Origin of the sequence: Sphingobium sp. EP60837 (genome assembly GCF_001658005.1) — a bacterium.
Lineage (GTDB): Bacteria > Pseudomonadota > Alphaproteobacteria > Sphingomonadales > Sphingomonadaceae > Sphingobium > Sphingobium tyrosinilyticum.
This window is the reverse complement of the sequence record NZ_CP015987.1, coordinates 1008869-1066539: the sequence shown is the minus strand read 5'-3', so window position 1 is coordinate 1066539 and position 57671 is coordinate 1008869. Positions and strand designations below refer to the sequence as shown.

The 57671-nt window shown below is 61.8% G+C and carries 50 protein-coding genes and 1 riboswitch (2 of these 51 running past the window's edge); of the genes, 29 read left to right on the top strand and 21 right to left on the bottom strand.

Translation table 11 applies throughout. The features are described from left to right. On the top strand, positions 1-248 hold the final stretch of the coding sequence (locus EP837_RS17840; protein ID WP_066531428.1) for a right-handed parallel beta-helix repeat-containing protein. It extends 1294 nt beyond the left edge of the window; the window shows 248 of its 1542 coding nt (coding positions 1295-1542); the start codon falls outside the window, past its left edge; it ends in the stop codon at positions 246-248. A 13-nt stretch (positions 249-261) separates the two neighbouring features. Here the strand turns inward: EP837_RS17840 and EP837_RS17835 are convergent, their stop codons facing one another. From EP837_RS17835 to EP837_RS17825, 3 genes are all read right to left on the bottom strand, one after another. After that, positions 262-2220 (bottom strand): cellulase family glycosylhydrolase, encoded by a 1959-nt coding sequence (locus EP837_RS17835; protein ID WP_156518697.1) that lies wholly within the window; start codon positions 2218-2220, stop codon positions 262-264. A gap of 95 nt (positions 2221-2315) precedes the next feature. Then, positions 2316-3152 (bottom strand): S-formylglutathione hydrolase, encoded by an 837-nt coding sequence (gene fghA, locus EP837_RS17830; protein ID WP_066531421.1) that lies wholly within the window; start codon positions 3150-3152, stop codon positions 2316-2318. An 8-nt stretch (positions 3153-3160) separates the two neighbouring features. Further along, positions 3161-4273 carry an S-(hydroxymethyl)glutathione dehydrogenase/class III alcohol dehydrogenase gene (locus EP837_RS17825; RefSeq protein ID WP_066531828.1) on the bottom strand — a complete coding sequence of 371 codons (1113 nt, stop codon included), beginning with the start codon at positions 4271-4273 and terminating at the stop codon, positions 3161-3163. A gap of 107 nt (positions 4274-4380) precedes the next feature. On the opposite strand from EP837_RS17825, the gene EP837_RS17820 reads away from it, so the two are divergent. Next, entirely contained in the window at positions 4381-5289 is a 909-nt protein-coding gene (locus tag EP837_RS17820; RefSeq protein ID WP_066531419.1) for a LysR family transcriptional regulator, read from the top strand. 433 nt (positions 5290-5722) lie between these two features. Continuing rightward, positions 5723-5800, bottom strand: a riboswitch (cyclic di-GMP riboswitch). A 127-nt stretch (positions 5801-5927) separates the two neighbouring features. Here the strand turns inward: EP837_RS17820 and EP837_RS17815 are convergent. The 6 genes from EP837_RS17815 to glf form a co-directional block, all read right to left on the bottom strand. After that, positions 5928-7988, bottom strand: coding sequence for an NAD(+) synthase (locus tag EP837_RS17815; protein ID WP_066531417.1), 2061 nt, complete (start codon positions 7986-7988; stop codon positions 5928-5930). Next, positions 7978-8520 carry a CinA family protein gene (locus tag EP837_RS17810; RefSeq protein ID WP_066531825.1) on the bottom strand — a complete coding sequence of 181 codons (543 nt, stop codon included), beginning with the start codon at positions 8518-8520 and terminating at the stop codon, positions 7978-7980. The genes EP837_RS17815 and EP837_RS17810 overlap by 11 nt, the downstream gene beginning before the upstream one ends. A gap of 276 nt (positions 8521-8796) precedes the next feature. Then, entirely contained in the window at positions 8797-9699 is a 903-nt protein-coding gene (locus EP837_RS17805; protein WP_082919782.1) for a hypothetical protein, read from the bottom strand. Continuing rightward, entirely contained in the window at positions 9696-10820 is a 1125-nt protein-coding gene (locus tag EP837_RS17800) for a Gfo/Idh/MocA family protein (protein WP_066531415.1), read from the bottom strand. Before EP837_RS17800 ends, EP837_RS17805 begins: the two co-directional genes overlap by 4 nt. 209 nt (positions 10821-11029) lie before the next feature. Beyond that, positions 11030-11590: a CC0125/CC1285 family lipoprotein gene (locus tag EP837_RS17795; RefSeq protein ID WP_156518695.1), complete on the bottom strand. Its 561-nt coding sequence runs from the start codon at positions 11588-11590 to the stop codon at positions 11030-11032. Between the two features lie 296 nt (positions 11591-11886). Continuing rightward, positions 11887-14133: a UDP-galactopyranose mutase gene (gene glf, locus EP837_RS17790; protein WP_066531412.1), complete on the bottom strand. Its 2247-nt coding sequence runs from the start codon at positions 14131-14133 to the stop codon at positions 11887-11889. A 317-nt stretch (positions 14134-14450) separates the two neighbouring features. Here glf and EP837_RS17785 point away from each other — a divergent pair, with 317 nt between their 5' ends. From EP837_RS17785 to EP837_RS17775, 3 genes are all read left to right on the top strand, one after another. Beyond that, complete coding sequence (locus EP837_RS17785; RefSeq protein ID WP_066531411.1) at positions 14451-16640, top strand: sugar nucleotide-binding protein; 2190 nt, start codon at positions 14451-14453, stop codon at positions 16638-16640. Between the two features lie 131 nt (positions 16641-16771). Further along, the gene (locus EP837_RS17780; protein ID WP_066531821.1) at positions 16772-17839 is read left to right on the top strand and encodes a cellulase family glycosylhydrolase; all 1068 of its coding nucleotides are present in this window, start codon (positions 16772-16774) and stop codon (positions 17837-17839) included. 103 nt (positions 17840-17942) lie between these two features. Beyond that, positions 17943-18596: a glutathione S-transferase family protein gene (locus tag EP837_RS17775; protein ID WP_066531408.1), complete on the top strand. Its 654-nt coding sequence runs from the start codon at positions 17943-17945 to the stop codon at positions 18594-18596. On the opposite strand, the gene maiA is transcribed toward EP837_RS17775, so the two are convergent. From maiA to phhA, 5 genes are all read right to left on the bottom strand, one after another. Then, a complete protein-coding gene (maiA, locus tag EP837_RS17770) occupies positions 18597-19241 on the bottom strand; it encodes a maleylacetoacetate isomerase (RefSeq protein WP_066531405.1) in 645 nt (214 codons plus the stop codon). Continuing rightward, positions 19238-20536 (bottom strand): fumarylacetoacetase, encoded by a 1299-nt coding sequence (gene fahA, locus EP837_RS17765; RefSeq protein WP_066531403.1) that lies wholly within the window; start codon positions 20534-20536, stop codon positions 19238-19240. The genes maiA and fahA overlap by 4 nt, the downstream gene beginning before the upstream one ends. Continuing rightward, the gene (gene hmgA / locus EP837_RS17760) at positions 20533-21816 is read right to left on the bottom strand and encodes a homogentisate 1,2-dioxygenase (protein WP_066531819.1); all 1284 of its coding nucleotides are present in this window, start codon (positions 21814-21816) and stop codon (positions 20533-20535) included. Before hmgA ends, fahA begins: the two co-directional genes overlap by 4 nt. A 76-nt stretch (positions 21817-21892) precedes the next feature. Then, the gene (gene hppD / locus EP837_RS17755; protein WP_066531401.1) at positions 21893-22933 is read right to left on the bottom strand and encodes a 4-hydroxyphenylpyruvate dioxygenase; all 1041 of its coding nucleotides are present in this window, start codon (positions 22931-22933) and stop codon (positions 21893-21895) included. Next, positions 22930-23793 (bottom strand): phenylalanine 4-monooxygenase, encoded by an 864-nt coding sequence (gene phhA, locus EP837_RS17750; RefSeq protein WP_066531396.1) that lies wholly within the window; start codon positions 23791-23793, stop codon positions 22930-22932. The genes hppD and phhA overlap by 4 nt, the downstream gene beginning before the upstream one ends. A gap of 94 nt (positions 23794-23887) precedes the next feature. Between phhA and EP837_RS17745 the strand changes: the two genes are divergently transcribed. After that, positions 23888-24358, top strand: a complete 471-nt coding sequence (locus EP837_RS17745; protein ID WP_066531817.1) for an Lrp/AsnC family transcriptional regulator — start codon at positions 23888-23890, stop codon at positions 24356-24358. A 253-nt stretch (positions 24359-24611) separates the two neighbouring features. Beyond that, a complete protein-coding gene (locus EP837_RS17740; protein WP_066531394.1) occupies positions 24612-25259 on the top strand; it encodes a TetR/AcrR family transcriptional regulator in 648 nt (215 codons plus the stop codon). Positions 25260-25303: 44 nt separating this feature from the next. Here the strand turns inward: EP837_RS17740 and EP837_RS17735 are convergent, their stop codons facing one another. Continuing rightward, a complete protein-coding gene (locus EP837_RS17735; RefSeq protein ID WP_066531392.1) occupies positions 25304-26119 on the bottom strand; it encodes an SDR family NAD(P)-dependent oxidoreductase in 816 nt (271 codons plus the stop codon). A 191-nt stretch (positions 26120-26310) separates the two neighbouring features. Further along, positions 26311-28347 carry a TonB-dependent siderophore receptor gene (locus EP837_RS17730; RefSeq protein WP_066531815.1) on the bottom strand — a complete coding sequence of 679 codons (2037 nt, stop codon included), beginning with the start codon at positions 28345-28347 and terminating at the stop codon, positions 26311-26313. Positions 28348-28500: 153 nt separating this feature from the next. On the opposite strand from EP837_RS17730, the gene EP837_RS17725 reads away from it, so the two are divergent. Both EP837_RS17725 and EP837_RS17720 read left to right on the top strand, forming a co-directional pair. Beyond that, positions 28501-29649, top strand: coding sequence for a cupin domain-containing protein (locus tag EP837_RS17725; RefSeq protein WP_066531813.1), 1149 nt, complete (start codon positions 28501-28503; stop codon positions 29647-29649). A 4-nt stretch (positions 29650-29653) separates the two neighbouring features. Further along, positions 29654-30199 (top strand): rRNA large subunit pseudouridine synthase E, encoded by a 546-nt coding sequence (locus EP837_RS17720; protein ID WP_066531391.1) that lies wholly within the window; start codon positions 29654-29656, stop codon positions 30197-30199. 14 nt (positions 30200-30213) lie between these two features. On the opposite strand, the gene EP837_RS17715 is transcribed toward EP837_RS17720, so the two are convergent. Beyond that, on the bottom strand, positions 30214-30609 hold the full coding sequence (locus EP837_RS17715; RefSeq protein ID WP_066531390.1) for a polyketide cyclase: 396 nt from the start codon (positions 30607-30609) through the stop codon (positions 30214-30216). Between the two features lie 102 nt (positions 30610-30711). Here EP837_RS17715 and EP837_RS17710 point away from each other — a divergent pair, with 102 nt between their 5' ends. The 12 genes from EP837_RS17710 (at position 30712) to EP837_RS17655 (ending at position 44070) form a co-directional block, all read left to right on the top strand. After that, a complete protein-coding gene (locus tag EP837_RS17710) occupies positions 30712-32667 on the top strand; it encodes a methyl-accepting chemotaxis protein (RefSeq protein WP_066531812.1) in 1956 nt (651 codons plus the stop codon). Then, positions 32664-34085, top strand: a complete 1422-nt coding sequence (locus EP837_RS17705) for a chemotaxis protein CheW (RefSeq protein WP_066531389.1) — start codon at positions 32664-32666, stop codon at positions 34083-34085. The genes EP837_RS17710 and EP837_RS17705 overlap by 4 nt, the downstream gene beginning before the upstream one ends. Next, positions 34082-35215, top strand: a complete 1134-nt coding sequence (gene cheB / locus EP837_RS17700) for a chemotaxis-specific protein-glutamate methyltransferase CheB (RefSeq protein WP_066531384.1) — start codon at positions 34082-34084, stop codon at positions 35213-35215. Before EP837_RS17705 ends, cheB begins: the two co-directional genes overlap by 4 nt. Then, positions 35215-36051, top strand: coding sequence for a CheR family methyltransferase (locus tag EP837_RS17695; protein ID WP_197486375.1), 837 nt, complete (start codon positions 35215-35217; stop codon positions 36049-36051). Before cheB ends, EP837_RS17695 begins: the two co-directional genes overlap by 1 nt. Continuing rightward, positions 36051-38018 (top strand): chemotaxis protein CheA, encoded by a 1968-nt coding sequence (locus EP837_RS17690; protein ID WP_066531381.1) that lies wholly within the window; start codon positions 36051-36053, stop codon positions 38016-38018. Before EP837_RS17695 ends, EP837_RS17690 begins: the two co-directional genes overlap by 1 nt. Further along, positions 38015-38254 (top strand): hypothetical protein, encoded by a 240-nt coding sequence (locus EP837_RS17685; RefSeq protein WP_066531380.1) that lies wholly within the window; start codon positions 38015-38017, stop codon positions 38252-38254. The genes EP837_RS17690 and EP837_RS17685 overlap by 4 nt, the downstream gene beginning before the upstream one ends. Positions 38255-38323: 69 nt before the next feature. Then, the gene (locus tag EP837_RS17680; protein ID WP_066531378.1) at positions 38324-38707 is read left to right on the top strand and encodes a response regulator; all 384 of its coding nucleotides are present in this window, start codon (positions 38324-38326) and stop codon (positions 38705-38707) included. Continuing rightward, positions 38704-39342 (top strand): chemotaxis protein CheX, encoded by a 639-nt coding sequence (locus tag EP837_RS17675; protein WP_066531376.1) that lies wholly within the window; start codon positions 38704-38706, stop codon positions 39340-39342. The genes EP837_RS17680 and EP837_RS17675 overlap by 4 nt, the downstream gene beginning before the upstream one ends. After that, positions 39335-41314: a hybrid sensor histidine kinase/response regulator gene (locus tag EP837_RS17670; RefSeq protein ID WP_066531374.1), complete on the top strand. Its 1980-nt coding sequence runs from the start codon at positions 39335-39337 to the stop codon at positions 41312-41314. Before EP837_RS17675 ends, EP837_RS17670 begins: the two co-directional genes overlap by 8 nt. A gap of 386 nt (positions 41315-41700) precedes the next feature. Further along, positions 41701-43278 carry a hypothetical protein gene (locus EP837_RS17665; protein ID WP_066531372.1) on the top strand — a complete coding sequence of 526 codons (1578 nt, stop codon included), beginning with the start codon at positions 41701-41703 and terminating at the stop codon, positions 43276-43278. Positions 43279-43370: 92 nt separating this feature from the next. Continuing rightward, entirely contained in the window at positions 43371-43778 is a 408-nt protein-coding gene (locus EP837_RS17660) for a GlcG/HbpS family heme-binding protein (protein WP_066531371.1), read from the top strand. Between the two features lie 40 nt (positions 43779-43818). Next, the gene (locus EP837_RS17655) at positions 43819-44070 is read left to right on the top strand and encodes a hypothetical protein (RefSeq protein ID WP_066531370.1); all 252 of its coding nucleotides are present in this window, start codon (positions 43819-43821) and stop codon (positions 44068-44070) included. A gap of 9 nt (positions 44071-44079) precedes the next feature. Here the strand turns inward: EP837_RS17655 and EP837_RS17650 are convergent, their stop codons facing one another. Further along, entirely contained in the window at positions 44080-45402 is a 1323-nt protein-coding gene (locus EP837_RS17650; protein WP_066531369.1) for an Hsp70 family protein, read from the bottom strand. Positions 45403-45548: 146 nt separating this feature from the next. Here EP837_RS17650 and EP837_RS17645 point away from each other — a divergent pair, with 146 nt between their 5' ends. The 6 genes from EP837_RS17645 (at position 45549) to EP837_RS17620 (ending at position 53715) form a co-directional block, all read left to right on the top strand. Then, positions 45549-46157 (top strand): TetR/AcrR family transcriptional regulator, encoded by a 609-nt coding sequence (locus EP837_RS17645; RefSeq protein WP_066531367.1) that lies wholly within the window; start codon positions 45549-45551, stop codon positions 46155-46157. A gap of 336 nt (positions 46158-46493) precedes the next feature. Then, entirely contained in the window at positions 46494-46889 is a 396-nt protein-coding gene (locus EP837_RS17640; RefSeq protein ID WP_066531365.1) for a hypothetical protein, read from the top strand. After that, a complete protein-coding gene (locus EP837_RS17635; RefSeq protein WP_066531363.1) occupies positions 46886-48136 on the top strand; it encodes an efflux RND transporter periplasmic adaptor subunit in 1251 nt (416 codons plus the stop codon). Before EP837_RS17640 ends, EP837_RS17635 begins: the two co-directional genes overlap by 4 nt. A gap of 174 nt (positions 48137-48310) precedes the next feature. Continuing rightward, positions 48311-51496 carry an efflux RND transporter permease subunit gene (locus tag EP837_RS17630; RefSeq protein ID WP_066531361.1) on the top strand — a complete coding sequence of 1062 codons (3186 nt, stop codon included), beginning with the start codon at positions 48311-48313 and terminating at the stop codon, positions 51494-51496. Positions 51497-51506: 10 nt separating this feature from the next. Further along, complete coding sequence (locus tag EP837_RS17625) at positions 51507-52937, top strand: efflux transporter outer membrane subunit (RefSeq protein ID WP_066531810.1); 1431 nt, start codon at positions 51507-51509, stop codon at positions 52935-52937. 145 nt (positions 52938-53082) lie between these two features. Then, on the top strand, positions 53083-53715 hold the full coding sequence (locus tag EP837_RS17620; protein WP_197486374.1) for a TetR/AcrR family transcriptional regulator: 633 nt from the start codon (positions 53083-53085) through the stop codon (positions 53713-53715). 23 nt (positions 53716-53738) lie between these two features. On the opposite strand, the gene EP837_RS17615 is transcribed toward EP837_RS17620, so the two are convergent. From EP837_RS17615 to EP837_RS17605, 3 genes are read right to left on the bottom strand one after another with little or no spacing between them, the layout of a single operon-like run. After that, positions 53739-54320, bottom strand: coding sequence for a nuclear transport factor 2 family protein (locus EP837_RS17615; RefSeq protein WP_066531358.1), 582 nt, complete (start codon positions 54318-54320; stop codon positions 53739-53741). Beyond that, positions 54313-55083, bottom strand: a complete 771-nt coding sequence (locus tag EP837_RS17610) for an SDR family NAD(P)-dependent oxidoreductase (protein ID WP_066531357.1) — start codon at positions 55081-55083, stop codon at positions 54313-54315. The genes EP837_RS17615 and EP837_RS17610 overlap by 8 nt, the downstream gene beginning before the upstream one ends. Positions 55084-55112: 29 nt before the next feature. Continuing rightward, positions 55113-56183: a Rieske 2Fe-2S domain-containing protein gene (locus tag EP837_RS17605; protein WP_066531352.1), complete on the bottom strand. Its 1071-nt coding sequence runs from the start codon at positions 56181-56183 to the stop codon at positions 55113-55115. A 141-nt stretch (positions 56184-56324) separates the two neighbouring features. Here EP837_RS17605 and EP837_RS17600 point away from each other — a divergent pair, with 141 nt between their 5' ends. Then, a complete protein-coding gene (locus tag EP837_RS17600) occupies positions 56325-57074 on the top strand; it encodes a helix-turn-helix domain-containing protein (protein ID WP_197486373.1) in 750 nt (249 codons plus the stop codon). A 12-nt stretch (positions 57075-57086) separates the two neighbouring features. After that, positions 57087-57671 carry the 5' portion of an SDR family NAD(P)-dependent oxidoreductase gene (locus EP837_RS17595; protein WP_066531348.1) on the top strand. The gene runs 183 nt beyond the window's last position, so 585 of the gene's 768 nt are visible here — the first part of the coding sequence; its start codon is at positions 57087-57089; its stop codon lies off the right edge, out of view.

The following is a 57671-nucleotide window of genomic DNA, read 5'->3' as shown; positions in this document are numbered from 1 at the left end:
AGGGCAACAGCTATTTCGGCAGCCACGTCGATGCGCCGGTCGATGGCGGCGGCCGGGTCGAAGCCGTCTATGAAGAACAGCCCTCCGACTGGCAGGCGCCTGCCTTCGATCCTGCAAAGCCGGAAGGCTTTTCGGACTATCTGACCCGGCACCGCAGCTGGATGATCACCATGCTCCGCCGCGAATTGGGCTCGTTCGTCGAATTGAAACAGCCCAAACGGCTCCGCGTGTCGGAGGCGCGGCGATAAGCGCCTCCGGCCCTCACTTCAGCGCGGCAAGGGCCTGTTCAATGCGTGCCAGGACTGACGGGGTCAATATTCCCGGCAGTTCGGGCTGAAGGTTGCGCAGCCGCGTTTGCGGGAACAGCCCTTGCTTGCCGGAAGCGGTCAGGCCCGGAGCCTCGCGGTCGAGGATCGCTCGGGCTCTGGGATCGGCGATCAGGTCACTCGTCATGGAATCGATGCTAAGGCGCCCCGCCTGCTGGACCGGGCCGGGCGTCACGTGCAACGTCGCCAGATCCGCCTCGATCTGCCGCAACTTCTCCTCGGTCAGCGTGCCGCTCGCAAAGCGCTGAATATCGGCAAAAGTCATCCTCTCCCAGCCGGATACGTGGCTAAGCCCCTGCAACATGCCGGGCACCTCCCGATCGAGCAGCGCGCGCCCGCCCGGGGTCACGACGATGTGGCCGATCAGCGACCTGCGCGTCAGCGGCCCTGCCGGGATGGGCGGCAACGTCCGCAGCCCGGCATCCTTGCGGTCCGGCTCACCCTCACTCGGCGGCAGCGGCGGCAGCACGCCGACGCGCGACACGGTGACGATGACATTCTGCGCGTTCGCATCGTTGCGGACCCGCAAGAGGGGCGCTCCAGCGGCGGAACGCACTTTTCCGCCAACGACAGCCACCTTATAGCCATTGGGATAGTGGATCGCTGGGATACGGATCTCCGTTTCCCCTCCCGCCGCGCGCCGCCCGTTCCCGAGTTGCGTCCTATAGCGATAGGTGAGCACGGCCTTATCCGGATCGAAGCTCATCATGACGGGCGTCCCGGCCGTGGCCTCCGCGAAGGGCCGTGCATAGGCGCGCAACTGCGCCACGCGATTGCCGTTGCCCACATTCGGCAGCTTGGGATCGACCAGCGCCTCGAATGACCCGCGCGTCCAGGCGAGCCAGGAAATATGCCGCGCATCGAAATCGGCGGCTTGCCCCACGATTTCGGCAGGATCGTTGGAAAAGCCCCATTCCGTATTGATAATGGCCGCGTCGCTGCGGATCACATGCGCCAGCGCTCCGTCATTGACCCGGTCCCGCGTCGCTTTGACCGGTCCGTAATTGTGGAAGGATAGCGCCCGCCGTCCCGAAGGGCCCGCGATAGGCGTGTTGATGGGCGTACCCAGCGCCCCTTGCAGCATGAAGGGTTCGACGAAGATGATCATGCGCGGGGCCGCACGGCTGATGGCCTGCGCCGCCTTTTCATAGAATGGCTTCAACAGTTGCTGCTCCAGCTCCGGACAGTTCGCCTTCGCCGGATCGGGTTCAGCACAGCGGCTGCCGGTCGCTGGTTCGTTGAAGATGTCGATGCCCATTACGGCGGGCTCATCGCGGAACCGCCGGGCTACCGCGGCGAGCCCCTCGACATAGAGGTCCTGAACCCCCTTGCCCATGCCCGGCACCGGATGGTTCTTCCAGAAATTGTCGAAGGACCGCTGCACTGCGGGGTCCTTGAAATAGCCGATGGGGAATTCGACGCCCGGCATGCGCGAATATCCGTCGGAAAAGACCGCCCAGTCGGGCATGCCTCTCACGCCGACCTTCTCGCTATATTGATCCTGATGAAAATCGATTAGCGTATGAATGCCCGCCGCCTTATATGCGGCGACTGCCTTGGCGATACGGTTCAGATAGCTTTGGTCGATCTGCCCCGGCTGCGGCATGACCCGGCTGAAGAAGATCACCAGCCGCACTCCATTGAAGCCCTGTTCGGCCATGCGCACCGGAGTTTCGGCCGTCCAGCGCGGCTGCTGCGGCTTGTCGAATTCGGGTAAGGTCACATTGCCGCCATGGAAGGTGATCACGCGGCCGCTCTGATCGACGAACCAACGACCACGCTGTTCAATCCGCATGTCGGCGGTTTTCGCAGGCGCCGGGGCGCTCAGCCCAACCGCCAGCGTCACGCAGGAAAAGGAAACAGCCGCCTTCATCCGCAAAATCTTCACTCCCATAGTCGAGACCTTGCTGGTCCCGTTTATCGCAAGAGCTAAAGAAGTCCGCGTTTCAGGACCACCGCCTTTCCGGGCATTCAGCCGGCGTTTTTCAATCAGCGCAACCGCTGCGCGTGCCACTTCAAATGATCGGCCATGAACGTCGAGATGAAATAATAGCTATGGTCATAGCCGTCCCGCATGTTCAGCGTCAGCGGCATCCCCGCCGCCTCGCACGCCGCCTGCAGGAGTTCCGGCCGTAACTGCTGTTCTAGGAACGGATCGGCCGCGCCCTGATCCACAAGCAATGCCGGGACGCGCGCACCATCCTCGATCAAGGCAACGGCGTCATGTCCGCGCCAGGCTGCGCGATCCTCACCCAAATATCCCGCCAGCGCCTTCTCACCCCACGGCACGCTGGACGGCGCAACGATCGGGGCGAAGGCGGATACGGCTTTGAAGCGTCCGGGATTCCTCAGCGCGACGGTCAGCGCCCCATGGCCGCCCATCGAATGTCCCATGATGGACTGACGGCTCATATCCGCCGGAAAATTGTCCGCGATCAGCGCAGGCAGCTCCTCCGTAACATAGGACCACATGCGATAATGGCGGTCGAACGGCGGCTGCGTCGCATCCACATAGAAGCCCGCACCCAGGCCGAAGTCATAAGCGCCCGCCGGGTCGTCCGGCACGCCCTCGCCGCGCGGCGACGTGTCGGGCGCAACGAAGATCAGCCCCAATTCCGCACAAGCCCGCCGATATTCGCCCTTCTCGGTAACATTGGCATGGGTGCAGGTCAGGCCCGACAGATACGAGACGACCGGCAGAGTCTCCCCATCCGCATGGGGAGGCACGAAGACGGAGAAAGTCATCTCCGTCCGGGTCTCCGCCGACGCATGTTTATAGACGCCTTGCACGCCGTTAAAGGCCCTGTTGGCGCTGACCTGTTCCATGCCGCGCCTCAAAAGACCACGACGCTGCGGATGCTTTCCCCCGCATGCATCAGGTCGAACCCCTTGTTGATCTCCTCCAACGTCAGCACATGGGTGATCATCGGATCGATCTCTATCTTCCCGTTCATATACCAATCGACGATCTTCGGCACATCGGTACGCCCCTTCGCGCCGCCAAAGGCGCTGCCCTTCCACACCCGGCCGGTGACCAGCTGGAACGGCCGGGTCGAAATTTCCTTGCCCGCTTCCGCGACGCCGATCACCGTCGAAACGCCCCACCCGCGATGGCAGGCTTCCAGCGCCTGGCGCATGACTTCGGTGTTGCCGGTGCAGTCAAAGGTATAATCGGCCCCGCCATCGGTCAGCGCGACCAGATCGGCCACCACTTCGGCCGTGCTCTTGCCCGCCGGATTATAGAAATGAGTCATGCCGAACCGCTTGCCCCACTCCGCCTTGCCTTCATTGAGATCGACGCCGACAATCCGGTCCGCCCCGACCATGCGCGCGGCCTGCAGGACGTTGAGGCCGATCCCGCCCAGTCCGAACACGATGACATTGCTGCCCGGCGTCACCTTCGCCGTGTTGATCACCGCTCCCACGCCGGTCGTCACACCGCATCCGACATAGCAGCTTTTGTCAAAGGGCGCGTCTTCCCGGATCTTCGCCACCGCGATCTCGGGCAATACCGTGAAGTTGGAGAAGGTCGAACATCCCATATAGTGGAAGATCATCTGCCCCTTGTAGCTGAACCGGCTGGTGCCATCCGGCATCAGGCCCTGCCCCTGCGTCGCGCGGATCGCCGTGCACAGATTGGTCTTCCCCGACAGGCAGCTTTTGCACTGGCGGCATTCGGGCGTGTAGAGCGGGATCACATGGTCGCCCGGCTTGACCGATGTCACCCCCGGCCCAACCTCACGCACCACCCCCGCGCCCTCATGGCCCAGGATCGAGGGAAAGATTCCTTCGCTGTCGAACCCGTCCAACGTGTAGGCGTCGGTATGGCAAATCCCCGTCGCCATGATCTCGATCAGCACCTCGCCAACCTTCGGCCCTTCCAGATCGACTTCGACGATTTCCAGGGGCTTCTTCGCTTCGAAAGCGACGGCGGCGCGGGTCTTCATGCAGCTATCCTTATCCTCATCGAGATGATGCAAACCGCTATAGCACTCCATCAATTACGCGATAATATGGTTTGTGGTACATAGACTATCCCATATGAGGTTTAATCATGTCTTCCTGGGACGGGATTGACGAGTTCATCGCGGTCGCTTCAACCGGCTCCTTTACCCGCGCAGCCAAGATAATCGGCATGTCCTCCACCCATGTCAGCCGATCGATCATGGCACTGGAGCGGCGCGTTCAGGCGCAGCTCTTTCATCGCACCACGCGGATCGTCCGGCTGACCGACACCGGACGCATCTTTCTGGAGCGTTGCGAGCAGATCGCGCAAGAACGCGATGAAGCCATGGCGATGATCGGGGAACAAGGCGAACCGCATGGAGAGCTGAAGGTTACCTGCTCGACCGCCATGGGTGAACGCTTCGTTGCGCCCATCCTTCGCCGTTTCGCCATGCGCCACCCCGGGCTCAACTTGACGGTCGATCTTACCAACCGCTTGGTCGATCTGGTATCCGAAGGCTATGACTTAGCCATTCGGACAGGAAAGCCATCGGACGCGCGCCTCATCGCTACCCGCGTCGCGTCCCGCACCCTCTACGCCTGCGCCGCGCCCAGCTATCTCGCACGGGCGGGCGAACCCGCCAGCGTCGATGACCTCGCGGCGCATGAATGCATCATCGGCACCAGCCCGCTATGGCAGTTCGCCGATGACGGCCGCGAAATGCTGCACCGCCCCAAGGGACGATTTCGCTGCAACAGCGGGCAGGCGGTCATCGACGCCTGCATATCAGGATTGGGCATTTGTCAGCTGCCCGATTTCTATATTCTGCCTTATCTTCAACATGGCATGGTGAAGCTGATCCTGGAGGATTTCCGCGCGCCGGACGAACCCATATGGGCGGTCTATCCGCAACGAAGGCATCTGCTTCCCAAGGTGCGTGCGGCGGTAGAGTGCCTGGAACATGAACTTTTCGCGGCAATGAGTTCCCGCGGTCAAAATAGGCCGCCGATTGAATAGTGATAGCGTCGCAATTATAGACGGAGATCCCAAGTCCGGGCTTGTCAAAGCCTCCCGCAACATTCGTTTCAGACAGCCGAATGGATTATTCGAGGCTAAAAGGATCGTCTTAATCCCGGACGACCTCATCCGGAAAGCCCACCTCCAACTGAATGAATGAAGCACAGCGCCCCGGGTGGGGAGATGGGTCTTTGGGACGCTGTGCTTCTCTCCCATAGTGCGACCCGAGGGAGCTAAGACTGACGGGCCAGCGAGGAGGCCCGAGACTGACAACTTGTCCGGGCACGGCGAAGGGCGCAACCTGACCCGCTCCGCCATGCGGCAAAAGTCATGGCAACGGCTTCACGCCTGACTGCCGCTTGCGTGGCCAGGTGGCCCTGCATCCATATCTGAAGAAAAGAGGCTAAGCGCTTTCATCGCATCACATTCCTGCTTCGGTAACCCCGCTGTCTCCTGAAAGAGACCGGAAGCTTTGCGTCCTGCCGTCACCGACAGTTTGCCCTTTCGGTCAGATCGCTCGCTGCGGCGCGCTTCTCTGCCTTAGGATTTGTTTAACTGAATTGTCCCGGTTCGTCAAACATTTGCAGGCGATAATCACGGAAATTTGCCAGCTATGCCGCCGATCCATTTGCACCCGCTCAATTCTCGGCGGCCCGCCCCATCTTTTCCGCCAGTTCGTCCAGCCACAGCGTAGCCCTACCGTCCGATGGGGCGCGCCAATCTCCCCTTGGCGACAATGCTCCACCTGCCGAAACCTTCGGGCCATTGGGCAAGGCGGATCGCTTGAACTGGCTGATCGTGAAGAAGCGATAAAGGAAATTGTCCAGCCAGTGGCGGATGGTCGGCAGGTCGTAGGACTGCTTTGCATCATCCGGATATCCCGGCGGCCATGCGCCCGCATCGACGTCTCGCCAGGCGTGCCATGCCAGGAACGCCACCTTTGACGGCGGCTGTCCCCACCGCACGATATGATGCAGGAAAAAGTCGTTCAGCGCATAGGGTCCGACTCGGCTCTCCGTGCTCTGCATCGCGCCCGACGCATCGGCGGGCACCAGTTCGGGCGAAATCTCCTGGTCCACGATCGCCTGCAATATGCTGTCCGTTTCCGCATCGAACTGGTTCGTCGCAATGCACCAGCGGATGAGATATTGGATCAGCGTCTTGGGCACGCCGCTGTTCACCGCATAATGGCTCATATGGTCGCCCACGCCATAGGTGCACCAGCCAAGCGCCAGTTCCGATAGGTCTCCGGTGCCGACGACAAAGCCACCATGCCGGTTCGCGAGCCTGAACAGATAATCGGTCCGCAACCCCGCCTGCACATTTTCGAAAGTGACGTCATAGAGCGCCTCGCCCTTCGCAAAGGGATGGTGCATGTCCGCCAGCATCTGGCGTGCGGCAGGGCGAATGTCGATTTCCTCACCGGTCACGCCCAGCGCCTTCATCAGCCGCCAGGCATTGGCCTTGGTATGCTCGCCCGTAGCAAATCCCGGCATGGTATAACCAAGGATCGCCGATCGCGGCAGGCCCAGCCGGTCGCAAGCCTTGGCCGCGACAATCAGCGCGTGAGTGGAATCCAGCCCGCCCGACACGCCGATGACGAAATGCTTGCCCGATGTGGCGCGGAAGCGGGTGACGAGCCCCTCCACCTGGATATTGAACGCCTCATAGCAATCCGCGTCCAACTGCAAAGGGTCGGCGGGCACGAAGGGGAAACGCCGCACCGGCCGATACAGCCTCCCCCGCTCACCCGCCCCCATCGCATCGAACGTCACCCGGCGAAAGCGCTGCTCGGGATGGCCCATCGCCTCGGCCGTATCGTTGAAGGTGCCGTTGCGCATCCGCTCCAGCCGCAGCCGCTGGGCATCGATATCGGCATAGATGATCTCCGGCGCGTCGCCAAAGCGAGCAGATTGCGCCAGCAGGTCGCCCATCTCATGCACCATGGCCTGCCCGTCCCAGGCCATGTCGGTCGTGCTTTCGCCATAGCCCGCCGCCGAATAAGCATAGGCGGCGATGCAGCGGATTGACTGCGCGGCCGACAGCAAATCCCGGTCCCGCGCCTTGCCCACGATGATGTTCGACGCCGACAGGTTGCACAGGATCAGCGCTCCGGCCAGCGCACCAAAGGTTGATGGCGGCAGCGCAGCCCAATAATCCTCGCAAATCTCCACATGAAAGCTGAAATCCGCCCGGTTTCCCGCGGCAAAGATGAGGTCCGGTCCGAACGGCGCATGATGCCCCGCCAGTTCGATGTCGAGGCCCGTAAGTCCCGCACCAGGAGCAAACCAGCGCTTCTCATAATATTCGCGATAATTGGGCAGGTAGCTTTTGGGCACCACGCCCAGCAGCCTGCCGCCCTCGATCACCAGCGCCGCATTATAAAGCCGCCCGCTCCGCCGCACCGGGGCGCCCACCAGCAGCACTGGCAAGTCCGCGCTGGCTTCGATCAGCCGCCCGATCTCCGCCTCGACCCGATCCAGCAGCGCATCCTGCAGGTGCAGATCATCGATGGCGTAGGACGAAAGGCAAAGTTCCGGGAAAAGGACGATGTCCGCTCCCTTCGCCGCCGCCTCCCGCGCCAGCCGCAGGATCGCCTCTGCATTCGCGCCCACATCGGCAACGCTCGCCTCGGGCGTCGCCGCCGCCAGCCGCACCAGACCATGCGTCTCAATGGATTCAAAGCGTTCAACCCGCATCCACCGCCTCCCGCATCATGTCCAGCGCCACGGCTATTGCTTCCAACCGGATCGGCCCGCGTCCAATATCGCCGAAATGCTCCTCCCGGTGCCGGGTCGCCCCACCCCGCCGGGCGCAGCCGAAATGAACCAGGCCCGGCTTGTCCCCCGGCGGCGCGGACCCGGCATAGCCCGTCACTGCAAGAGCGATATCCGCTTCGGAGTTGGCGATCGCGCCTTCCGCCATCGCGATCGCCACGTCCCGGCTCACCGCACCGCATCCATCGATCTTCTCACGCGCGATCCCCAGCAGATCGCATTTCGCATCCTCGCTATAAACCACAAACCCCCGCTCGAACGCATGGCTCGCCCCCTCCACATCCGTCAGCAGCGAAGCCAGCAGGCCGCCAGTGCAGCTTTCCGCCGTCGCCAGTTTCAGATCAGCGTCGCAGCATAGTTTCAGCAGTGCTTCGGCGGCCTCTTCAGTGCTCGTGGGCAACGCAGGGGAAAGCGTTTCCGCAGGCCCACCACCACCCTCGCCATCGCTCTTCATCGCATCCTCATCATCTCGACCGAACAACGGAATCAACGAAGCGATCGCGCGCGCCGTTCCGTCGCCGGATTCTCGCCACTATCATATGCGGGTAACAGCGCTGCTATGGCTCAACGAAATGACTCAGCTCACTCTTATCGAACAGCAGCTCGCCATCTAGGATAGATCACGAAGCATCTCCCGACGACCATCGCCAAGCGGACTACGACCGACGCCGATTCCTCGGTGGCAAGAAAATGCTTCAGCCACCCACAACCACCGTCGAACGACCGCCTATCAGGGAATAATCTCTCGCCCCTTCCCAAAGATCAGCGAAGCCTCCACGCTATCGACGCCATCCCGATGCCCGCGCCATCCCAGCGCCTCACGCGCTTGGGCAGGCGTCAGGTGCATGATCGTTTCGAACTTCGCGGCAAACAGCATGTCGGACTGCTCGCCCACTTCATATCCATAGGACAGGTTCCGCCACAGCGCGGGCCAGGCGCCCGGATAATGCAGCATCGTCCGTGTCATCCACGGGAACATGATCAGCGTGTTGGTCGTCATCAACGCGCCTGCCAGTTCCGTTCCCAGATGCCGGAACACATTGCCCGTCACCACGCCGGTGATGAAATATTCGGCGACCGACCCAAATCCGATCTCGCCCAATATATGATAGAGATCATGGGTTTGCCCCATGCGCAGGTTCCAATAATCCAACGCATTGGCAGGCTTCCAGTCCGGATTGTCGAGAATGCGTGAATTGAGTTCGGGCGACAGGTCGAACTCGTCCATATATTCGAACAGCTTGCGGCCCACCGATCCTTCCGGATAGGCGCGCAGATCTTCCTTCGAATAGCTCGACACAAATCCTTCGCTCATCCATCGGTCGAAGGCTGGATTGCGCCGCCGCTCCTCGGCAACGAGCCGCTCGGCCTGGTCGATGTCGCGCACCTCATCGACCGCCTGCATCAATGTCGGCAGGCCATAAAGCAGCGGATAATCATGGCCGTTCTTCCGCAGATTTTCGGTCGCGATCCACTCGCGCACCCGCGCATCGTTCAGCCAGGGCGACGAACTCACCAGCACACTGCTTTCGGTCCGCACCTTGCGCCGTCCATTAAGGTAGAAGATCGGACTGCCCGAGGTGACTTCGTCGCTGTTCACATCTTGTATGAGGCTTTCGGCTTCGGCTTTCATGCTGTAACTCCGGCGGTAAGAGCGGATGGAGAATGGACAATCGCCGCGTCCAGATCGGCGAGCCGCTGCTGGATATCGGCGGCGCGGCGGAAGTCGGGATCGACCGGCCCGCCGCTGCGGATCGCTTCGGCCAATTGCGCATAGAGGTTGCCGATCGACGACAGCGCCTCACGCGACGCAAAGCTGCCGGGATAGGCGCTGTAGCGATCGGGCTCGTCCGGTATCGCGGCGCATTCCAGCTCGGGCGCGACGGCGATCGGCTCGAACGGCCCACTGCCCCTGGCGCCCTGCAACAGCAGCGATTCCACCGCGGGCAGGCCGGGGTCCCGCGTGGACAGCAGCAGCGCGCCATCGCTCCCGTCTATCCGCCAGCTGCACCCCATGCCGCTCATCGACACGCCCGCCAGATCGACCTGGAACAGCGCGCCGCCGCGCAAATTTCCCTGGAACAGCAAATGGTCATAGGCGTCGCGCTCGACCGCCGCGCCGCTCTCATCCACCGGCGGCAGGTGGATGGCACTCCGCATCGTCATCTCCTCGATCGGCCCGAAATGATGATCCAGCGCATCGATCAGGTGCCCGCCATAGATGGATAGCAGCGTCGTCCCGCCCGCCCGCGTCGCCATCGCGCGCATGATCGGACCGAAGATGCGGGCATGCAGCGTCACGCCATATAACTTGCCGACATAACCGTCCGCCACCAGCCGCGCCGCCTGCCGCATGACAGGAGACCCGCGCAGATGCAGCCCGATCATCGCCTTGACCCCCTTAGCCTTCGCCAGCGCCGCCAGTTCCTGCGCCTCCTCGACCGTCGTGGCGAGCGGCCATTCGCAATAGACATGCTTGCCCGCGCTCAACGCTGCCTTGGCGATTGCATGATGATGCGGCGCTTTCACGCAGATCGCCACCAGGTCGATATCCGGATGCTGCGTCAGCGCCTCATGATCGGTGAACCACAGCGGCGCGCCGAACTGCTCGGCCGCCTCGCGCGCGCTTTCCTCCCGCGTGGTACAGACGCCTTGCAAAGCGAATCCCGATAGCCGCTCGACCACCCGGCGATGGACGCCCGATCCCCAGCCATAGTCAGGGTTCGCGCCCACTATACCCACCCGGATCACCACCGGTGCCTCTCCTTATTTAGGTCCGTCCCCATATTGCTGCACATCGTGGGCCGGCACAATCACCTTGCCACTCCCTGACGCCGCCACACAACCGCAGGTCCCAACCGATTACAGAGTTTAGCCATGGGCCTTCTTGAGACCCATGGCTAAAACTCAAATTTACATGTGGGGCTGATCGATCGTCAGCCCTTCCCAATGTGCGGAGCCCGTCAGGTCGGGCGCATTATATTCGGCCCGAGATTTGTCAGGACCTCATCCGCTCGGAAAGCCCGGACTTCGTTCGCGGGTTTCGGCCCACGGCCCATGACGATCTCCGCCGATGCTTCGTAACGATCGACGGTGCGCACATCGATGTCGCGGTCCCAGAAAGGATCGCCCCAGAAAGGATCCCAGCTGCGCCAGCCAAAGCCGCGTCCATAATAGCGCCAGGACGGACCCCAATAACCATAAGCGCCCGGACCGAAAGGCCGATCGATATAAGTCCTGCTGTGCCGTTCCGTGCCCCGGTCAGCCATGACGAACCAGTCGTAGCCGCGCGAGCGCGTCAGTTCGGCCGCCCGGTACAGCAGGTAGCGCTCGACCGTGTCGCGCGAAGTCATGCTGTTCCCGGCAAAGGTCACGCGGAAGCGGTTCGCTTCGATCTGCTCATCATAATAGCCGCCATTTACCGACCGGCCCTCCGCGATAGGCTGATAGGGCGTCGCGGTGGTGCACGCGGTGAGTGCGAGCATGCAGGCGCCCGCCAAAGTCCATCCTCGTCCCGTCGTCATTTTCATGATCTCCTTTTCAGATGAGAGGACGCGGCCTGCCGGGCCGGCGCAAACCGCCAACCGCCCAGATCAAGCTCATATTCCAGGGGGATGAAGGACAACATCAACAGGCCGCCTCAATTCCATCTCATAGAATAAGAAGCGGTATGATGCCCTTTTGTTCCTACCGAATATCGCGACCGTAACTGGAAGGAGCCGAGCGGACACCAGCACTCATTAAAAGCGGAGCGTGATCCGATCAGAGAGAAATCGGATCACGCTCCGCCCGCGTCCTCGGCAACAGCAGCGAGGAGCGGTTATGCCACGCCGGGTGAGGGCCGTGCTGCAAGCTGCGCTGGCGCTGGAACCTGCTCACGCGCACGCCGCTGGGCCATCTTGCGGTAGGTGGCGAGGGCCTGTCCGATGACCTGGTCCATATTATAATAGCGATAGGTCGCCAGCCGCCCGACGAAGCTCACGTCCGGCTGCACTATTGCAAGCGCCTCGTAGCGTTTGAAAAGCGCCTGGTTTTCCGCACGCGGGATCGGGTAATAGGGATCACCCTCGGCCGTCGGATATTCATATGTAATGCTGGTCCGGGACGATTGCTGCCCGGTCAAATGCTTATACTCGGTGATCCGGGTGTAGGGCACATCGGGCGAAGGATAATTGACCACCGCAACAGGCTGAAATTGCTCCATATCCAGTTGCGCATGATCAAATTGCAACGACCGATAAGGCAACTTGCCAAAGCGATAGCCGAAATATTCGTCGATCGGTCCCGTAAACACCAGATGGTCGTGGGGGTAAGCGTCGCGCGCTTCGCAATAATCGACACCTAACAGGACATCGATATTGGGATGGTCGAGCATCCGTTCGAACATCCGGGTATAGCCCTCAAGCGGCATCGCCTGGAACTTGTCGGTGAAATAGCGGTCATCGACATTGGTCCGGGTCGGCACGCGCGAAGTGACGGCCTTATCCAGCTCGGACGGGTCGAGGCCCCACTGCTTGCGCGTATAGCCTTGGAAGAACTTCTCATAAAGTTCACGGCCAATTGCCGAAATAACCACATCTTCCGATGTGCGAACGACGGAAACTGGTTCGGCCTGCGCGGCTAAAAACTCGGCCGCATGCTCTTCTGTCTCGAGGTTCAGTTTATAGAGCAAATTGATCGTCGTGCGGTTGATCGGCATCGGCACCAGCAGGTCGTCCACCGCCGCCAGAACCCGATGCTCATAGGGACGCCATTTGGTGAAGCGCGAAAGATAGGTGAAGATTTCCTCGCTGTTGGTATGGAAGATGTGCGGCCCATAACGGTGGATAAGGACACCGTTCGCGTCATATTCATCATATGCATTGCCGCCGACATGGGGGCGGCGATCGACGACCAGCACCCTCTTCCCGCCGTCAACGGCAAGGCGCTCGGCCATCACCGCACCCGCAAACCCCGCGCCTACAATCATGACATCATAATGGTGGGAGCGGCTGCTGTTCCAGGAAGTCGGCGAAACAATCGGATGCGCATGCGCGCTGCGTGACAGAGCATCCTTGATCAGCCGGTCCATCTGATGAAAGCTCTTGTCCCAAGACATGCCCGCCAGGAGCTGATCGGCTTCCTTCAGCCACTGCCCGCCACCCTGTGCAAGCGCGAGCGCCTCGTCGCAGGCAGCGATAAAGGCGTCGCCAGCGGGCGCAATCTTGACCGCTTCGATCTCGCCATAATGGCGCACGACATCGACGATCGGGGTCGATACCACCGGCTTTCCCGCCGCCAGATATTCAGGCGTCTTGGTCGGACTGATGAACCGGGTCGCGTCATTGATGGCAAATGGCATCAAAGCCACATCCCAACCGGCGATACAGGCGGGCAAATCTTCGTAGGGCCTGCCGCCCAGAAAGTGGAGGTTCCCGCGCCGCGGCAGATCATCCTCACTGATCTTCACGACCGGACCAATGATCTCCAGCACCCAGTTCGGGCGCGCGTCGGCCAATGCGGCGAGCAGGTCCACATCCATCCGCTCATCGACCACGCCATAAAAGCCAAGCCGCGGCCGTCTGTTGCCCTTGCTCGCCGCCGCACCGAAGCGCGCCTGGGCAAAATGCCCCACATCGACACTGGACGGAAAGGGAAAGACGGCAGGATGCTTGTCCCGCTTGGCCTCATAAAGGCTGTACCCGCCAGTGAAAACCAGATCGGATTGCGACAGCAGACGCTGCTCCAGCGGAAGAAGTTCGGGCGGCGCGCCTTTGAAATTGGCAAGCTCGTCCATGCAGTCATAGATGATGCAGTCGGCCAGGACATGCTCCGAAAAGGGCAGCATCATCGGCGTGTAATACCAACGAATGAACGGTCCCGGTTCGCCCGCCAGATAAAGGTCCAGCAGTTGCTTCAGTACCTCGCTCTCACGCTCTCTAGACAGAGCGGCGGGCAGTTGGGGCGTAATGACGGTTACGCCTGTTTGCGAGCAATGTTCGACCTGCAGGTCCGGCGCGTCGAGTTCAGCGACATAGCAGGGCTCTTCCCAAAAAAGTACAGGCGACTGTTTTGCGAAGCGGCTCATCAAATGTTGAGGACGTTGAAAGACGAAATTCCAACGCAGATGGCTAAAACAAATTAAGGTGTGAGCGCCGGCTTTCGGACCTGGTCCTGTTCCATGCCAAGATGACGAATGGGGCGGGACCATAGACGCGTACCTTTCTGCTTGATGAATGATGCACAAACCCCGGGCGGCCAACCATGTTCCTGCAGCCGCGCTGATATAGGTTGGCACATCGACGCTATTTTGGTGTACCCACTTGAAGCCTTCACCTGTTTCAACTTACTCAGAGGCACGATCATCACCGCTTCCTCTTTATAAAACAGGCACGGGGGATCCGAATGGCCGGGCAGCAGCAGCTTTGGGGTGGCGTGGAATGCACCGTTAATCGCGTTTACGAACGCTATGGCGATCAGATCCGCTTGAGTGGCCATGAGAACAGGCCCGAAGATCTCGAGCGTTTTGCGGAGTTGGGCATCCGCGCCATCCGCTATCCCTTATTGTGGGAACGGATCAGTCCGGAACAACCCGACCAATGCGATTGGGAATGGACGGATCGGCGGCTCGCGCGGCTGCGCGAACTCGGCATTCGCGTCATCGCTGGCCTCATTCACCATGGCAGCGGCCCGCACTATACCAACCTGGTGGATGACAGCTTCGCGCCAGGCCTCGCCAAGCACGCGCAGAATGTGGCGGAACGCTATCCCTGGATCACCGATTGGACGCCGGTCAACGAACCGCTGACCACCGCACGCTTTTCCGCGCTTTACGGCCATTGGTATCCGCACCTCCGTTCGGAAGGAGATTTCTGGCGGGCGCTACTGAACCAGATTGACGCGACAAGGCTGTCGATGCGCGCCGTGAGCCGGATCAACCCCGCCGCACGGTTGATCCAGACGGACGATCTGGGAAGGACCTATGCCACCGCTGCCCTGCGGGAACAGGCGACGTTCGACAATATGCGCCGCTGGGCCGGATGGGACCTCTTGTGCGGGAAAGTCAACCGCGACCACCCTTTCTGGGCACGTATTGCGGGCTTCGGGCTGGAGCAGCGGCTTGAAGCCATATTGGACGACCCCTGCCCGCCCGCCGTCATCGGCATCAACCACTATCTCACCAGCGATCGGTTCCTGGACCACAGGCTACAGCGTTACCCGCAACATCTGCACGGCGGCAGTGAGATACAGCTTTACGCCGATGTAGAGGCTGTCCGTGTATTGTCGCCTGCTTCGCAAGGCTTGGAAGGCGCGCTACGCGAAGCATGGGAACGCTATCGCCTGCCGCTGGCTGTTACGGAGGTCCATAATGGCTGTACCCGCGAAGAACAGCTCCGCTGGACGGCGCAGGCATGGGATATTGCCAGCCGCCTGAACGATCAAAACGTGCCGGTCGAGGCCGTGACCATCTGGTCATTGCTAGGCAGCAGCGGCTGGAACACGCTCCTCACCCGGCCGGGGCTTTATGAGCCCGGCGTCTGGGATGTCAGCAGCGGCGCGCCACGGCCCACCGCCATGGTGCCGCTTTTGAAGGCGCTGGCGGCCAGCGACGAGCGCCCGATCATGGCGACAGGTGAAGGCTGGTGGCAGCGGCAGGGCCGGATGGCCCATCCTCCCGTTGCCCGCCCTGCACCCATTGCAGAGCATATTGGGCCGCCTCACGATCCCGGCAGCGCACGACCGCTGTTGATCTGCGGCGCGACGGGGACGCTGGGGCAGGCCATGGCGCGGGCCTGCTCGATGCGCAACATCCCCTTCATATTGACCAGCCGCCAGCAACTGGACATCACCGATCGCAGCAGCATCGAAGCGGCGCTGGACAAGCTTAGCCCTTGGGCGGTCGTGAATACAGCAGGCTGGGTGCGCGTCGATGAAGCGGAAGCCGAAGAAGACGCCTGCCTGCTCGCCAATGCGCATGGCGCAATCGCGCTGGCACAGGCATGCGACAGGCGCGGCATCCAAACCCTGTCCTTCTCCAGCGACCTCGTCTTCGACGGGTTCAAAGGTTACCCCTATGTCGAAACTGACGCCGTCGCCCCCTGCAACAGCTACGGCCGAAGCAAGGCGGCGATGGAAACGGGCATCGCGCAGCTTGCAGGCGATCATCTCGTCATCCGCACCGCCGCTTTCTTCTCACCCCATGACGATTTCAACTTCGCCACAGCGGTCGTTCGGTCACTCGAGCGCGCAGAAGCCGTGCTTGCGCCCGACGACCTCATCGTCACCCCAACCTATGTCCCGCATCTGGTCACGGCATCACTCGACCTGCTGATCGATGGCGAAACCGGCATTTGGCATCTTGCCAATGGCGACGCGCTGACCTGGGCCGATTTCGCCAAACGTATCGCTTCATACTGTGAACATGACCCGGCACAGGTACAGGCCGTGCCCCACCAGACAATGGGCTGGGCAGCCCCTCGCCCGGCCAATGTCGCGCTCGGCACTTGCCGAGGCCCGCAGCTTCCCTCGCTCCTTACGGCGCTGGAACATTTCGCCCAGCATTTCCGGGCGGAGCGCTTAGAAAATGCGGCGTGATATACGTGCGTAATCGATCGAAAATTCCACTTACTCAGACCCCGTTAAGCCTCTTGTTCTAAACTGTGCCGGTTCGTAGGGGCGCGCCAGAGGAGCCGTCGAATCGGACGGGGGTCGTGAGCGGGAACATGATGACGGGACGTTGGACGCCGGAAGCGGCGCATGCTTGGTTCAAGGCTCAGCCTTGGCTGGTCGGCTGTAATTTTACGCCGTCAAACGCGATAAATCAGCTGGAGATGTGGCAAGCGAGTACGTTCGACCTGCCGACTATCGATCGGGAACTGGCGCTGGCTGCTTCCGTGGGCATGAACTCGGTTCGTGTCTATCTGCACGATCTGCTGTGGCTGGAGGACAGCCACGGCTTTCTCGACCGGATCGACGCGTTCCTGAACGTCGCGGATCGGCATCGCATCCGCACCATGTTGGTGCTGTTCGATTCCTGCTGGCACCCTGAGCCCGCCCTCGGACCACAGCCGGAACCGCGGAAAGGCGTGCACAATAGCGGCTGGGTGCAGTCGCCCGGCATGCCCACGCTTCAAAATGCGGACGAGCATCATCGCCTGGAAGATTATGTCCGGGGCGTCGTAGGCCGCTTCGGTCAGGACCCGCGCGTACTGGCTTGGGACATCTGGAACGAGCCTGATAACGGCCCGGAGGTCGCGCTGTGCGATCCCGTCGCGCTTCAGGCGAAAGCGGACCTGGTAGTGCCGCTGCTGGTGGACGCATTCGGCTGGGCGCGGGACATGAAGCCGATGCAGCCGCTCACCAGTGGGATTTGGCTGGGCGACTGGTCGGCGCCCGATCTGCTGAGCCCCATTCAGCGCGCGCAGACGGGTCATTCGGACATCATCTCCTTCCACAATTACGGCATTGCCGAAGATTTCGCGCAGCGCGTCAAATGGCTGAAAACCATGGGCCGCCCGCTCATGTGCACCGAATATATGGCCCGTCCGGCGGGCAGCACCTTCCAGGCGATCCTGCCCGTGGCCAAGGAGCATGAGGTCGGCACCTTCTGCTGGGGTCTGGTCAAGGGGAAGACGCAGACGCACCTGCCCTGGGACAAATGGGAAAATCCGAACATCGAAGGGCTGAAGGAACGCTGGTTCCACGACATCTTCCATGAAGACGGCACCCCCCATGACGAAAATGAGGTGGAGTTCCTGCGGTTGATCAGCGAACTGGACAAGATCGCCGCCTGAACAAAGGCGGCGCGCATTTCTAAAAGCATCCGTTCGTTCGACATCTTTGGGCGGAAAGGCTAGTTTTTTCGCGATCAGTCGTGAAACTAGCCGGAGCTTGACCATGACCATCACCATCAGCGCGTTCGAACGATCTCCCGACGGCGGTCAGGGAATGGCGCGGGACATGCGGGTGCGATGGGCGCTTGAGGAAGCGGGTCAGCCTTATCAGGTCCGGTTGCTGTCGTTCGAAGCGCTGAAAGAGCCTGGCTACAAGGCGCTGCAGCCCTTCGGGCAAATCCCGGCTTATGAAGAGGGCGACCTGGTCCTGTTCGAATCCGGAGCGATCATCTTGCACATCGCGGAGCGGCATGGCGGTTTGCTGCCGGAAGACCCGAACGCCCGCGCCCGCGCGATCGCGTGGATGTTCGCCGCGCTCAATACGGTCGAGCAGCCGATCGTGGAACGAGAGATCCCCGAATATCTGGAGCGCGACAAAAGCTGGTATGAAGCCCGCATGCCGTTGCTCGATGAGCGGGTGGACCACCGACTGGGCGAGCTTTCCATCCGACTGGGTGACGTTGAATGGCTGGATGGCGCGTTCAGCGCCGGTGACCTGCTGATGGTGACGGTCCTGCGCAGGCTGATCGGATCGGGGCTGTTGGAGCGCTATCCCAACCTCGTCGCCTATATTGCTCGCGGCGAAGCGCGACCCGCTTATCAACGTGCTTTCGCCGACCAACTGGAGGTTTTCAAGCAATCCGGACAGGCGGACTGATCAGGCGGCGTCGGGCTGACGCTCCGGATGGGCGGCCTCGACGGCAGGCAGGCTCGTCGCTGCTTCACCCGCTGCGATCAGGCGAGGATAAGGTGAAAGATCGACGCCAAAACGGCGGGCGTTGTAGAGTTGCGGCACGGTGTAACAATCCGCCATCGTGGGCGCATCGCCAAAGGCAAAGCCGCCGCCATGCTGCGCGACCATTTGCTCAAGCGGGCCAAAGCCTGCCTCGATCCAATGGTGAATCCAGGCCCGCACCTGCTCCTCGCTTGCGTTGAAATCTGCCCTCAGCCGATTGAGCACGCGCAAATTGTTGAGCGGGTGGATGTCGCATCCAATCAGCGCCGCCATCGACCGTACGATGGCGGCCTCATCGGCGCTTTCCGGCAGCAGTGGCGGCGTCGGCCATGTCGCCTCTATCCATTCCAGGATCGCAGAGCTTTCGATCAGGATCGTGCCGCCCGTCTCCAGCGCCGGGACCAGCCCATGGGGCGCGATGGCGAGATAGTCACCCTGACGCTGCGCGCCGGTCGTCAGATCGTGGCTGACCTGCGCATAATCCACGCCCTTCAGGTTGAGCGCGATGCGTACCCGATAGGCGGCCGACGATCGCCAATAGCCGTGCAGCGTCAGCGCGGCCGTCATGCGGGCAACACCACGGCCCGGCACTCGCCAAGGCCAATGGAAACAAAGCCCGGCGCGTCCGCAGTTGCACGCAATATGACCTCATCGCCATCCTCGACGAAGGCGCGTGTTTCGCCATTGGACAGTTGGAACGGGTCCTGCCCCCCTGAGGCCAGCTCTAACATACTGCCGAAACCCTCCCGCGTCGCTGCCGAAATAGTGCCGGTGCCGAGCAAGTCACCGGGATTGAGATTGCACCCGTTCGACGCATGGTGGGTCACGATCTGATTGACCGTCCAATACATGTTGGTCGCCGGCCCTGTGCTGAGACGCACTGGAGCCTCGCCTTCCTCCCGCATGCGCTGCGTCTGCAGAAACACCTCCAGCGTCAATGCCAACGCACCATGCTGCAGGTCCGCTTCGGACAAGAGATAGGGCAGCGGCTGCGGATCGCCCGCGGGCCTTGCAGGCTGCGGAAGGTGGAAGGGAGCCATGGCCTCGGCCGTCACGATCCAGGGCGATATGGTCGATTGGAAATTCTTGGCGAGGAAGGGGCCGAGCGGCTGATATTCCCACGCCTGAAAGTCGCGCGCCGACCAGTCGTTGAGCAGGCAGAAACCTGCCACATGCTCATTGGCTTCCCCGATGGGAATAGCTTCGCCGAGCCGATTGCCCGGCCCGATCCACACGCCAAGTTCCAGTTCATAGTCGAGCCGAACTGAAGGGCCGAAGATCGGATGCTCAGCGTCGTGCGGCTTTCGCTGACCGCTGGGACGGCGAACCGGCACGCCGGACTGGCGGATCGACGAAGCCCGGCCATGATAGCCTATCGGCACATATTTATAATTGGGCAGCAACGGGTTATCGGGCCGGAACTGCCGCCCGACATTGTTGGCATGATGAATGCCGACGTAGAAATCGGTATAATCGCCGATCCGCGCGGGCAAATGCATGACGGCATCAGCGGCTTGACGAAGCAGAGGCTCCACGGCTGCGCGGTTCGCCTCGTCCGACAGCAGGTCGCTAACACGCCGCCGCAACGCGCGACGCCTTTCGGACGGCAGGGCGAGCAGCCGATTGAGCGTTGCTTCGCTGCATATCTCCTGCCAATCCCCGCTCAGCAGATTAGCTGTCGTGCAGGCGCGCAGGTCGAGGATCATGTCCCCTATCGCGACGCCGATCCTCGGCCCCTCACCTCGCGGCGCAAAAATGCCGAAGGGAAGGTTCTGGATCGGAAAATCCCCGTGCCCTTGCGCACTCTCCGCCCAGCTGGTCCGCGCCGGATCATGCGTCTCGTCCGTGCGCCACCAACTCATGAGCGAGGCTCCAGCTGCGCCTTGGGAAATCCCGCCCAGCAGGCGTCATAATCGGCCTGAAGCAACGGCGTTTCCATCGCCCAGGCGGTCGGCGCGAAGGGAAAGCGGCTTTCGAACATGAACGCCATCATCTCGTCGATCTTGGTGGGGGCCAGAGCCGCCGACACCGCCTTGCCATGGCTTTCCACATCCGGGCCATGGGCCGACATGCAATTGTGCAGCGATGCGCCGCCGGGGACGAAGCCGCCGGATTTCGCATCATATTCGCCGCGGATCAGGCCCATATACTCACTCATCACGTTGCGGTGGAACCAGGGCGGGCGGAACGTGTCTTCCGCCACCATCCAGCGCGGGGGGAAGATCACGAAATCGACATTGGCGGTGCCCGGCGTGTCGCTGGGCGATGTGAGGACAGTGAAGATCGACGGATCGGGATGATCATAGCTGACTGTGCCCATCGTGTTGAAACGGCGCAGATCATAACGGACGGGCGCGAGATTGCCGTGCCAGGCGACCACGTCGAACGGACTATGATCCGCCATAGTGGTCCACAGCGCGCCCATGAATTTCTGGACGATTTCATAGGAGCGCTCAATATCCTCATAGGCCGCGACCGGGGCTTCGAAATCGCGGGCATTGGCCAGCCCATTGGATCCGATCGGTCCCAGTTCCGGCAGGCGAAAGGGCGCTCCATAATTTTCGCAGACATAGCCCCGAGCCCCAGCGTCGAGCAATTCGACGCGAAAACGCACGCCTCGGGGGATGAGGATCATTTCCAGCGGCCCGGCACGCAGAATCCCAAACTCGGTCACAATGCGCAACCGGCCCTCTTGCGGCAGGATCACCATCTCGCCATCGGCATTGAAGAATGCGCGATCGCCCATCGAATTGTTGGCCGCGAACATGTGAATGCCGCATCCGATGCCTGCCGCAACGTCTCCATTGCCGACATGGCTGATGAGCCCGTCGATGAAGTCAGTCGGCTCCTTAGGCAGTTCAAGCGGATTCCAACGAAGGCGATTAGGCGACGGCGTCCGTTCAGTGAACGGCCCGGAGCGCAACAGGCTAGGAGTGGCATAAGGGCGGAAAGGCTGATGGCCCGCTGACGGCCGCATCCGATAGAGCCAACTGCGATGGTTCTGATGCCGGGGCGCGGTGAAAGCGGTGCCCGAAAGCTGCTCTGCGTAGAGGCCATAAGGCGCACGCTGGGGGGAATTACGGCCCACCGGCAGCGCGCCCGGCAGCGCTTCGGTGGAATGCAGGTTCCCGAAACCCGGCATCGTCGGCTCGACACGCCCGGATGCCTCAACGACTGGAGCGAAGGAACCGCCAGTGGTGGAAGCATTCATATCAGCCTCACTCGTCAACGGTGATAACGCCCCGCCTTATCTGGTCGAGTTCTATGCTTTCGAACAATGCCTGAAAATTGCCGTTGCCGAAACCTTCATTGCCCTTGCGCTGGATGATCTCGAAGAAAATCGGGCCGAACTTATTTTCCGTGAAGATCTGTAGCAATATGCCCTCTTCCTGCGCATTCCCATCGATCAGGATGCGATTTTTCTTCAGCCGTTCCAGATCCTCGCCATGACCGGGCACCCGTTTGTCGACCAGCTCATAATAAGTATCGATCGTGTCCTGAAGCCGCACGCCGCGCGCCCGCAGCTTTTCCACCGTCTCGTAGATATTGGCCGTGGTAAGGGCCAGATGCTGGATACCCTCGCCATGATATTGCCGGATGAACTCCTCGATCTGGCTATTCTCATCCTGGCTTTCGTTAAGCGGAATGCGGATAGCTCGATCCGGAGCGATCATAGCCTGGCTGAAAAGGCCGGTCACCTTCCCTTTGATATCGAAATATTTCTGCTCCTCGAAATTGAAGAGCGTCCGGTAGAATTGGCTCCATACGCGCATATGTCCGCGTTCGACATTATGGGTGAGGTGGTCAAGCAGGTCGAGCCCGACATTGTTCACAGCCTCCGCTTCGCGCCAGCCCGGGAACTCCGCCCAATCTGCATAGAGATCGCCGCCATCCTGAACGAAATAGAGATAGGACCCGCCAATCCCCTGAATGACCGTATCGTCTTCCTCGGTCGGCTTGGCGCCATGATCAAGCGCCCACCGCATCGCCGCTTCTGGATCAGCGACGCGAAAGGCCATCGCGCTGGCCGATGGACCATGTTCGCCACGAAAGGCGGCGACCCGGCCGGCATCGTCGCGGTTCAGCATCAGGTTGATGCGGCCCTGCTTGTAACGGGTGATGTTCTTCACCGGATGCCGGTGCGTCGGCACAAAGCCCAGTTGCTGGAACTGCTGCGACATCGCATCCGGTTCTGGAGACGTAAATTCGACAAATTCAAAGCCATTAAGGCCAAGCGGATTGGCTGTCATGCCAGTCATGCTCCCGTTTTGGACCGCGCATACGCTTGCGTGCCCCGGTTGAAGATTATGTCCTGCGGAATGATCTCCGCAGTTCCCAAGTCGCTCTCGCGCTGCAACTCTTCATAAAGCGGCGCGAAATCCATCTCGACGGTCTGGCGAAGCAGGTCATCGAAGCTGTCGATCACGAAATACGTCTGCTGATAGTCGTCGATCCGGTAATGGGTCCGCATCAGCCGCTTGAGATTGAAGCCGATGCGATTTGGCGAGGGGTCATCCAGGGCGAAGACGGACTCGCCATAGGAAGACAGGATGCCAGCCCCATAAAGCTTCAAATCCTGGCCCTGCCGGATCAACCCGAACTCGACCGTGTACCAATATAGACGCGCCAGGCGATCGATCGCGCCAAGTCCGTCGGCACGCAGCCCGCCCTCGCCATAAGCCTGCATATAATCGGCAAATGCGGGGTGGGCGAGCAGCGGGACATGGCCGAACACATCGTGGAACACATCCGGTTCCTGAAGATAATCCAGTTGCTCAGGCGTGCGGATAAAGCGGCCCGCGACAAAGCGGCGATTGGCCAGATGTTCGAAGAATATCCGGTCAGGCACCAGCCCCGGCACCGCCACGACTTGCCAGCCCGTCAATTTCATCAGTCGATCGGACAGTTCGGCAAAGTCTGGAATACCGGACTTCGACAAGCGAAGGACGTCCAGGCCGTCCATAAACTCCTTGACTGCCCGCTCGGGGAGCATCGCCGCCTGACGCGCGAACAGCCTGTCCCACATCGCATGGTCTTGCGGCGTGTAGGCTTCCCAATCCTGAGGGATCGTCCAGTCCTCGGCGGCTTGCGCGGGACGCTCGGTAGCAGGCTGCGCCATGGCCACCTTATCGCATGAAGCCACCGAAAAGAGGTTTCAATATTCAGCGAAATGCCGCATCATCTGATAGTTTTTCATCATAGAGACGATGAACATGAAAAACTCTCATCAGATCGACGCCATTGACCGTAGGATCCTATCAGCCCTTCAAAGCGACGCGACGGTCAGCCATGCGGAACTGGCGGACAGGGTCGGCGCGTCAACGGCCTCCTGCTGGCGCCGTATCAAGGCGCTGGAAGCCGCCGGCATCCTCACGGGCTCGGTACGCTTGGTGAACCCGGAGAAGATCGATCGCGGCGTGAACGTGCTTTGCAACATCCGCATGCGCAGCCACGCTCGTGACGCGAGGCAGGCATTTGAGGACTTTGTGGATAGCCGTCCTGAAATCGTCGAATGTTTTTCCATGTCGGGCGAGTGGGACTATCTGCTCCGGATAGTCGTCGCCGATGTGGCGGACTATAATCTCTTCCTGATGCACACATTGCTCGGACAAGCGGCGGTGGCCAATGCGGCGTCTCATTTCGCCCTTTCCATGACGAAATATACGACTGCGATACCTGTGTGAGAGCTGGGCGATACCATGAACTTAAGCGCTGCGCCGAGCCCGTATAGCGGCAGGACGCAGCCCCATGATCGGGAACTTTCAATGACTTAGCCGGTTTTATCCATGGACGCGGCCCGCGCACGGTTATTCGGGGGCGGCCTGCGACCGTAGGAGCGTCCCGTCCCGCCTTCTGGGGCAAGGCGGGACGCTTTTAGCACGAGCGCCGCTATCCTCTCCCCTTGCACTTGACCGCCGATGCCGCCAAGCATGCGCGATGCATGGGCATGACAGGCGAAGCAGGGCGGGGCGGCCCAAGTCGGCAGAGGTCGAAAATCGCGCCCAAGCTCTGCTGGAAGTCGCCGAGCAGGCTCTGATTGAGCTGGGCTATGAGCGGGCAACGCTTCAGATCATCGCGCGGCAGGCGAAAGTGTCCAAAAAGACCATATACGCCAAATATGGCGGAAAGCCTGGGCTGTTGCGCGCGGTCCTGGACCAGATAGCGGATCGCAACATGGCGGCGGATCTGAGCTTACTGGACCGAAACGATCCGGCCGAGGGCCTTTATGAATGGGCGCGCATGATCATGCGCAGCACGCGTACGCCTGCCGCCCATGCGATCACGGCAATCAGCATGCGCGAAGGGCTCCGCTTCCCCGAATTCAGGAAAGCGATGGAGGAAACCCGCAGGCTCCGCCAGCAGGCGCCTCTGCGATCCTATCTCGAACGACTTCAGGCCAGGGGCCTGATCCGCCCGGTCGATTGCAACGAAATAGCGTCCATCTTCCTGTGGGTCCTATCGCAGGACATGGTCATGGCCGTCTCCGCCGGCACCGCCCAGCCGCTTTCCGATGAAGAGGCGGATGAAAAGGCCCGGCGCATCGCCAGGCTCATAGCCCAGGGCCTCACCCCAGTCGCAGGATGAAAGGCGGCGGGGGGCAGACGCCTCCACCCGCCCCTCCTTAAATCTCAGTAACGGCGGCCAAGCCCCCCATCATGATAGATGGATGCCCCGGTCACGAAGCGGGACTCGTCCGAAGCGAGATAGACAAAGGCGTGCGCTGTATCTTCAGGAAAGCTTTCGATGCCGAGCGGGCACATATCGACCAAATTTTGGATCCCGGCCTGGCCCGATTCATAGAGTCCCAGGCGCGCATATTCCTCATAGGCTTCTTTCAAAAGCGGCGTGGTGGTCTGGCCCGGATGCACCGAATTCACGCGAATCCGCTTGGGTCCGAATTCGATCGCGCCGCACAGCGTCAGCATGCGCTGCGCCGATTTGGACACATGATATCCCAGATTGTTCGCATTGGGCATGTAGGACGCCATCGACACGGTATTGATCACCGAACCGCCGCCGGGAAAGCGTTTGATGGTCTCGCTAAGCGCGGGCGCGCAATGCTTCATGCCCAGGAAACCGCTGTCATGATTGACGGCCATTACCTTGCGCAGGTCTTCCAGAGAAGTGGTTTCAATGCCGCCGTGGATCGATATGCCCGCATTATTCACCAGGACATCAATCGCGCCGAACTCGGCAAGAACCGTTTCCACCAGCGCCGCCCAATCCGCCTCCAGCGTCGCATCCTGCACCACCAGCTTGAACCGGCCCGCGCCATGCTTACCCTCCATTTCGCCCGTCAGCGCGGCGGTGGATTCTACCCGCAGGTCGGTAGCGATGACCGCGCGCGCACCTTCGCGCAAAAAGGCGTCACATACTGCTGCACCGATATTATCCGGACGACCTGCACCCGTGACGATTGCCACTTTTCCTTCCAAGCGCGCCATAGCCTCATCATCCTCTCTCTTGCTTCTTGAAGAAATGGGTACTTATGAGTTCCATATCGAGTCAAGAAGATAGTAGGAAGCTAACACGCCAAGGCGCGGCCGATCGGCTTAGATCATCAAAACCGGCATCCATGGAAAAGCCGAGGCAGCATGGAGCAAGGGGATGCCCCCTGCGCCAGGCCCGTCGCTTGCTAGAACCGGAAAGTCGCCGTGCCCATGACGTTGCGCGGCGCGCCTACGAAGCAGTCGCCACGCGACAGGCAGGACGCGAAATAGCGCTTGTTCAACAGGTTGGTCGCATTGATCGCAAAGCGCCAATCCTTCCAGTTGATCTCCGCCAGCGCATCGACCAGCGTGTAGCTGGGCGTCACTATGGTCCAGGCCGAGCCGACCGAACTGCGTTTCCCGGTATAGTTGACTCCCGCGCCAAGCCGCAGTTGCGCTCCATCCTCAAGGCCGAAGGTCTTGGTCGTCCAAAGCGAGGCCGCATGGCGTGGCAGATAATCAAAGGTCGCCGTTTCGTGCGAAACCAGCTTGTTGTAACCATAGTTGACCCCCAATTCGAAATCTTCCGGCAATCTGTGGCTGGCTTCGACTTCGATGCCCTTGCTGGTGATTTCCCCCGACTGGGTGACCGAAGTGCCAGCGCCGTAGATGATGCGATTGATTTCCTTGATGTGGAATGCGGTGACGGTGAGCAGCGTGTTTGGCTCCGGCTGCCATTTGAGGCCCGCCTCATATTGCGTGCCCCGCTGGGGCTTCGCCTGACCGCCGCCATCGATTGTCATGGCGATCGGCAGGAAGCTCTCGGTATAGCTGAAGAAGGGTGAAAAGCCCGCGCCGATCTCGCCGATGATGCCCGCGCGGAATGTCGTCGCCTTGTCCTTTACCTGCGACCCGGCGGTGGCCACGCGGTCGCGCCGCGCGCCAAGCACGACCGATACACGGTCCCACATGCGGATCTGATCCTGCACATAGAGGCCAAGCTGTTTCTGGGATTCCCGCGTTGAATATTGGTCAAGTGCGGGGATGGTCAGTGCGTCATAGTCGATGTCATAGAGATCGATGATGTCCGACCCATAACCGCCGCGCTTGCGCACTTCGTTCCAGCTATAATCGACGCCGACCAGCAGCTTATGTTCGATCTGCGATCCGGTGTTAAATTTGAACAGCAGATTGTTGTCGGTCGAAAAGACATTCATGCGGGCATAGGAACCCTCGTTCAACAGGGTGATCGTGCGCCCGGCAGCGTCCAGATAAGGATTGGTCGGATTGGTGTAACTGTCGGTATAATGCGTAAAATAGGTGAGATCGCTATCGATGTAGCGCGCCTTCACGTTCAACTGAACATTATCGCCAAAGCGCTGGGTCAGCGATCCGCCACCCTGAAGCATGCGGCCGTCATAGCGGTCCCAGCCCGGCTTGCCGACGAACAGATAGGGGTCGAGCGTTTCGCTATTGTTGGGATTGGGACGGAAAGTTCCCACGATGGGCAGGAACTGCGACGTCGATCCGCTCTTGTCCTTCTGATAAAGGCCAAGCAGCGTGATGTCCGTATCCGGCGTCGGCTGCCAGCGAATGGACGGCGAGAAAAAGACGCGGTCATCGCGGACATGATCGACATAGGTGTCGGCGTCGCGGACCCGGCCCACCGCACGGACCGCCAATGTGTCGGACAGCGCGACATTGACGTCGCCCATCGCTTCTTTCCGGTCGTAGCTGCCATAGACGACCGAAACTTCGCCGCCCGTCTGGAAGGTCGGCGTCTTGGAAACGAGATTGACCAGACCGCCGATCGAGCCCTGACCAAACAGCACCGATGCCGGGCCACGCACGATTTCCACCTGTGAGAAATTATAGGGGTCGGCGGTGATGCTGGCATAATAGCTGAAGATATCGCGCATGCCGTCGCGGAACTGCTGCGCACTGATCCCGCGAATGACAAAGCTGTCCACGCGCGTGTCGCGGCCATAGGCATTTGCCGTCACCCCCGCGGCATAGCGGACGGTGTCGCTGATGCTGATCGCGCCTTGCGACAGAAAAGTCTGGTCACTGATGACGGTAACCGGCTGCGGCACCTGGATCGGCGGCGTTTCGGTCTTGGTGCCTGCTCGCGCCGTCACCACGATGCTGTCGCTGCTCGTGTCCGCATCCTCAGGAGCGGCCGCCTCATTGGCGAGAACGGGGTGCGCCACGGCCAAAGCCGCCAATGCAACACCGATCTTCATGATGCCGTCAGTTTTCATCAGAAATCCCCCTTACGATCCATGGACCTGCACCTAGATATATTGCTACAGCTTCGCAATAGCGTTTTGTTCGTCTTTCGATGCACCTGGATCAGCGGCTTTGACAGCGCCCGCTCGGCAGCGCATGGGCAGCGGATGCAAATGGCCAGTTTCGACGTCGATATGTTCCTGCGCGATTATTGGCAGCAACGCCCTCTGCTGATCCGCAATCCCTGGCGGGCGTGGCGCAATCCGCTGGAGCCTGACGAACTGGCGGGCCTCGCATGCGAGGAGGGTGTCGAATCCCGCCTGATCACGCAGACGCCTGACGGGCTGAAAATGGAAAGCGGCCCTCTGCCCGAGGCTCGCTTCGGCGAACTGGGCGACAGTGCCTGGACGCTGCTGGTGCAGGCCGTGGATCATCATGCTCCGCAGGTCGCTGAACTGATCGACGCCTTCCGCTTCATACCCAATTGGCGCATCGACGATGTGATGGTCAGCTATGCGACGGACGGCGGCGGCGTTGGGCCGCATTATGATCAATATGACGTGTTCCTGATCCAGGGCCTCGGCCGGCGGCGCTGGCGGGTGGGGCCGCGGTGCAATTCCCAAACGCCCTTGGTTCCGCATGAGGATCTGCGGCTGATCGCCGATTTCGATGCGACGGATGAATGGATATTGGAGCCCGGCGACATGCTCTATGTCCCGCCTTGCTATGCGCATGACGGCATTGCTGTCGGCGATGACTGCATGACCTATTCGATCGGCTTCCGCGCCCCTTCCGTCGCCGAACTGATTGAAGGCTGGAGCGAGCATCAGGCGGACGGACTGACCGAAGAGGATCGCTATGCCGATCCGGGCCTTGCGATCCAGGTCAATGCAGGTGAGATCAGCGCCCCTGCTCTCGACCGCCTGCATGCGATGGTTATGCAAGCCCTGTCGGACCGCGACGCCTTCGCCCGCTGGTTCGGGCTACATAACAGCCTGCCCAAATATGCCGACGCCGATTGGCGGCCAGAGGAGCCGGTCGAGGAACAGGAGGCGAAAGCCCTCCTCGCATTAGGCACGCCGTTGCGGCGCAATCCCGCCAGCCGCTTCGGCTTCATCCGGCAGGGCCCCGGTATCCTGCTTTTCGTCGATGGCCATTGTTTCGAATGTAATGGCGAAACAGCAGCGCTCGCGGAAGAACTGGCTGCCACGCCCATCGTGCGGACTGATCCGGCGCTTGCCGCCTCGCAAGCGGCGGTCACGCTCATCAAGGCGCTGATCGATCAGGGCAGCCTCGCCTTCGAGGATGAGGATTGAGGCCATGACGCTCATCCTCTTCAACAAGCCCTATGGCGTGCTGTGCCAGTTCTCGGACGAAAGTACCGGACCTCCCCGTCCCACCCTGGCTGCCTATATCGACCGGCCTGGCGTCTATCCGGCTGGTCGGCTGGACCTCGACAGCGAGGGCTTGTTGCTGCTGACCGACGATGGCCGAATGCAGGCCCGGATCGCCGATCCCCGCTTCAAGACCCCGAAAACCTATCTCGTTCAGGTCGAAGGCGATCCCGACGAGGCCGCCTTGGAGGGATTGCGGCGCGGCGTCCGACTGAAGGACGGACCGACCTTGCCCGCACAGGTCGAACGGATAGACGATCCCGCCCTTTGGCCGCGCGATCCTCCGGTCCGGTTCCGCAAGAGCGTGCCCGATTGCTGGCTCCGCCTGACGATCCGCGAAGGCCGCAACCGGCAAGTGCGCCGCATGACCGCGGCGGTTGGCCTTCCCACGCTGCGCCTGATCCGGTGGCGCATCGGCGACTGGACCCTCGACGGCATCGCCCAGGGGGAATGGCGCGAAGCATCCGGCTAGGCTGCCAAACGCGTCTAATTCTCTATTTCATTCTTTAAGTTTCTCAAATCGCGGTTGACCCATTTGATATCAGCCGCAAACCGCTCGTCATCCATGTCCGGCTGACGAAACAGCGTCAGCATAACTTCCGCGCCCTCGCCATTGCGCACCACCCTAAGCGGCACATGAACTTCCTCACCTGTGCCCAAATCCACATAATGGTCCATCACGCCATAGGCGTTATATGGCGTAAAGCGGATGCGGATTGGCCCCTCCGGACCGTCCGCGAGCCAGCCTTCCCCGTCAGGCCGCAGGCCGGACTCCGCGAGCCCGGACGCCCATCGGGGAAAATATTCGGGCTGCCAGATCTTCTCATAGACCGTCTGCCAATCCTGGTTGATCGTGATGCTATATGTTCGAGCGGGAAGCATTTCGGAAACTCCTGCGATTATCTGTTCACGTCGCTGTAGCGCCCGCCCCTCCGCTCGCCTATGCCGGTGACAAATTGCGGCGATACAAAGAAAGATACGCTCATGGCCCTGGTGAAAAAGGCTGCGCTGGGAAAGCGCACGCGCGGGAAGCAGGTTGCAGCGCCACAAGCGGATGAGCCGCAGTCCGGCAAAACCATCTCAATCGGCAGCGCTCCCGCGCGTTCAGTGCGTTCCAAGCGCAAGCCGCTGACGGCGGTCGAGCGGATCGACCAAGCGACACAGGAACTGTCGAGCGGGTTAGGAGAATCCGCCTCCGCAGCGGCCGAACTGCAGCGCAGCGTCGAGCAGATGGCGAGCGGTGCTGATGAAGCCGCCAGCGCGGCGCAGGAATCGCTGGGCCTCATCGGGCATCTGCGCTCCCACTTCCGGGAAGCGACCAATCGGGCAGCCGCATCGCGCAATCAGACCGAGCGGCTCCAGGCGGCCTTTGCCGAAACCTCTGCCCAAATCGATGCGTCCGTTGCTGCGATCGAGCTTAACGCGCGCCGCCAGCTGAATTCCGTTGCCGCGATCGAGCAGCTGGAAGCGGCTGCGACGCGCATCAGCATCGTCGGGGGTATGGTCGAAGATCTCGCCGAGCAGACCGGGATGCTGGCTTTGAACGCGTCGATCGAAGCCACGCGCGCGGGCGACGGCGGCAGGGGCTTTGGCATCGTCGCCGACGAGGTGCGCGAGCTTTCAGAAGCTTCGGAAGCGAGCGCCACCGACATTCGCAAACTCGCCACGGAGATCATGGAGGGCGTCCGCACGGTCGCGAGCAGGATGCAGGCGGCCAGTGCGCGAGCGAGCGAAGAGGCCCTGCATGGCGGCGGGATCAGCACTGCGCTAGGCGAAGCGCGGACCACATTGGCAGCGGTGGTGGACGGCACGCATGAGATCGCGGCCGCCGCGGTTCAGGCCGAGGCCGCTGCTACTGAGTCCGAGCTTGGCGCGGAACAGGTCGCAACCGCTGCGGAGGAACAGTCGGCAGCGGCAGCGGAAGCGCAGCAAGCCATAGAGCAGCAGGCCGCCTCTCTCGAGCAGAGCCAGCAGACGGCCGAAGCGCTGGCCGAATTGAGCGCAGCACTGGGAGCGGGGGACGCTGACGAGCGCGCGGTAGAGCAAGTTGCTGCGGCCGCCGAACAATTGTCCGCCACCGTGCAGGAGCTGTCGGGCGCATCCAGCCAGATCCAGATCGCAATCGAGCAGATTGCTCGCGGGGCGCAACTGCAAAGCGCTGCCACGCTGGAGGCCAGTTCGGCCATGGGCCAGATCGAAACCAGCGCTACCATCGCGAAGGAACGTGCGGCGAGCGCGGTCGAACGTCTCGATATGATTGTGGCCTCAGTAGCAGACGGCAGCGCAACCCTGACGAAGTTGATCAGTGGCGTAGGTGAAGCGGTCGAGGAAACTCGCGCTGTCCTCGAACTGCTGAGTGCCCTTGGAGAGACGGCGCGCCGTGCCGAAAAAATCGCCGACGCCTTGGCCCTCGGAGCATTGCAGACCAATATGCTAGGCGTTAGCGGCGCTGTCGAAGCCACCCGCGCGGGTGAGGCGGGCCAGGGTTTTGCGACAGTGACCGCCGACATCCGCAAACTCGCGCGCAGCCTTGCGGCCAATGCCGAGGACGGGAAGGATGTGGTGCGCGCAATTCAGGACAGCATCCATTCGGCCCGCCGCGACCTTGATCAGATTGCGGCGGCAGGTGAGGTCGAGGCCGCGCGTAACCAGGGGCTGCTCGACCGCTTTGCACAAATGGCGGCCGAGGTTGACGCAACCCGCGCCGACAATGGCGTAATCCTGGCGGGCGCAGAAGCGATCCAGCAGGCCGCGCGTGAGGTTAAGAGCGGGTGCGAGCAGATCGCTCAAGCGGCCGAGTTGGCAGCGGAAGCCGCTCGTGAAGCCGGAGTAGCCGCCCAGCAGCAGGCGCAGGGCACGGAGATGCTCGCCGCCGCCGTCGAGGATATCGCCTCGCTCGCTCAAGCGCTCAATATCCGCAGCGACATAGCCGCCGAATGAGAGCCGAGCAGCGGCTAGTATTCCGCGCTGGAGAGCGGCGCTACGCACTGCCCGCGAGCCGGGTGCGCGAAATTGCACGCCTGCCTCAGCTGACACCGGTGCCGCTGGCGCCGCCCTGCCTGCTCGGCCTTGGAAACGTGCGTGGAGAGACGCTGGCGGTCCTCTGCCCCCGAACTTCCGACAAGCGCGAAGCGCAGGATAGGCCCCGTCGTATTTTGATATTGTCGGGCGCGCAACGCATCGCGCTCGCAGTCGATTCGGTCGATCGTCTGAGCCCGGATCAAGCAGCAGCGGACGAAGTTGACGATCTCGCCATAGACGATTTGGTCGCACGCAGTTTCCCCGTGCGTGAGACCGCCCGCCGCGCATTGGTTGCGGCTACCGCCCGGAATGCTGATCTGGCTGATCAGCAGGACCGCATAGCCTTGCTGCGGTTCGCAATCGGCGATCAGAGCTTCGCCCTTCCGGTTGAAGAGATTGCGCAAGTGCTGCGCGTCCCCGGCAGCATCGCGCGCTTACCTGGAGCTGACCCTGCCGTGATAGGGACCATGGCTTGGGAGGACATCACCCTCGGGTTGCTATCGCTTGCTGCCCTGCTGGGTCTGCCCGGATCGGATGTGAGTGGCCGAGCGGCCACGAACCGCGCCAGCCATATCATAGTGGTCGCGCTGGGCAGTCACAGGCTCGGCCTTCTCGTGGACCGTGTGGAGAGCATATTGCAACTGTCCTCGTCGCGCGTCGATGACCTACCCGCCACCGTGCTCCGCAACGATGGCGAAGCTCGGATACGCGCGATTTGTCGCCCCGAAGGCGGAGGCAAGCTGGTGTCGATCCTGGCCGCTGATCATTTGTTAAGCGAAGCCCGAACGAGGCGCCTCCTCGCCGGTAGCGCAAGGCATCAGACTTCGACACCCGCAAAAACGGATCGGGACGAGGACAGCATCTCACTGCTGCCGGTAAGGATCGGCGAGCATCTCATCGCCTTTCCAGTTGCCGCCATCGCACAGGTCGCGACTCGGCCCGCCCGCCTGACCAAGATCGCAGGTGTGCCGCCCTGGCTTCTGGGCGTGGCTCCCGTCCATGGCGAGCCGTTGGCTATCATCGATCAGGTGTTGCGGATGACCGGCTCCCCGGCCAGTGGCGTGCGCCAGCGGTTACTGCGGGTGCAAGCGGGGGGGCAGCGGCTTGGCTTCCTCGTCGATGACGCGCGCGCGATCGTCGTGGTCAAATCAAGCGCCCTCGCCCCAGCCCCACTACCCGACGTTCTGGCAGACGGTATCTTCTGTGATGCGCTTCAGCACGGCGGGAAGGATGGCGGGCCGCCGATGCTGGTGATCAACCCGGCTGCCCTGATATCCTCTGCGGAACAGGAGCTGCTCGCCGAAGTGACCGCCCAGCAGTTAATGGCCGCATCATGATCCGGCTATTGATCGTCGATGATAGCCCGTTGATGCGGCATTTGTTGATCCAGCTTTTTGCCGAAGCTGGAGATTTCACGGTCGAAGTTGCGCGCAATGCAGACGAAGCGCTGAAGAAAATCGAAAACATTCATCCCGACGTGATTACGCTCGACGTCCACATGCCGGGCATGGACGGCCTCGCCTGCCTCGACCGCATAATGATCGAGCGGCCGACGCCGGTTGTCATGCTATCCTCCCTCACGGAGGCAGGCGCCGACGAGACGCTGGAGGCGCTGGCGCTCGGCGCGGTCGATTTCATCGCGAAGCCGCGTGGCCCTCTTTCGTTAGAGATTGAAGGGATCGCCGCAGACCTTATCGAAAAGGTCCGTACTGCGGCGAGCGCCCATATCCCGCGCAGCACGCGCCTCGCCGATCGGGTTCGCCAGCGGGCGGCGACGGGACGCCTCCCGGCTCCCACGGCTCTCGGCTCCGCCCGCCGATCCCCTCCCCCAGTCAAACCACGCCTTTCACGCGTGAGGGCGCCTCACCTTCCTGCAACAGTCTCGCTTTCGGGAATCGAAGCAGTACTGGTCGGCGTCTCGACCGGCGGGCCGCCTGCCCTCGATGCGCTGCTCGGCCCACTGCCAGCGGATTTTCCATGGCCGATTATCATCGCCCAACATATGCCCGCGAGCTTTACAGGGCCACTCGCCCGGCGCCTTGATCGTGCATGCGAGATACAGGTGGTGGAAGTGCAGCAACCTACCCCTCTTCAGCCCGGCACGGCCTATATCGGCCGGGGTGACGCGGATCTCGTCTTTTCCCGGCGTGGCGGCGTGCCTCATGTGCTCGCCGCTCCGGTTCAGGCGGAACGGCTGTGGCACCCGAGCGCAGATCGAATGGTCGAAAGCGCGCGAGGGCTGTTCCCGCCTGAGGCTCTGATCGGCGTCCTGATGACGGGCATGGGACATGATGGCGCCAAAGCCATGGCGGCTCTGCGCCAACACGGCGGTCATGTTATCGCGCAGGACGAGGAGAGTTCCGTCATATGGGGCATGCCGGGCGCGCTCGTCGCCGCCGATGGGGCTGACATAGTCCTGCCGCTCGACAGCATCGCCGCGCAGCTAATTGCCTGGGCGACGCCATGATGGAGAGCGCAACAGAAAGCCTGCTGGCCGGCTCTTCGCTCGAACAGTTTACAACGCTGCTCTATCGCCTGACTGGAATGAAGTTCGGCGAAAAGAAGCGCTATTATCTTGAACGGCGCGTCACGGAGCGAATGAAGCGCACCGCCACGACGGACATTGTGCGCTATCTCTACCTGCTCGAACATGACCCGCACGAGCGGCAGTTGCTGATCAACGCCGTCACCATCAATGAAACCTATTTCCTGCGCGAGGACCATCAGCTCGCCGCCCTCGCCGACGACATCTTGCCAGCGATCGCTGCGAAGAAACAGCCCGGTGACCTCATCCGCATCTGGTCCCTGCCCTGCTCGACGGGTGAGGAAGCTTATTCCATTGCGCTCTGGCTGCTGGAACGATGGCCACTGGTCGATGCCTATAATGTGGAGATCATCGGATCGGACATCGATACCCATGCGCTCGATGCGGCGCGAGAAGGCTATTACAGCGCGCGGTCGCTAGGCCGCTTGCCCGAAGAGATGCTGTCCGCCTATTTTGAGCAGGAGCATAATCACCGGCGTCGGATCGTCCAGGACTTACGTGAGTCAGTCCTGTTTACGCAGGTCAATCTGAACGATTGCGCGTCTGTAGCCAGCCAAGGCGGCTTCGATATCATCCTGTGCCGCAACTTGCTTATCTATTTCGATGAGGCTTCCAGAGCCGAAGCTGCGCAAAATCTTCACGAAGCGCTCTTCCCGGGCGGCTATCTGCTCCTGGGCCATAGTGAGTCCATGGCGCGGATCGATGAACGCTTCGATCTGGTTCGCCTGGACCGGGCAATCGTTTATCGGAGGCGCTGATGGACGAGCTTCTCGAACAATTTATCCTGGAAGGTCGGGATCTGGTTGCGGACGCGCATTCAGTCTTGGTCGCGCTGAGCCGCGACCCGCAGAACAGGACGGCGCTCGATAGTCTCTTTCGTTCAGTCCATACCCTAAAGGGATCAGTGGCCCTTTTCGAGATGGCCCCGGCCGAAGAGATGCTCCACGCCGCGGAGACCCGGCTGGAAGCGGCGCGCAGGAGAGACGCGTTACTCGACGAACGAGCGCTCGACGCTGTGCTGGCCGTGATCGACCAGACTGATCGATGGATCGACGCCATGCAAATGACCGGTTCGCTGAGCGAAGGGGCGGAGGCGCAGGCTGACCGGCTGATCGCCATGTTGCTCGCCGATGATGGGGCCGGCGGCACGGAAGCGGACGGACGCCCTCACCCGATGGCTGCGCTCGTGACGCAAGAGGCGGATTGGCTCGTTGCTCTACGTTCGAGGCCGGAATTCTCGCCAGTCGGTCTTCAACAGGCGCAGACGGCGTTCCGGTACACGCCCGATGCAGACTGCTTCTTCCGCGGCGAAGACCCGCTGGCGATAAGCGCGGCTGTTCCGGATCTGCTCGCGCTGGCGGTGCTGCCCGCAGCAGGTGAATGGCCCGCCATTGCGTCATGCGAACCGTTCCGCTGCATCAGCGTGATCGAGGGTATCAGCGGCGGCGATGAGGCGGCGGTGCGGGCGGCATTCCGGCTGATGCCCGATCAAGCTGCGGTCGCACCTTTGGGCAGCGTGCTTGAAGCTCCGTTGCCCGATGTCGGCCCTCAGCCCAAGGACCCTTCGTCCATGCTGCGGGTCGAGGCATCCAGGCTCGATCGTCTGGCGAGCCAAATCGGCGAACTCACCGTCGCGATCCGGACCTTGCGGCCTATCGCCGACCGCCTGCGCGCGCTAGACCCATTGCTGGCCGCAGAACTCAGCGCCGCAGACGATGAGATCGGCCGCGTTGCAGCAGAGGTACAGCGATCTGTCGCGCGAGTGCGGCAGGTTTCGCTTGAACCCGTGCTGCGCCGCTTGCCACGCCTCGCTCGCGAAGCTGCAGCAAACCTGGGGAAACCGGTCCGCTTCATTTTAGAAGGAGAAACAGCGCGCGTTGACAAGGAGGTGGCGGACCAACTGTTCGAACCATTGCTCCACATCGTGCGCAACGCCGTCGATCATGGCATCGAGCCCGCCAGCGAGCGCACCGCCCATGGCAAACCGCCTGAGGGAAAAATCCACCTGTCGGTCCGGCCGGAGGGGAATGGCATCAAGATCATGATCGCGGATGACGGGCGCGGTATCGATGCCCGAGCCTTGCGTGAGACAGCGATCGCGAAAAGATTGATGAATAGCGATGCGGCCGCTGCTCTCTCTGATGCAGAAGCACTCCAGCTCATCTTCCTTCCTGGCTTTTCGACCGCAGAAAGGGCGACCAGCTTGTCGGGCCGGGGGGTTGGCATGGATGCTGTGAAGGCTGCCGTCGAAAAGCTGGCAGGAACCATCGCAGTCGAAAGCGAAGTGGGCCAAGGCACTCACATTGCCCTGCGACTCCCCGCGAATGCCTTAACGACCCCACTCGTGGTGGTTGGCGCAGGAGGCCAGCAATTGGGCATTCGGCTGGACCAGATCGTAGAGACCGCCCGGATCAGCGCCAGTGCGATCCATCCTCTGGGCCAGAAGGCGCAAGCTTGCGTGCTGCGCGAGGAAACGGTGCCCGTACTCGATCTTGCCTCCTTGCTCGGATTTGAGCCGGCAAGTGGCGGCATTGCCAGGCTGCTCATCACCGATATTGGTCCCTGCCGCACCGCGCTTCGTGTGGACAGCTTGGACGAGCGGTTCGACGGCGTCGTGCGCCGAGCTGATGGCCTGCTCACCGCGCTGCCCGCCATCGCGGGCACTGCCATGATGACGGACGGTCGCATTCTGTTGGTGCTGGATTTGCCGGAGCTGATGGCGTGAGCGTGACCATTGGGCAGGACCGGATCATCCTTACCGGCGCCGCAACCGTGGAGGATGCCGAGCGGTTGCTTGCGGCGCTGCTCGATCATCCTACGCACGTGATCGATGTCAGCAGCCTCGTGCGTGCGCATTTAGCAGTGGTGCAATTGCTCCATGCCGCAGGGCGCCCGCTGTCAGGAGTGCCACAAGACAACTTCCTGCGGGAGGTGGTGCTGGGGCCCCTGATGAATCCGTAACAAATTTATTCCGGCACCCAAAGATCGTGCCTATAGCTGATTCAAAGCGCGTGATTTTCGGAGTCGTGAATGCCCGTTACAATTTTGATCGTGGACGACAGCAAATTGGCCCGAATTGTCGCGGGGAAGGCTGTAGCCGAACTTCAGCCAGAGTGGCAGAAGTTGGAGGCCAGCAGCGGAGAGCAGGCGCTCGCATTGATGGGCAAGGAGCCGCTCGACATCGCGCTCATCGATTTCAACATGAGCGAACAGGACGGGCTGGAACTTGCCCGCGAGATACGCGCTTTGAGGCCCGACATGCCGATCGCCATCATCACCGCCAACATCCAGGACGAAATTATCGCGCAGGCCCGTGAGGTCGGCGCGGCCTTCATCCCCAAGCCCGTGACCAGCGAGGGCCTCGCCGGCTTCCTATCCGGCGCCGCGCTCAAGCTTAGGTCAAGTCAGGGATGATGCCGGATCAGGTCGCACTCAGTGAACTCGAACGGGACGCGCTGACTGAGATCGTCAATATCGGCGTGAGCCGCGCCGCCTCGTCGTTGCGAAAGATGATTGGCGACCAGGTCCTGCTATCCGTGCCGTCGATCGAAGTCGTAAACCAGCGTCGCGCCGCACGCCTGATCAGCGAGCGGGAAGTGGTGGAACTGGTCGCAGTGCGGCAGGATTTCTCGGGTCCATTTTCAGGGCGCGCCCTCCTTATCTTTCCCGAGACGAACAGTCTGGAATTGGTTCGCGCAGTCACGGGCGGCGAGCTTTCGGCCGAAGAAGTGATAGAAATGGAGCGTGAGGCGCTTGCCGAAACCGGTAACATCATTCTCAACAGCTGCCTTGCCACAATGGCCAACATGCTGAAGCGGTCGCTGTCGATGACCATCCCGGAAGTGCTGCGGGGCGACGGCGCAATGCTGTTCGAGATCGACGAAAATGCGAAGGCGGAAGGGCTGGTGCTGTTCCTCTACATCGACTTCGCGGTGCGGCAGCGCGACATTCGCGGCTATATCGCCATGCTGATGGATATCCCTTCGCTCGCCACTCTAAAGGAATTGTTAGACGAGTTCATCTTGCGCATCGTGGGTGAGGATGGCTGACCAGAGTGCGCTTGCCCAAGCCGAGCAGCTACGCGGCGTCCTTGCGGCGGCCGGCGCAAGCGGCGCCTGGGACTGGGACATTGTCCAGGACCAATTGATTGTCGATAGCCGCTTCGCGCAGCTATATGATTTCGGCGAAGGCGCGGCCGGGGAGCCGATGCCGACGGCCGCTTTCTTCAGCGCTATCCATCCCGAAGACCGCCCCCGAATCCGCATCGCGGTCGCAGGCCTGCTGGCCGGCGCAGAACTCTTCTCGAAGGAGTTCCGGGTCATCTCCCCGAGTGGGGCGGTGCTCTGGATGCATGGACGGGGGCAGAGCCACCTAGACGACCAGGATAACCCCCTTCGTTTCACTGGCTTGCTGATCGATGTCACGGACCGCAAACGCACCGAAGAACGGCTACGCGTGGCGCAAAGCGCTGGCGGCGTCGGCACATTCGAATATCAGGACGGTTTTGCGACCGTCTCCGTATCAAGTGAGTTCTGCCGCCTGCTCGGCCTCCACCCCGCCGACCGCCTGCCCGTTAGAACAATCAACGCCGTCCCCTGCGAAGGCGAAGCACCGCTCATCCCTGAGGATGGCGTCATGCCCGCAGGGTTGGACGGCGTTTTCCGCATCCGGCGGAGCGACGATGGCGCGGAACGCTGGATCGCACGGCGCGGCGAAGTGATGCGCGAAGGCGAAGGTAGCGGCTATCGCCTGCTCGGCGTCATCTATGATGTCACGGAGGCAAAGCTTCAGGAAACAAGACTGCGTGAGCTTAACGACACACTCGAGCAGCGCGTGGCGCAGGAGATCGAAGAACGGCTGCGGGCCGAAGATGCGCTTCGCCAAGCGCAGAAGATGGAAGCCGTCGGGCAGCTCACAGGCGGCATCGCACATGATTTCAACAATCTTCTGACGATCATTACCGGTAGCGTGGACATCGCGCTGCGGCGGCTCGACAATTCGGCCGATCCTCGCGTCGGACGTGCGCTCGGCAACGCCATGCGAGGCGCTGACCGAGCGGCTGCCCTCACCCAGAGGCTGCTGGCCTTTTCCCGCCGCCAGCCGCTCGATCCGCGCGCGATAGAGGTGCCGCGGCTGCTGGCAGGCATGTCAGACCTACTAACCCGCACCATCACCGAAGCGGTGGCGATCGCGATCGACGCGCCCGATGATGTCTGGACCATCGAAGCCGATCCGCATCAGTTGGAAAATGCCATCCTCAACCTCGCCGTTAATGGTCGAGACGCCATGCCGTCGGGCGGGTCGCTGACCATCGCGGCCCGCAACCGTCAGATCAGCATTATTGAAAGCGGGGGAAATAACCCGCCACCGGGTGACTATGTCGCAATCACTGTAACCGATAGCGGCGTCGGCATGGACCCCGAGACCCTGACGAAAGTTTTCGACCCCTTCTTCACGACCAAGGAAGTCGGCAAGGGCACCGGTCTTGGCCTTTCGATGGTATATGGCTTTGCCAAACAATCGGGCGGCACGGTGGTGATTGACTCAACGCCCGGCGCCGGAACAGTCGTTACCTTGCTGCTCGCCCGCAGCGCCGGGAGCGCGGAGGCCCCCGTTAGCATGGTTCGCGAGAGTGAGCCGTTTGGCACCGCTTCCGAGACGATATTGGTGGTCGAGGATGATGACGATGTCCGCGCCTACACGGTCGCTACCCTGCGCGAGTTGGGTTATCGGGTCATTGAGGCGCATAATGGGGAATACGCGCTCGCCTTGCTCGATAAACAGGAACATCCGATCAGATTGCTCATGACCGATGTCGTGATGCCGAAGATGTCGGGCAGCGAACTCGCCGCCGTAGCGCGGGCGCGTCAGCCGGACCTCCGCATCCTTTATACCTCCGGCTATCCGCGTGATGCGATCATGCGCGATGGGCGGCTTGATGTAGGCGTTGATCTATTGGTGAAACCCTTCACGCTGCGAACGCTTGCGGCGCGCGTACGAGAGATCATCGACCGGATATGATTGGACGGCCATAGCGGCTGGAGTGGAACGCGAAGCATCAACAAGGCGTTGCGCCGGGAAACCTTGCTAGAAGGCTCCCGATGTCCCGAACCACCTTTACGATCTTGGCGGCTGGCCTAGCCGTCGCCGCTTGCAATCACGCGAGCGAGCAGCGGACGGATGATGCAGACGCTTCGAGCCGGCAAATTGCTGCTGAACACGTCGAAAGGGTGGCAGACAAGCTGTTCTCAGCATTGACGCCTTTACCAAAAAAAGCGGTCACGGATTGAAGCGCCCGCTCACGGCGCGGAGGCTGTCGCGTGCACTTCGCCTCTCTTGCGGAGCAGCAAATCTAAAAAGATAGCGGCTTGTCTTGACGAAGCCGTTTCACCGCGCAGGGAGAAAGCATGACAGTCCGCTGGATTCCTTCGACGCGCCTTTGCCTCTCCGCCATCGCGGCATGCTCCGCCGCGGCCAGCGCACCGGCGGCCGAACCTGCGGCTTTCGATCTGCCCGGCCCTGAACTCTCCGTCAGTGTCAGCCGCGCGGGACGTACGCTGCCGATTGGGAAGGTGCCTGCGCTTGCAACGGGCGACGTCGTGAAGATCGAGGCTAATTTGCCTGCTGACCAGTCCATCCGCTATCGGCTGATCTCAGCCTTTCTGCGGGGCGTAACCAACCCCCCGCCAAAGAGCTGGATCGCGAATGCAGAGACATGGCAGCAGAAGGAGAAGAAGCGAATATTGAAGTTGACGGTGCCAGACCATGCCCGTCAACTGGTGCTGTTCATGGTGCCTGACACAGGAGGCGATCTTGGCACCATCTCTGATGCGATCCGTGGCAGGCCGGGTGAATTTGTTCGCGTCACTCAAGACATCAACAAGGCGTCTCTCGACAGAAGCAGACTCAACGCCTTCATCCGCGGCATCCGCTCTCAGGAAAATACGCATCCGGAATTTCTAAGGAATGTCGCACCCGTCCTCTCTTCCAGTCTTGCGGTGAAGCTCAACCCGGATTGTCTGGCGAAGGTAGTGGAATTTCAGGCCGCCTGTTTGGTGGAAAACAGGGACAGTCTGGTGCTGGGCGACATTCACAGCAATTCGCTCACTGAAACGATCATCGGTGCGCCCACCGATCTGGCGCTGCAACTAAGCGCTACCCGGGAAGGGGGATATGGCTTCTACAGTCCCTATATCGGGGTGGTGCGCGACCTTGCCCGGATATTTGGCGCGTTCAACAATCCTGAGTTCAATTATCTGCCTGCCTTGGGCATCCAGAACGGCGGTTCGGTCTCATTACTGCTGAACAGCGCACCATCCTTCCGCAAGCCCAAATCCGTACTCGTCGCCGCGCTCCCTGCCATAGAGAAGAATGTCCCGCCGCCGCTGCGCAAGAGCAGCGATGCGCCGATATGCGCGACGCGCCCCGGCGCGGTATTCGGCGTCGATGGGGCACCTTTGATATTCGCCACCGACTATGCATATGACATAATGCTGCGGTTGCCGAACAAGGCCGGGCGCGCTGTGGATGTGCCAGTGGTGGCACGCGCTGACAAGGGCGGCTATATTTTCGCCTCATCGTTCAATGCGAGGGATTTCAAGGGTTCCGTCGCGGCACGCGTGCACGGCTTCTGGGGCTTCGACGCGTTCGAAGGGCCCGAATTCGCTGTCCAGTTTCCAGAAGATGAAAGCTGGCAGGTGGTGCCGGGGCAACGCCTGATCGCAGGTCAGAAAAACAGGCTGGCGGTAAAGGGCGCATCCCTCACTTGCGTCAGGAATATCTCCGTTCAGTTGCCCGGCGGCCGAAGGCTGACTGCCCCCTGGCAAGCTCAGGAGGACAATGTCATATCGATCGAAATTCCCTCGTCCGATCTACCGACGCCCGGTGAGGTGAAGATCGTTGTCCAGTCTTTTGGTGTGGACAAGCCCACCATCCTCACAATGGAAGCTTCCCTAAATGAAACTCCGTCAGCGGCAGCTCTATAACGCTGGCAAGATGCGCGTCGGATGCTACAGCGCGGCTTTCGCTAAACGCGGCCAGCATCCTGCTTGGCGCCTCCTTATGAACGGACCGATCGATGAAGACTAAGCACAGCCTGGAAGCACAAGACGTGAAGGCCATTCTCGCCGCCGCAGAGGCCGAAGCGCTCGCCAATGGCTGGGCCGTGACCATCGCGGTGGTCGATGATGGAGCCCATCTGCTCGGCCTGCTCCGGCTGGATGGCGCGGCTGCCAGCACCGCCCATATGGCGCCCGCAAAGGCGGTGACGTCGATCCTTGGCCGCCGGGAGTCCAAGGTTTATGAGGACCTCGTACTCAATGGCCGCGTGTCGATGCTGTCCGCACCCGCGCTTCAGGCGATGCTGGAGGGCGGCGTGCCCATCATCGTGGAGGGCGATTTCGTCGGTGCGGTCGGCGTCTCGGGCGTCAAATCTGACCAGGATGCTCAAATTGCGCGCGCGGGGATCGCAGCCATACTGTCATAACGGCAGGCTGCGGCCAGAAAGATCGGAAGGTTGGGCGCATATGGATTTTGATGATCAGCTTCACCGCTATTTCGGTTCTGCCGATCTGGACGCCGTTCCCCCCGCCGCCATCGCGGCGGGTGTAGAAAGGATGCGGGTTGACTTTGGGCTGGAAAAGGACCGGGGCCGACGGTTCGCGCTTTGGTCACTTCTGTTCCTGCTGGGCGCCGCGCCAGACCTCGACGCCTTTGACGATCCTGCCGATCGGGACGCGGCGCGGGATTTCATGGATATGATGGACAAGGATCGCTGAGGCGGCGATTTACGCCTGCTCCGTTTCCACCTCGCCCGTCACCGCCCATTGGCTAATGTCGGCTTCCTGGCCGATCAATGCGAGCCCATGCGCGATGGATGTCAGTTCGTCGCCGCTCGCAATGCGGCCAGCCGGGAAGCGCTCTTCGAACAGGCGGCGTACGGCAGGGATCAATGATGATCCGCCAGTCAGGAAAACATGATCGATCACGTCGGCTCCCACGCCTGCATTGGCAAGCGCAACGTCAATGGTCGTCCCGATCCGCGCCAGGTCGGGCGCGATCCACTGCTCGAACTCGGCGCGGCTGACATCTGCTTCTACGCGCATGCCAGGGCTGTCGAAATGGAAATGAGCCTCCTCTTTTGTGGAAAGCACACGCTTCAGCCGCGCGACCGCGTCGTAAAGGGGGTAGCCCAGTTCATTCTCTACCACCGCGATCATCCTGCCGATTGCCGCCGGATCATGCGCCGCGCGCTGGAGCTTCTGCAGTTCGGCAAGGGTTCGGCGGTTATGCATCAATGCCAGCCGTGACCAGTCACCGAAGTCGGCGAAATATCCGGCGGGGATTTCAAACTGTTTGCCCATGGAGGCGTAGGTCCCGCCCTTGCCGAGCATCGGCAGCACCAGCTTGTCCATGATCCGGTAGTCGAAGCGGTCGCCAGCGATGCCGATGCCAGCCGACCCGAGTGGGGTGCAGCGTCGCGCCGCGCCAGGCTCCCCAATCCGGACGACCGAAAAGTCACTGGTGCCGCCGCCGAAATCAGCGACGAGTAAAGTGGCGGGCTCATTCAAGCGCGCGGCAAAGCTGAACGCGGCGCCGAGTGGCTCATAAACATAGTGCACTTCCCGCTCGAGCGCGGCGAACATCAAGTCGTAACGCTGCCGGGCGAGGACGCTGTCCGGACGCTGCCCAGCATAGCGGACCGGGCGTCCGACAATGACATGAGGCGGTAGCGTGTTCAGCCATTCGCCGGCATGAGCGCGTAGGCGCTCAAGGAAAATTACGCCGAGTTCCTCAAAGCGCAGCCGCTTCTCGAAGATCGTGGCATGTTCGAAGGCGCGGCTGGCGGCGACCGACTTGAAGGATTGCAGGAAGCGGCTGCCTTGGGGGTATTCGAGAAATTCCGCAATCGCCCAAGGGCCCGCCTCCCGCGCGATGCCGCCTGGAACGTTCCCATCCTCCCAAAAGCATAGCGCAGATCGAAAGATGGATGCAGGTCCTTCTGGCGCGGCGAAGTTCACCATTGCCGCCTGCCCACCAGCGTCGCCGATCGCTACGACCGAATTTGTGGTGCCGAAATCGATGCCGATCGAGCGAGGAGGCGAAGTCATGAATGATCCATCTAATTGAAAGGGATTTGGCAGAACAGACAGGGCGCGCCTCTTCGCAGCTGCGGGCCGAGGGCGCAACGGCCTTGGTCTTATCTGTGCAACGAAGCCCTTGAGCTATTCGCCGGGGCATCTATATACTGATCGGTATGGAAACCGCATCCACCCCTGTCAGAGGTCGCCCGCGCGAGTTTGATCCGGAGAAGGCGCTCGCCGCCGCCCTGGAGATATTCTGGCGCCGCGGCTATGAAGGTGCGTCGCTCGCGGAGCTTACCGAGGCGATGGGCATCACAAAGCCTAGCCTCTACGCTTGCTTCGGCAACAAGGAATCGCTCTTCCGCAAGGCGCTCGACCTCTATGAGCGGGATAAGCTCTGTTATGTGAAGTCGGCGCTTGAAGCACCAACGGCCAAGCAAGTCGCAGAACGGCTGCTGAAGGGCGCATTGGCCATGCAGTGCGGCAACACGGATCCCAAGGGGTGCATGGGCGTCATCAGTTCGGTCGCCAATACGGCGCATGCCGAATGTATCCGCAACGAAATTCTGGCGCGGCGCGCGTCCTCCGACCGGGCGCTGATCGAACGGTTCGAACGGGCGCAGAAGGAAGGTGATCTGCCAGCGGACGTCGAGCCGAAGGCGCTTGCTCTTTACCTGACCACAATGCTTCAGGGCTTGGCGGTCCAGGCAGGCTCGGGGGTTCCGGAAGACCGCTTGACCCAGCTTGTCGATACCGCTCTAACAATGTGGCCCAGTGCGTAACATTGCTGCAATTTTAGTGACTTAATAAAAAAGACCGATCGGTACACAAAGCTTCTTGACCATCCGCTGCATCTCATTATATACCATATGGTAGTTAATTCGACAGACTCTTCGTCAGGAGGTCGAATGCAGGACAGGGACTGCCGTCAGTGACGGCATAGGCACGGCCGTTCGGAGAGGAAGGCCGTTCCTATTCATCATGAAACAACGCCGGAAATCCGCGACGTAATCGCGCGTGGACGCACGGCGGCCATTTATCATCCGCGAAGTCAGTGATTTTGCGGCGCGACCCGTCGCGCCCTGCTCCGCTGCCTTCAAAAAACAGGGGACGAGATCATGGTCTATCGTTCGGAAACATTTCTGGCCGAAGGCGGCGTAGGGGGCACCTTTCGCAGCCCGGCGGTCACGGCCGAAAACATCAGCTTCTCTCCGCTCGAATGGCAGGTCGTGCACCTCGCCCGGCAGGATAGCCTTGCGACGCTGCGGGAGCCCGGCCGCTGGACGCGGTTGCAACGCCTGATCTTCGGGCAAAAGCCGGACCCGCGGCTGGCGGACAAGCGGTTGGAAGCACTGCGCCAGATCGCGGTCGAAGCCTGGCATCGCAGCTATGACGTCCATTCCCGCCGTATATCCGCCTTTCGGTCCGCCGGGTTCACCGAAGCCCATCTCGAACGGCTGCTCGCCGCCATCGCCGCCATGCGTGGCAGCCCGAAGGTCAGGAGTTTCGCATGAACATGCACAAGCCCATCGATGCCGACAGCCACAATGCGGTATCTTCCCCCCTCCTGCGGGGCCGCAAGCGCCATGCCGCAATCGCAGCGATCGCGCTTGTAGTCCTGGGCGGCGTCGGGTGGAAATTGATCGATCGCCCGGAGGCGCAAGCCGCGCCCGCGACCTTGGCGGTGGTTGGTATCGCCACCCCGCTGAGCCGCTCCGTCACGCAATGGGATGATTATGTTGGCCGCTTTGCTCCCAGCCAGACGGTCGATATTCGGCCGCGCGTTTCGGGTGCGATTACGGCGATCCATTTCCGGGACGGAGATTATGTGAAAGCGGGGCAGTTGCTGTTCACCATCGATCAGCGCCCCTTCCTCGCCGCGCTGGCCGAAGCCCGCGCCAACAGCGCGAGCGCTCGCAGCGCGCTGCTTCTGGCGCAGAACGACTATAAGCGGGTTCAGCGTCTGACGGGCGACGAAGCCGTTTCGGCCAGCGAAGTCGATGCCCTGCGTTCCCGCTTGCAAGCCGCGCAAGCGGCGCTGGCGGCTGCGCAGGCGCGCGAGCGTCAGCGGGCTTTGGAGGTGGAGTTCACGCACGTTCGCGCGCCTATCTCAGGGCGCGTATCCGACCGGCGCATCGACATCGGCAATCTTGTTTCCGGAGCGGAAGGCGCTGGCGCGACGCTGCTGACGACCATCAACAAGCTGGACCCAATCTATTTCAATTTCGACGCCTCCGAAGCGCTGTATCTTAAGTCGCAGCGCGACAAGGACGGCGCGGGTGCGGTCGAGGTGCGGTTGCAGGATGAAGCCGATTATCGCTGGAAGGGGCGTCTGGACTTTACCGACAATGGCCTTGATCCGCGATCCGGCACGATCCGCGTCCGCGCGCTGTTCGCCAATCCCGACATGTTCCTGACCCCCGGCATGTTTGGCAACATGCGCCTCGCCAATGGCGGGAAGGTGAATGCCCTTCTGATCCCCGACGAAGCGGTTCAGTCCGATCAGGCGCGCAAGACTGTATTGATTGTCGGCAAGAATGACAGCGTTTCCGCCAAGCCTGTCGAGTTGGGTCCAGTGGTGGATGGCTTGCGGATTATCCGGGCGGGCTTGTCGCCTAGTGACCGGGTGGTCGTGACGAACCTTCAGTCGGCGATGCCAGGTGCGAAGGTCGCGACGCGGGCTGTGGCGATCAAGGCTTCGCCTGCGCCGATGGCGGCTAGTGAGAGCAGCGTTCCGGCTGCTTCGCAGGCGACCTTTTAGTTGGAATAGCCCCTCCCTCCCGAGAGAGGGGTTGGGGTGGGGGCCTCCCCCCAGCGCCGGACTATCCGGCGAGCCCCCACCCCCTTCCCCTCCCCTGAAGGGGTGGGGCTAGAAAATAACCCATTCCGCGCTCCATTGCGGGCGCCCTTCTTCACGCCATCGAGGAACAGACCGATGCGCCTATCCCGCTTCTTCATCGACCGGCCGATCTTCGCCGCGGTCATCGCGGTGGTCATAACCGTGGTCGGCGCGCTGGCCTTTATCGGTCTACCCGTTTCCCAATATCCCAACATCGTGCCACCCACGGTCACTGTGTCGGCGCAATATCCGGGCGCATCGGCCGAGACCGTCGCATCAACGGTCGCCGCGCCGATCGAGCAAGAGATCAACGGCGTCGATGACATGCTCTATCAGAGCAGCCAATCGACGGGCGACGGCAAAGTCACGATCACCGTCACCTTCAAGGTCGGCACCGATCTGGACGAGGCGCAGGTGCTGGTCCAGAACCGGGTCGCGGTCGCGATCCCCCGCCTGCCCGAAGAAGTGCAGCGTTTGGGCGTGGTCACGCGCAAGACGACGCCCGACTTCCTGATGGTCGTCAATCTTCAGTCGCCCGATGGGACCTTCGACCGCAATTACCTGTCCAACTATGCGCTGACGCAGGTTCGCGACCGTCTGGCGCGGCTGGATGGCGTGGGCGATGTGCGGCTGTTCGGGTCGCGCGATTATGCGATGCGCATCTGGATCGACCCGGATCGCGCCGCCGCGCTGGACCTGACCGCTGGCGAAATCGTGTCCGCGTTGCGGTCGCAGAATGTCCAGGTGTCCACGGGCGCGCTGGGCCAGCCGCCCTATGACCGGGGTGAAGCCTTCCAACTGGGCGTCGAAATGCAGGGCCGCCTGATCGAGCCCAAGCAATTTTCCGATGTCGTCATCCGCACTGATGCGGATGGCCGCCAGGTTCGCGTCGGCGACGTCGCTCGCGTCGAGCTGGGCGCGCAGGATTATGGCATCAACACCTATCTGTCCGGTACGCCCACCGTCGTGATCGCAGTGATGCAGCGCCCCGGCTCCAACGCGCTCGACGCTGCGGAGAAGGTCAAGGCTGAGATGGACGAACTGTCCAAGAGCTTCCCCAAGGGCCTGGAATATAGCGTCATCTACAATCCGACGGAGTTCATCAGCCAGTCGATCGACGCGGTCTATCACACGCTGTTCGAAGCGGTGGTGCTGGTCGTCCTGGTCATTCTGATATTCCTGCAGAATTGGCGCGCGGCGGTCATTCCGATCATCGCCATTCCCGTGTCATTGATCGGCACGGCGGCGATATTGGCGGCGCTGGGATATTCGCTGAACAATCTGTCGCTGTTCGGCCTGGTGCTTGCGATCGGCATTGTGGTCGATGACGCGATCGTCGTCGTCGAAAATGTCGAGCGGAACATCGAACATGGCATGGCGCCGTTGGAGGCCGCCCGCACGTCGATGGACGAAGTGTCGGCAGCGCTGGTCGCGATCGTCCTCGTCCTGTGCGCGGTGTTCGTGCCGACGCTGTTCATCACCGGCATTTCAGGCGCATTCTATCAGCAGTTCGCCGTCACCATCTCGACCGCGACGGTGATCTCGCTGATCCTCTCGCTCACCCTGTCTCCGGCTGCGGCGGCGTTGTTGCTTAAGCCCAAACATGGTGATCATGATCTGGACGGCGCACCGCGTTGGCACAGGATCGGCGCGCAGGCCGCCGCCGGGTTCAATCGTGGCTTTGACCGGATGAGTGCTGGCTATGCTCGGCTGACGCGTTTCCTGGTCCTGCGGCCCAAGAAGATGCTGCTTACCTATGCGGGGCTGATCGCCGCGACCATCGCCTTGTTCTGGGTGACGCCGGGCGGGTTCGTGCCGTCGCAGGACCAGGGCTATTTCCTGGCCGTCGTGCAGCTTCCTTCCGGCGCGTCGCTCGAACGCACGGACAAGGTGACGAAGGAGGTCGCGCAAAAGCTGCTGCCCATCAAGGGGCTGCGCGGCGCAGTGATGTTCGCGGGCTTCCACGGCCCATCGCAGACGCAGGCGCCCAACAGCGCCGCCATCTATTTCCCCTTCAACAGCTTTGCGGAGCGGCAGAAAGAAGGCGTCACCTATGCGGGCATCATGGAGCAGGCGCACAAGGCGGTCGCGGGCTATGAAAAGGCGCGCATTCTGCTGCTGCCGCCGCCTACCATTTCGGGGCTTGTTCCGCCCGGTGGCTTCCGCATGCTGGTGCAGGATCGGGAGGAACGCGGCTATACTGAGCTGAACAAGGTTGCGCAGGACTTCATCGGCAAGGCGAACCAGACTCCTGGCCTCTCGATGGTCTATACGCTGTTCGATAATGCGACCCCGCGCGTCTATGCCGATGTGGATCGCCGCAAGGCCGACCTGCTCGGCGTGCCGCCCGAGCGCGTGTTCGAAGCGATGCAGGTCTATCTGGGTTCGGCCTTCGTCAACGACTTCAACCTGTTGGGGCGCACCTATCGCGTGACGGCGCAGGCCGATGCGAACCATCGCGGGACCGTCGCCGACATTGCGAACCTGAAAACGCGGTCGAACAGCGGCCAGATGGTGCCGATTGGGTCGGTATCGACCTTTGAGGACAAGACCGGCCCCTATCGCGTGGTGCGCTACAACATGCTGCCGGCGGTGGAAGTCGATGGCAACACAGCTCCCGGCTACAGCACCGGCCAGTCGCTGACGACCATGGAGAAGCTCGCCGGGGAGAGTTTGCCCGCTGGCTATAGCAAGGAGTGGACGGGCGTCGCCTATCAGCAGGTGATGGCGGGCAACACCGCCGGCATCGTGTTCGGCATGGCCGTCTTCTTCGTCTTCCTGGTGCTGGCGGCGCAATATGAAAGCCTGACGCTGCCGCTGTCGATCATCCTGATCGTGCCGATGTGCCTGTTCGCGGCCATGCTGGGAGTGAACCTGCGGGGGATGGATAACAACATCCTCACGCAAATCGGCCTGGTCGTGCTGATCGCGCTGGCGGCAAAGAACGCCATTCTGGTGGTGGAATTCGCCAAGCAGGCGGAGGAAGAACAGGGGTTGTCGCCGGTCGAGGCGGCGGTTCAGGCGGCGCAGACCCGCCTGCGGCCGATCCTGATGACCAGCTTCGCCTTCATCCTGGGCGCGGTGCCGCTGGTGATCGCGAGCGGCGCAGGGGCGGAGCTGCGGCAGGCGTTGGGCACCGCCGTCTTCTTCGGCATGACCGGCGTGACGGCGTTCGGCCTGCTCTTCACCCCCACCTTCTATGTCGTCTGCCGCGCGCTGGGCGATCGCTTTTCCCGCAAAAGGGAGGGCGACGCCGCCGCCGCGCTGCAACCCGCCGAATAGGATAGAGATGATGACAAAGACACTCCTCCCCCTCCTGCTTGGCGCGTCGGCGCTCACCGCCTGCGCGACAGGGACGGACTATAAGGCTCCGGCTACCCCAAGCACGGCTGCGGGCGCGTTTATCGGCGCGGCCAACCCGGCGGTCAGCGCGGCGCAACCTGACGATAATTGGTGGCGGCTCTATAACGACCCGGTGCTCGAGGGGCTGGTGCAGGACGCATTGAAGGCCAACACCGACATACGCGTGGCGGTCGCGCGCCTGGAAAAAGCGCGCGCCGGGCTGCGGGGCGCTCGATCGGACAGGCTGCCCCAGAACAGCGTCAGCGCGCAACCGACCTATGGCCGCGCCTCCGCTGCGCAGACCCTTCCGGGCGCTGACCGCGAGAATTGGACCGTGGATGCGGGGCTGAACGTCGCATATGAGGTCGATCTGTTCGGCCGGGTGAAGCGCAGCATCGAAGCGGCCAAGGGTGACCTCAGCGCCGCGGCGGGCGAGGCAGATGCGGTCCGCGTGGCTGTCGTCGCCGACACGGCGCGCGCCTATGTCGATGCCACCAGTTCAGCCGAGCGTATCGCGGTAGCGGAGCAGATCGTGGCCTTGCTCGACAAGAGCATTCGCATCACCAATGCCCGTTTCGAAGTCGGCCGATCCGATCGCCTGGACGTAATCCGCACCACGGCGCTGCGCGACAGCCAGGCCGCTCTCATTCCCAGCCTGATCGCGGATCGTGACGCAGCTCTGTTCCGGCTCGCCACGCTAACAGGGCGTACGCCGCAGGAGCTGCCCGCGATCGTTCGCGATCAGAAGGTGACGCCGGACCTTACGCAGCCCATTCCGGTTGGCGATGGCCGGGTCTTGCTCGCCCGCCGTCCGGATGTGCGCGCCGCCGAGCAGCGGCTCGCCGCCGACACTGCGCGGATTGGAGTAGCGACTGCGGACCTCTATCCGCGTATTACGCTGGGCGGCTCCATCGGCACGACGGCGATCGGCGGGGGCGACATATTGGGCGGCGGGCCGTTCCGCTGGTTGCTGGGGCCGCTTATAAACTGGGCGTTTCCCAATCAGGAGGCCAATCGCGCCCGCATTGCCGCTGCAAAGTCTGACGCCAGCGCCGCGCTCGCGACCTTCGACGGAACGGTGCTCCGCGCGCTGGAGGAGACCGAGACCGCCCTGTCGGTCTATGCGCACGCCCTGGACCGCCGCGACACGCTCAAGGCCGCACGCGTGTCCGCCGATCGCGCCGCGCGCATCAGCCTAGCCCGGCAACGCGAAGGCAGGATCGACTTTCTGACGGTGCTGGACGCGCAGCGCACGCTGGCTGCGGCGGAGAGCGATCTTGCCGCCGCCGACCGCGCCGTAGCCTTCGCGCAGATCGACCTGTTCAGAGCGTTGGGCGGCGGCTGGACCACTGACGCGGCATCGCGCGCCAGCAATCCATGAGAGATTCACGTGCCCTTCGGAATGGATGATGAAGGCAACCCGCATGCCGAAGTCGGGCATTCTCGCGGATAGGTTCAGGCGCGCTTTACCCGGCGGCGAGAGCCCGCTCTTGCCATTTCGCCTTCACTGCGCAACGAGACGCATGATGGATAAACCAAGCATCAAAAGGCGCGCGGGCCGCCCTACCCCAGAGGTGGCCGAACAGAAGCGTAACAACCTCATCCTCGTCGCGCTTGACGAATTTGCGCGGACGGGCTTTCATGCTGCTTCGCTGCGCGACATTGCGGAAAAGGCGCAGGTGTCGAGCCGCACGCTCTATAATCATTTTCCCGACAAGCTTTCGCTCTTCGAAGCCTGCCTTGAACAATCCGGTGCGCAGATACGGCCGGAATTACCCGATCTAAAAGGCGACCTTCACACGCAACTGGCCACCTACGCCGCTGAGATGCAGCGACAGCTATTCTCCCCGCGCAGTATGCGTATCGCGCGGTTGATCTACCGGGAAGGAAGCGACTTCGACGAACTGCGGAAGATCGCCCGCTTACAATTCGAACGGCATCAGGTCAGCCCAGTTGCAGCGCTGCTGGAAGAAGAAGGCGTGCCTCCCACCGTTAGCCACAGCCTTGCCAAGCAATTCGTCGCCATGGCCTTTGGCGAATGGCAACGCCGGCTGCTGTTCGGTGGGGCCCCCATGACCGATGGCGAGATGGCCGAACATGCGACGCTTGTAACGGGCATATTTCTGAGCGGCATTGGCACCCATTTGCCACAAAGCTGATCGGCACGCGTGAGCGGCCGCAGTCAATCCGTCCGGCCGTCACGCGCCCGGCGATCGGCGCTGAACATAGGGAGACGCCGATAGAGGGGATCGTCCGCCCCCGCCCGGCCAGTTTCCACTCCTTCGGTGCCGAAACTGTCCTGCGGCTCAGCAGCGCGTTCCTCGGTGGCATCAAGGATGAAGAATCGGTGGGCGAAACGCCAGACGCCTCCACGCCTTTCATAACTATCGGCATAGCGGCCCCAGGCGATGAACTCGCGCGTTCCATCTGCCGTCAAATGCCACGCACGGGCGGTGATGACGCCTTCCGCGCGGTCGCCGTCCAGCAGGAACAGCATGTTCAACATGGCGTGGGATGTGGCGGCCCAAGTCGCCAGCATCTGCGGCAGCCAATCGATGTACCCCGTCGCCGGACCGCAATAATAGGGACTGTGATCGTCGATCGCGTCTTCATGGTAGAGCGACTGCAGCAGGCCATAGTCACGCCGGTCGATGCCATGGCCATAGGCGGTGACGAGGTGCTGGAGCGCCGCGCGGTCCCGCACCTCGTCCATCGACAGGCAATGGGGATGAAGCGCGCCATCCCCGGTTGCAATGTCAGACACCGAAGCCTCCGGCGACCGAGATGGTCTGGCCCGTCACATAATTGGCGTCGTCCGACGCCAGGAATACGGCGGCCTTGCCGATATCCTCGGCCAAGCCCCAACGCTTGATGGGCAGCATCGCCTTGACGTTGCGTTCCCATTCGGCGTCGAAATAGCCTTCCTGCTGGCCAACCTTGAACTGGCCGGCGTCGATCACGCCCACCAGCACGGAATTGGCGCGGATTTCGTGAACGCCCTCTTCCTTCGCAATGCCCTTGATCAGCGATTCATTGCACGCCTTGGGCGCGACCGACAGGCCGTCGAGGTGCGGCCACCAATCATGGCCCGCCGATCCCAGGTGAACGAAGGAGCCGCCGCCCTTTGCCCGGAAATGCGGGATGGCGATGCGCACGGCATAATAGAAGCCGAACGCCTCAATCTCCATCGACGCGCGGAACTGCTCCAGCGACCAGTCTGCGATGTTGACCTGCGCCACGATGGGGCCAGCGCCCCAGACGATGCTGTGAACGCGGCCATGCGCCTCCACAGCGCTTGCGAAGCCGGCTTCAAGCTCCTCATAGCTGCGCGCGTCCGCCTGATGGATGCTCGCCTTGCGGCCCAGCTTGCGGACTTCTTCAGCCGCCGCTTCTGCGCTGTCCTTCTTGGAACGGTAGAAGATCGCGACGTCCGTGCCCGCCTTGGCGAATTCCAGCGCGACCCCCTTGCCGATCCCACCGCTACCGCCAAACACGGCCACAGCGCCTTCAGGAAATGCCCTGCTCATTCTCTTCCTTTCTTACGTTATCCGTCCGCTTATTCGGCGGCTTGCAAATTGGGTGCGGGAGCCATGCCGCTGGTATGATGCACTCCATTGGCGCGCGCCTGAAACTCCGCGGCTTTGTCGCGCGGATTATAGAATTGGCGATACCAGGCGCGGCTGCGATGAAATGGCCCATCGGTGGGCAGGCGCAGAATGTTGAAGGCCGGTCCCTTGGTCCGCCAGATCGCGAAATCCTGCGAGAAGGCAGCCAAACCCGCAGCATGATATTGCGAGCGAAGTTCGGCGTCGGCGGCGGTCGGCGGCGTGTTTAGCGCTCGCGTCACGATGCTGTGCCATACCTGCGTCACGCCATCTTCCTTGGGCGTATGGCAGATGATCTGGACGGCGTCGGTCTCGCCTGAGTAGCGGGCGATGAGGATGCCAGGGCCGGTGTAGAAGGCATCGACGTCCAACACCCCGCTTTCGCTCGTCATCGTTTCGTGACCGCCGCCTGAAATCTGCTTACCGATCGGCCCTTCGAACACGGAATCGAAATAGGCCAGTTTCTGGCCGTGGATCGGGCCGAAGTGCCGGGTATCGACCAGATTGTCGAGTATCTCCTGCGGATGGACGTTCAGCGTGCCAAGGTCGTCATACTCGCCACGCATCCACTGCGGGTCGTCCCATTCGGGCAAGTCGGGCAACGCATAGTCGGGCGCGCCTTCCTCCGGATCGTGCCAGGCAAAGACGCAACCGAACCGCTCTTCCACCGGATAGGAGCGCACCTTGGCGGCAGCCGGGATGTTGCCATCGAAATAGGGGATATGGTCGCACTTACCGTCGGGCCCGAAGCGCCAGCTATGATAGGGGCAGCGGATCGAATCCCCTTCGATCCGTTGAGCCGCCGCGTCGGAGGTCTGTTCGGCGGCCAGATGCGCCTGCATGTGCGGGCAATAGGCGTCGAGCAGAACGATCCGGCCGGATTCGCCGCGATAGATGACCAGTTCGCGTCCCAGCATGCGCAGGGCGGTAGGCGCGCCGGTCACGTCGGCGGCTCGCGCGACCATCAGCCAGCCGCGCGGAAAGGTGAATTCGCCCAGGTTATATTCAGCGGTGGTCGCCATATGCCTCTCCTGAAATGGCTGCGTCGCTCAGCCAATCTATGGGCGGAAAGTGCCTGTCTGTTGAAAGCAGTGCAATCGGCTTCTGAAATGAACTATCGTAATATGATCGACCTCGATCAATCAAAGACAGGTTCACGAAAAATGCCCAAGACGCGCCGTCCCGGTATCGCTACCATTCTGCTCCAACTGCGGCGGGAATTGAAGGCAAGGGGGATCCGGGTGGCTAGTCTCGCCACACAGATGGAGGTGGCGGAACCGACCATATGGCGGTGGCTTCGTGGCGAGGGGCTGACGCTCGACCGGCTGGACGAGATTTGCGCAATCGCCGATCTCGACATGCGCGATCTGGTGGGCCGCGGCGACGATCAGCAGGAAAGCTTCACGCTAGCGCAGGAGCGGGTTCTGGCCGCAGACCGGGGCTTGGCGCTGGTTTTCTTCGCCATTCTCCATGGCGCGCAGCGGCAGGATCTGGAGCAGGAGTTCGGCCTGCCAGCAGACCGGCTGGAAAGCCATCTGGAGCGGCTGAAGCGGCTAAGTCTGATCGAAGCACCTTCGCGTGGCCGCATCCGGTCAAAGATGCGGCGCGCGGTACGCTGGCGGCGGGGCGGCCCCTTGTCGATGGCGTTCGAACGGACGGTGAAGCCGCTGTTCATGTCGCTAAATTTCGGATCGCCCGAGGCGCTCTATATGTCAGACATGGTGTCGTTGAGCGAGGCCGGGCGGGCCAGGGTGCATGCTTTGTTCGAGGCGCTGCGCGACGATATTCATATGATCGGCGAGCAGGAACAAGCCGCACGGCTGGAAGGCCGCGAATGGAGTGGCGTGCTGATGATGGTGCGGCCGTTCGACATTGGAGAGCTGACGTCCGAATGGCGCGGCAAGGCAAGATAGAGGGAGAGTTTCTTGGCTACATTTGAAAAGGGCTGCACGCTGCTGTTCGGCGGCAGCGGCGGTATCGGCAGCGGCATTTCCCGCATATTCGCGCAGCAGGGCTCCGATATCGCGATCGTCTATCGCGGCAATCAGAAGCGTGCGGAAGAGGTGGCCTCGGCGGCGCAGGAACATGGCCGCCATGTCAGCATCCACCGCGCTGACGTAACCGACGCGAATGACATTCGAGCAGTAGTCGATGAGGCGATCGCCGAGCATGGCCGTATTCACACCGTTATCTGGGCTGCAGGACCGCTGGTCAATCAGCGCTATCTGACCTCCACCCCCATGGAAGAGTGGCGACACGCTTTCGACGTCGAAGTTCATGGCTTTTTGACGGTCGTCCAAACGGTCGTGCCGCATATGCGCGATCAGGGCGGCGGCAGTTTCGTTACACTTGGATCGGCCGGGCATGATTGGTGGCCCTCCCGCGACGGCATGTCCGTCGCCGTCAAGGCATCGAACGAACAGCTGGTGAAGGGCATCGCCAAGGAAGAAGGTCGCTACGGTATTCGCGCTAATTCAGTGTTGGTCGGCGTCATCGATGCAGGACAGCTT

Excerpts from the sequence above, each read along its gene's own strand:
- EP837_RS17835 (WP_156518697.1), bottom strand. The coding sequence starts at position 2,220 with ATGGGAGTGAAGATTTTGCGGATGAAGGCGGCTGTTTCCTTTTCCTGC.
- fghA (WP_066531421.1), bottom strand. The coding sequence starts at position 3,152 with ATGGAACAGGTCAGCGCCAACAGGGCCTTTAACGGCGTGCAAGGCGTC.
- EP837_RS17825 (WP_066531828.1), bottom strand. The coding sequence starts at position 4,273 with ATGAAGACCCGCGCCGCCGTCGCTTTCGAAGCGAAGAAGCCCCTGGAA.
- EP837_RS17820 (WP_066531419.1), top strand. The coding sequence starts at position 4,381 with ATGTCTTCCTGGGACGGGATTGACGAGTTCATCGCGGTCGCTTCAACC.
- EP837_RS17815 (WP_066531417.1), bottom strand. The coding sequence starts at position 7,988 with ATGCGGGTTGAACGCTTTGAATCCATTGAGACGCATGGTCTGGTGCGG.
- EP837_RS17810 (WP_066531825.1), bottom strand. The coding sequence starts at position 8,520 with ATGAAGAGCGATGGCGAGGGTGGTGGTGGGCCTGCGGAAACGCTTTCC.
- EP837_RS17805 (WP_082919782.1), bottom strand. The coding sequence starts at position 9,699 with ATGAAAGCCGAAGCCGAAAGCCTCATACAAGATGTGAACAGCGACGAA.
- EP837_RS17795 (WP_156518695.1), bottom strand. The coding sequence starts at position 11,590 with ATGACGACGGGACGAGGATGGACTTTGGCGGGCGCCTGCATGCTCGCA.
- glf (WP_066531412.1), bottom strand. The coding sequence starts at position 14,133 with ATGAGCCGCTTCGCAAAACAGTCGCCTGTACTTTTTTGGGAAGAGCCC.
- EP837_RS17785 (WP_066531411.1), top strand. The coding sequence starts at position 14,451 with ATGGCCGGGCAGCAGCAGCTTTGGGGTGGCGTGGAATGCACCGTTAAT.
- EP837_RS17780 (WP_066531821.1), top strand. The coding sequence starts at position 16,772 with ATGACGGGACGTTGGACGCCGGAAGCGGCGCATGCTTGGTTCAAGGCT.
- EP837_RS17775 (WP_066531408.1), top strand. The coding sequence starts at position 17,943 with ATGACCATCACCATCAGCGCGTTCGAACGATCTCCCGACGGCGGTCAG.
- maiA (WP_066531405.1), bottom strand. The coding sequence starts at position 19,241 with ATGACGGCCGCGCTGACGCTGCACGGCTATTGGCGATCGTCGGCCGCC.
- fahA (WP_066531403.1), bottom strand. The coding sequence starts at position 20,536 with ATGAGTTGGTGGCGCACGGACGAGACGCATGATCCGGCGCGGACCAGC.
- hmgA (WP_066531819.1), bottom strand. The coding sequence starts at position 21,816 with ATGCCGGGTTTCGGGAACCTGCATTCCACCGAAGCGCTGCCGGGCGCG.
- hppD (WP_066531401.1), bottom strand. The coding sequence starts at position 22,933 with ATGACTGGCATGACAGCCAATCCGCTTGGCCTTAATGGCTTTGAATTT.
- phhA (WP_066531396.1), bottom strand. The coding sequence starts at position 23,793 with ATGGCGCAGCCTGCTACCGAGCGTCCCGCGCAAGCCGCCGAGGACTGG.
- EP837_RS17745 (WP_066531817.1), top strand. The coding sequence starts at position 23,888 with ATGAAAAACTCTCATCAGATCGACGCCATTGACCGTAGGATCCTATCA.
- EP837_RS17740 (WP_066531394.1), top strand. The coding sequence starts at position 24,612 with ATGCATGGGCATGACAGGCGAAGCAGGGCGGGGCGGCCCAAGTCGGCA.
- EP837_RS17735 (WP_066531392.1), bottom strand. The coding sequence starts at position 26,119 with ATGGCGCGCTTGGAAGGAAAAGTGGCAATCGTCACGGGTGCAGGTCGT.
- EP837_RS17730 (WP_066531815.1), bottom strand. The coding sequence starts at position 28,347 with ATGAAGATCGGTGTTGCATTGGCGGCTTTGGCCGTGGCGCACCCCGTT.
- EP837_RS17725 (WP_066531813.1), top strand. The coding sequence starts at position 28,501 with ATGCAAATGGCCAGTTTCGACGTCGATATGTTCCTGCGCGATTATTGG.
- EP837_RS17720 (WP_066531391.1), top strand. The coding sequence starts at position 29,654 with ATGACGCTCATCCTCTTCAACAAGCCCTATGGCGTGCTGTGCCAGTTC.
- EP837_RS17715 (WP_066531390.1), bottom strand. The coding sequence starts at position 30,609 with ATGCTTCCCGCTCGAACATATAGCATCACGATCAACCAGGATTGGCAG.
- EP837_RS17710 (WP_066531812.1), top strand. The coding sequence starts at position 30,712 with ATGGCCCTGGTGAAAAAGGCTGCGCTGGGAAAGCGCACGCGCGGGAAG.
- EP837_RS17705 (WP_066531389.1), top strand. The coding sequence starts at position 32,664 with ATGAGAGCCGAGCAGCGGCTAGTATTCCGCGCTGGAGAGCGGCGCTAC.
- cheB (WP_066531384.1), top strand. The coding sequence starts at position 34,082 with ATGATCCGGCTATTGATCGTCGATGATAGCCCGTTGATGCGGCATTTG.
- EP837_RS17695 (WP_197486375.1), top strand. The coding sequence starts at position 35,215 with ATGGAGAGCGCAACAGAAAGCCTGCTGGCCGGCTCTTCGCTCGAACAG.
- EP837_RS17690 (WP_066531381.1), top strand. The coding sequence starts at position 36,051 with ATGGACGAGCTTCTCGAACAATTTATCCTGGAAGGTCGGGATCTGGTT.
- EP837_RS17680 (WP_066531378.1), top strand. The coding sequence starts at position 38,324 with ATGCCCGTTACAATTTTGATCGTGGACGACAGCAAATTGGCCCGAATT.
- EP837_RS17675 (WP_066531376.1), top strand. The coding sequence starts at position 38,704 with ATGATGCCGGATCAGGTCGCACTCAGTGAACTCGAACGGGACGCGCTG.
- EP837_RS17670 (WP_066531374.1), top strand. The coding sequence starts at position 39,335 with ATGGCTGACCAGAGTGCGCTTGCCCAAGCCGAGCAGCTACGCGGCGTC.
- EP837_RS17665 (WP_066531372.1), top strand. The coding sequence starts at position 41,701 with ATGACAGTCCGCTGGATTCCTTCGACGCGCCTTTGCCTCTCCGCCATC.
- EP837_RS17660 (WP_066531371.1), top strand. The coding sequence starts at position 43,371 with ATGAAGACTAAGCACAGCCTGGAAGCACAAGACGTGAAGGCCATTCTC.
- EP837_RS17655 (WP_066531370.1), top strand. The coding sequence starts at position 43,819 with ATGGATTTTGATGATCAGCTTCACCGCTATTTCGGTTCTGCCGATCTG.
- EP837_RS17650 (WP_066531369.1), bottom strand. The coding sequence starts at position 45,402 with ATGACTTCGCCTCCTCGCTCGATCGGCATCGATTTCGGCACCACAAAT.
- EP837_RS17645 (WP_066531367.1), top strand. The coding sequence starts at position 45,549 with ATGGAAACCGCATCCACCCCTGTCAGAGGTCGCCCGCGCGAGTTTGAT.
- EP837_RS17640 (WP_066531365.1), top strand. The coding sequence starts at position 46,494 with ATGGTCTATCGTTCGGAAACATTTCTGGCCGAAGGCGGCGTAGGGGGC.
- EP837_RS17635 (WP_066531363.1), top strand. The coding sequence starts at position 46,886 with ATGAACATGCACAAGCCCATCGATGCCGACAGCCACAATGCGGTATCT.
- EP837_RS17630 (WP_066531361.1), top strand. The coding sequence starts at position 48,311 with ATGCGCCTATCCCGCTTCTTCATCGACCGGCCGATCTTCGCCGCGGTC.
- EP837_RS17625 (WP_066531810.1), top strand. The coding sequence starts at position 51,507 with ATGACAAAGACACTCCTCCCCCTCCTGCTTGGCGCGTCGGCGCTCACC.
- EP837_RS17620 (WP_197486374.1), top strand. The coding sequence starts at position 53,083 with ATGGATAAACCAAGCATCAAAAGGCGCGCGGGCCGCCCTACCCCAGAG.
- EP837_RS17610 (WP_066531357.1), bottom strand. The coding sequence starts at position 55,083 with ATGAGCAGGGCATTTCCTGAAGGCGCTGTGGCCGTGTTTGGCGGTAGC.
- EP837_RS17605 (WP_066531352.1), bottom strand. The coding sequence starts at position 56,183 with ATGGCGACCACCGCTGAATATAACCTGGGCGAATTCACCTTTCCGCGC.
- EP837_RS17600 (WP_197486373.1), top strand. The coding sequence starts at position 56,325 with ATGCCCAAGACGCGCCGTCCCGGTATCGCTACCATTCTGCTCCAACTG.